The organism is Thalassiella azotivora (genome assembly GCF_054781695.1).
The window spans coordinates 1-57,671 of record NZ_BAAGTX010000018.1; the positions used below are offsets into that span (position 1 = coordinate 1).

Here is a 57,671-nt window from a genome sequence, read left to right on the forward strand (position 1 = left end):
GCGGGACGGCCGGGCCGCTGCGCACCGGCCTGGCCACGCGCCTGCCCGCCGGCCTGCCCGTGCGCCTGCCCGCCGCGGGCGCCGTCCGGCCGCTCGCCGCCGATCGGGATCACCCTCGCGCCCGCCATCAGAGCACCCGCGCCAGCCCGCGGGCAGCCGTCCCGACGGCCCGCTCGGTGACCGCCTCGGCGTGCAGCGCCAGGTCGACCGGCGACGTCGCGCGGTGCTGCCGGGCGCGGACGTAGTCGGCGAACGCCTCCCGGGTGGTGTAGCGGGGCTCCAGCCCGATCACCTCACGCATCCGGGTGGTGTCCAGACCGCGCCCGTAGGACAGGAAGGCGACCTGGTCGGAGGTGAAGTCGGCGAGCCCGGTGCGCCGGATCGTCGCGCCGATCACCGGCACCAGCGGACCCGGGACGGGCGTGGGCACCTTGCCGCACATGCCGATCGCCTGGTGCAACGTCACGACGCCGTCGCCCGCGACGTTCACCAGGCCCGTCGCGTCGCCGACGGTCGCCAGCCGCAGCGCCTCCAGGCCGTCGTCCTCGTGCACCACCTGCAGGCGCGGGTCGAACCCGAGCACCGTCGGCACGACCGGCAGCTCGAAGTAGTCCGTCAGCGCGGTCCGGACCCCGGGCCCCACGAAGTTCGCCAGCCGCAGCACCACCACGTCGACGTCCGGACGGCGTCGGGAGAAGCCCCGCACGTACCCCTCGACCTCGACGGAGTCCTTGCCCCACCCCGCCCGCGGCAGGACCTTCGCGTTCATGTCCTCGGTGAACAGCGCGGGGTCGCGCGGGCTGGAGCCGTACACGCCCGCGGTCGACTTCACCACGAGCCGGCGCAGGGACGGCGCCTTCTGGCAGGCGGCGAGCAGCTGCATCGTGCCGATGACGTTGATCTCCTTCATGGAGACCCGCCCGCCGGCCGACAGCGGCGTGGCGATGACGTTCATGTGGACGACGGTGTCGACCTCGGCGCGGGCGATGACCTTGGCGATCACCGGGTTGCGGATGTCGGCCCGGACGAACTCCGCGCCGCCGATGTCGTGGGGCGGGGGGACGACGTCCACGCCGATCACGCGCTCGACCCCGGGGGTCGCCGTGAGCAGCTTGGCGAAGCGCCCGCCGAGGTACCGGGACACCCCGGTCACCAGGACGACCTGCGCCATGTCGGTCCTCCCTGCCGCTCGCCTGTCCGCTCGCCTGTTGACCAGAACCGGGTCGACCGACCAGGGACGGTCGGCCACGCAGCGCGCACGCGCCGTGACGCTGATCCTACGCAGGAGGCCCGCCTCCCGGCTGCCCGACGTCGACCGCCGGGCGCCCGGGTGACGGGCCTCTCACACGGGGCACCTGCCCCGGTGGCTCACTTCTTGTTGCGGCGCTGGTGACGCGTCTTGCGCAGCAGCTTGCGGTGCTTCTTCTTCGCCATGCGCTTGCGGCGCTTCTTGATGACGGAACCCATGGATCCTCACAGCTTCATCGGGTGGTGGTGACCGTCCCGCGGCAGCCGGGCCGTGGTCCTGTCACCAGGGGCGAGTGGTCCTTCTCGAGCGGGCGCGCACAGCGACAGCCACGCTCGTCCGGGGCACAGCCTACCGCCGTCCCGGAGCGGCACGCCCACCCGGACGGCGACGCCGGGCGCCGGCGGTGCCGCGCGTCAGGCGGTGTCGACGAAGGAGCCGCGCAGGTAGTCGTCGACGGCCTTCTCGGGGACGCGGAACGAGCGGCCGACGCGGACCGCGGGCAGCTCGCCGGAGTGGACCAGGCGGTACACGGTCATCTTCGAGACGCGCATCATCGTCGCGACCTCGGCGACGGTCAGGAAGCGCACCGCACTCAGGTCCCGCTCAGCCGCCATCTCCACCGTGTCCCTCGACCTGCACGGGCCGGCCGGTGCGACCGGACTGGCCGCCGCCTCCCGCGTTCCTCGTGAACACCATAGGGGCTGGTGTGGTTCGTGGGGAACCCCCGCGGGCGCGGGCGGGCAGGATGCCACCGTTCGGGGGACGGGCCGGGACGCCACGCCGCCGGCACCCGGACGCCGCGCCGCGCGGCGGGCGCCCGCTAGTCGAAGTAGGGGTCGAGCCCGTGCAGCGGGAAGACCGCCTTGCGGGTCGCCATCACGGCGCGGTCGACGACGTCCTCGGGGTCGTACCCGACCTCCCAGGACCGCCACCACGGGTCCCGGCCGTCCGTCATCCGCCGCGGCGCCTGCCGGCCGAGCCGCACGCGCACGTGCTCCACCCACTCCTCGGGCAGGTCCGTGGCCGGCGGCACCGGGGCGTGCACCGCGATCCCGACCAGGTGCGCCCACGCCCGCGGCACCACGTCGACGACCTCGTACCCGCCGCCCCCGGTCGCGACCCAGCGCCCCTCGCACACCTCGTGCGCCAGGTCGTGCAGGGACGCCGCGACCGCGCGCTGGGCGTCCACGGACACCGCCAGGTGCGCCAGCGGGTCCATGAAGTGGCTGTCGCAGCCGTGCTGGGTGACGAGCACGTCCGGGCGGAACGCCCGCACCAGCGGGTGGACGACGGAGTGCACCGCCCGCAGCCACGCGGCGTCCCCCGTGCCCGGCGGCAGGGCGACGTTCACCGCCGCCCCCTGCGCGCCCGGCCCGCCGATCTCGTCCGGGAAGCCCGTCCCCGGGAACAGCATCCGGCCGGTCTCGTGCACGGACACCGTCAGGACCCGCGGGTCGTCCCAGAACAGCGACTGGACGCCGTCCCCGTGGTGGACGTCGACGTCGACGTAGGCGACCTTGGACGCCCCGGAGTCCAGCAGCCGGCGGATGCCGACGGCGACGTCGTTGTAGACGCAGAAGCCGCTGGCGCGCTCGCGCATCGCGTGGTGCATGCCCCCGCAGAAGTTCACCGCGTGCTCGACCTCGCCGGACCACACCTGCTCGCAGCACTCGACGGTCCCGGTGACGATCCGCGCGCTCGTCTCGTGCATGCCGCGGAAGGCCGGGTCGTCCTCGGTGCCCAGCCCGCGGGCCGGGTCCGCCTGCAGCGGGTCCTCGCCGGCGACGCGCACGGCGGCGACGTACTCCGGGTCGTGCACGGTGGCCAGCACCGCGTCGTCCGCCGGCTCGGCCCCGGCGACCCGGACGCCGGGACGGTCCAGCAGGCCGAGCGCCTCGGCCAGCCGCGCCGTCAGGTCCAGCCGGACCGGCGACATCGGGTGACCGGCACCGAAGTCGTACCGCGTGAAGGAGGGGTCCCACACGATGCGGGTGCCGCTGGCCATCCCCCGACGCTAGCGTCCCCCTGCTCCGGGAGGGGGTCGGGGCGCGTCGCCACCGCCGACCCAGCACACTGCCGTAGCCGCGACGCGCCGACGGGGTGCCTCGCGCGGACGTCACCAGGCAGGAGGGTGGTGAGCATGGCGAGCGACCAGGCGCGGCCCGCCGGCGCCGTCCCCGGGCTGCCCGTCCGCCGCACCGCGCCGCCCGGACCCCCCGCACCCCGCGGCCGTGGGCTGCGGCACTTCCGCGACGTCGTCGACGAGGCGGCGCGCCGCTCCCCCGCCCGGTTGGCCCTGGGCGTGTTCGCCGCGGTCGTCCTGCTCTTCACGGGCCTGCTGCTGCTGCCGGTCGCGACCGTCGACCCCGGGGCCGCCTCCCTGGCCGACGCGCTGTTCACAGCCACCTCGGCGGTCTGCGTCACCGGCCTGGTCACGGTCGACACGGCGGCGTACTGGTCACCGTTCGGGCAGGTCGTCATCCTCGTCGGCATCAAGGTCGGCGGCCTGGGGATCCTCACCCTGGCCTCCCTGCTCGGTCTGGCGGTCTCCCGCCGGCTCGGCCTGCGTCAGCGGCTCATCGCCGCGAACGAGACCAAGGCCATGCGCCTGGGCGAGGTCGGCACCCTGCTGCGCACCATCGTCCTGGTGTCGACGACGTGCGAGCTCGTGATCACGGCGGTGCTCTTCCCCCGCTTCCTCCTCCTCGGCGAGTCCGTCGGCAACGCCGCCTGGCACGCGCTCTTCTACGGCATCTCCGCGTTCAACAACGCCGGCTTCCTGTCGCACGAGGGAGGCCTGCCGGGCGAGCCGAGCTCGGACTGGTGGCTCTCCCTGCCCATCGCGCTGGGCGTCTTCGTCGGGTCCTTCGGCTTCCCGGTGCTGCTCGTGCTGGTCCGCCGGTGGCGGCGCCCGTCGACCTGGGACCTGCACACCCGGCTGACGCTGTGGACGACGAGCATCCTGTTCGGCGTCACCGTGCTGGCCTTCGCCGTGTTCGAGTGGACCAACCCCGCGACCCTGGGACCCCTGAGCGGCGGCGACCGCCTGCTCACCGTCGTCTTCTCCTCGGTGATGCCGCGCTCGGGAGGGTTCTCCGTCGTCGACGTCGGCGAGATGCGCGAGACGACGTGGTTCGTCACCGACGCGCTGATGTTCGTCGGCGGCGGGAGCGCGTCGACCGCCGGCGGCATCAAGGTCACCACCCTCGCCGTCCTCGTCCTGGCCGCGGTCGCCGAGGCCCGCGGCGACCGGGACGTCGAGACCAACCGCCGCCGCATCCCCCAGGCGACCCTGCGCCTGGCGGTGACGGTGACCCTCGCCGGGTCGGCCCTGGTGGCCGTGGGGACGCTGGCCCTGCTGGCGATCACCGGCCTGTCCCTGGACGTCGTCCTGTTCGAGTCGATCTCGGCGTTCGCGACCGTGGGGCTGTCGACCGGGATCACCTCCGGCCTGCCGGACGAGGGCAAGTTCGTGCTGTCGGCGCTGATGTTCCTCGGCCGCACCGGCACCATCACGCTGGCCGCGGCGCTCGCGCTGCGGGAGAAGTCCAAGATGTTCCGCCTGCCGGAAGAGAGGCCCATCGTTGGCTGACAAGAACATCCACGAGGACGCCGTCGTCGTCCTGGGGCTCGGCCGGTTCGGGTCCGCCATCGCGGACGCGCTCGCCCGGCTCGGGCACGAGGTCCTCGCCGTCGAGCGCGACCCGCTGCTGGTCCAGGAGTGGTCGGGCCGGCTCACCCACGTCGTCGAGGCGGACGCCACGAACGTCGACGCCCTCAAGCAGCTCGGGGTGCCCGACTTCCCGATCGCCGTGGTCGGCATCGGCACGTCCATCGAGGCCAGCGTCCTGGCGACCGCGAACCTCGTCGACCTGCGCACGCCGCAGATCTGGGCGAAGGCGATCACCGCGTCGCACGGCCGGATCCTCGAGCGGATCGGCGCGAACCACGTCGTGTACCCGGAGGCCGACGCCGGCGAGCGGGTCGCCCACCTCGTCAGCGGCAAGCTGCTCGACTACATCGAGTTCGACGACGGGTTCGCGATCGTCAAGATGCGCCCGCCGCGCGAGACGCAGGGCTTCACGCTCGCCGAGTCCCAGATCCGCAAGAAGTACGGGGTGACCGTCGTCGGGGTGAAGTCACCCGGCCAGGACTTCACCTACGCGGTCCCCGAGACCCGGGTGTCCGCCCACGACCTGCTCATCGTCTCCGGGCACACCAGGCTGCTGGAGAAGTTCGCCGCCCGCCCCTGACCGCCCTGCGCAGTTCTGCATGATCACGAGAAGCGTTGCGGCTGCCCGCCCCACCACTCCATGGTCGTGATCATGCAGAAGTGACCCGGTCAGCGCAGGTGCAGGGTCCGCTCGTGCTCCGCGAGGTGCCCCCGCGGCTCGGGGAAGTGCCCGGCGCGACCGGTGGGGACGGCGCCGAGCCGGTCGTACAGCGCGGCGGCGGCCGTGTTGGAGTCCGCCAGCCACAGGTGCAGCTCGCGCGCCCCGGTCCCCCGGGCGAAGTCGGCGACCGTCTCGACCAGGAGGCGGCCGACGCCGCGGCCCCGTGCCCCGGGGCCGACCCACAGCGACACCAGCTCGGGGAAGCCGTCGTGCGAGACCGGGACGCAGCCGACGAGGCCGACGTCCTGACCGTCCAGCGACGCCGCCCAGGTCGCGGTCGTCCCGGCGAGGCGCTCGCGCCAGGCGTCGTCGGTCAGGTCCCGCTCGGCGTCCAGGGTGGAGAAGAACGCGTCCGGGTCGGCGGCCAGGGCGGTGAGCCGCAGCGCCCGGAACCGCTCCGCGTCCGCCGGGCCGAGGCGCTCGACCACGACCTCACCCGGGGCGTGCTGCGAGGTCGGCGCCCCGGCGCTCACGCGCTGCCGGAGGACAGCTCGCGGGAGCGGTCCCGCGCGGCCTCCATCGCGGTGAGGAACGCGGCCCGGACCTTGTGGTCGTCGAGCTGGCGCAGCGCGGCCATCGTCGTGCCCGCGGGGCTGGAGACCTGCTCGCGCAGGACCGTCGGGTGCTCGCCCGTCTCGCGCAGCATCGTCGCCGCGCCGTACAGGGTCTGGACGACGAGGTCGGTGGCGGTGGCGCGGGGCAGCCCGAGCAGCACGCCCGCCTCGATCATGGCCTCGACGACGTAGAAGATGTACGCAGGACCCGACCCGGAGATCGCCGTCACGGCGTCCTGCTGGTGCTCGGGGACGCGCACCACCTTGCCGGTGGCGCGCAGCATCTCCTCGACGTGGGCGAGGTGCTCGGGGTCGCAGTGGGCGCCCGGCGACACCGCGGCCATGCCCTCGTCGACGAGCGCCGGGGTGTTCGGCATGACCCGCACGACCGGGACGCCCTCGGGCAGCCGCTGCTCCACGAACGACGTCGAGATCCCCGCGGCGATGCAGACGACGAGGACGTCGTCGCGCAGGTGGGCGCCGATCTCGGCGAGCAGGGCCTCGATGTCCTGCGGCTTGACGACGAGGACCAGCGTGTCCGCCGTCCGGGCCGCCTCGACGTTGTCGACCGCCCGCACCCCGAACCGGCGGGACAGGTCGGCGGCGCGGTCCTCCCGGCGCTCCGTCAGCAGCAGGTCGCCGGCGTCCCAGCCGGCGCGCAGCAGGCCCGACAGCAGCGTCTCGCCCATCACCCCGGCGCCGAGGACGGCGACGGTGCGGTGGCTCGATGACGGCCGCTGCGCGCCGGTGCTGCCGCTGCCGTCCGCGCGTCCGGTCCTGCCGCTGCTCTGCACGTCCTCAGCCCCTCGTCGCCATCGCCCGCAGGAAGAACGCCGTGTTCGCGGGGCGCTCCGCCAGCCGGCGCATGAAGTACCCGTACCAGTCGTCGCCGTACGGCAGGTACACGCGGACGGTCTCGCCGGCGTCCGCGAGCCGCTGCTGCTCCTCGGGGCGGATCCCGTAGAGCATCTGGAACTCGTAGGTGCCCTGCTGGCGCTCGGCGCGGACGGCGAGCGCCCCGGCGATGTCGACGAGGCGCGGGTCGTGCGAGGCGACCATCGGGTACCCCCGGCCGGCCATCAGGACCTTCAGGCAGCGCACGTAGCTGCGGTCGACCTCGCCCTTGGACTGGTAGGCCACCGACTCCGGCTCGTCGTAGGCGCCCTTGCACAGCCGGACCCGCGACCCCTCGCCGGCGAGGTCCCGGCAGTCGCCCTCGGTGCGCCGCAGGTAGGACTGCAGCACGGCACCCACCCACGGGAAGTCCCGCCGCAGCTCGGTCAGCGTGGCGAGCGTCGCGTCGGTGGTGGTGTGGTCCTCCATGTCGAGGGTCACCGTGGTGCCGACCCGGTCGGCCGCCGCGCAGATGGTGTGCGCGAACTCGGTGGACAGCGCGGGGCCGTCCGGGCCGAGCGCCTGCCCGACGGCGGACAGCTTGACGGACACCTCCGCGCGGCCGGCCTCGGTGAGCCCGGCGTCCGCCAGCCGCTCCAGCAGCCGCAGGTAGGCGTCGCGGACCGCCTCGGCCTGGGCGCGCTCGGTGGTGTCCTCACCGAGGTGGTCGACGGTCACCCGCAGGCCGCTGGACAGCAGCTGCCGGGACGCCTGCACCGCGTCGTCCGTGCTCTCGCCGGGCACGAAGCGGTGGACGACGTCCCGGGCGACAGGAGCGGTCTCGACGGCGCCGCGGAGCCGCTGGCTCCGGGAGGCCTGGAGCAGCACGGTGCGCAGCGCGGCGTTGAGCATGGCCGCAGCGTAGGACCCGGCCCGGCCGGGCGGGAAACCCGCGCCCGGCACCCGGCCGGTGCAGGTGGCACGATCGGGCGGGTGAGCGAACCGACCTCCCGGACCGGCCCCACCAGCACCCGCGGCCAGGACGCGCGACCACCGCGCGCCCCGCAGGACGTCGCCCGGTTCGTGGCCGACCTGCCGAAGGCGGAGCTGCACGTCCACCTCGTCGGGGCGGCGTCCGTGCCGACGGTGCTGGAGCTCGCGCGGCGCAGCCCGGACGCCGGGGTCCCGACGGACGAGGACGCCCTGCGGGAGTTCTACCGCTTCACCGACTTCGCGCACTTCATCGAGGTGTACATCGCGGTCAACTCGCTGGTGACGACCGGCGAGGACGTGGAGTCGCTGGTCGTCGGGCTGGCCCGCGACCTCGCGGGGCAGAACGTCCGGTACGCCGAGGTCACGGTGACGCCGTACAGCCACCTGCTCGTGGGGATCGCCGCGCAGGACGTCACCGCCGCGCTGGAGGCGGGACGGCGCCGGGCGGCGTCCGAGCACGGCGTGGAGCTCGGCTACGTGTTCGACATCCCCGGTGAGCTCGGTGCGGAGGCGGGGGTGCGCACGGCCCGCTGGGTCATCGACCACGCGCCGTCGGGGACGGTCGCGTTCGGCCTGGGTGGACCGGAGATCGGCTTCCCCCGGGAGCTGTTCGCGGAGGCGTTCGACATGGTCCGCGCGCACGGGCTGCCGACGGTCCCGCACGCGGGCGAGACGACGGGCCCGGAGTCGGTGTGGGCGGCCCTGGAGCGGTTGGGGGCCAGCCGGGTCGGTCACGGCATCAACGCCGTCCAGGACGAGCGGCTGCTGGCGCACCTCGCCGAGCGGCAGGTGCCGCTGGAGGTGTGCCCGACGTCGAACCTGCGCACCGGCGCGGTCGCGGACCTGGCCGAGCACCCGTTCCCGCGGCTGCGGGAGGCGGGCGTGCCGGTCAGCCTGGCCAGCGACGACCCCGGCATGTTCGACACGACGCTGAACCGCGAGTACGAGCTGGCGCACACGGTGTTCGGGCTGTCGACCGGTGAGCTGGCCGACCTGGCCCGGGCCGCCGTCGAGCACTCCTTCGCACCCGAGGAGACCCGGCGGCGGGTGCTCGCCGAGATCGACGAGGTCACGGGGTCCGGCGGGGCAGGGTGAGGGCGCCGAGCACGACCGCGGCGAGCGCGAAGGCCAGGACGACGGCGACGTCGCGCACGACGTCCCCTGCCGGGTCCGTCGACGCCGCGACTGCTCCGAGCGCGTCCACCGCGTAGGACAGCGGCAGGACGTCGGACAGCTGCCGCAGACCCGCCGGCAGGCCGTCCCGCGGGACGAGCAGACCGCACAGCAGGAACTGCGGCAGGACGATCGCCGGCATCAGCTGGACCGCCTGGAACTCGGTGCGCGCGAACGCGCTGGCGCCCAGGCCCAGCGACGTCCCGAGCACCCCCACCGACACGGCGACGGGCACCAGCAGCCCGACCGGCCCTGCCACGTCCAGGCCGCAGAGTCCGACCGCGAACGCCACCACGACCACGGCCTGGACGACGGCCACGCCGCCGATGGCGAGCGCGTACCCGGCGACGAGGTCCCCGCGCCCGATCGGGGTGGTCATCAGCCGCTCGAGCGTGCCGGACTGCCGTTCGCGCAGCGTCGCCACGCTGGTCACCAGGAACATCACGACGAACGGGAAGACGCCGAGCAGCTGCGCCCCGACCCGGTCGAACACGGGGGTGCCCTCGTACACCCAGGCGAGCAGGCCGACCAGGACGCACGGCAGGACCAGGACGAGGGCGACGGTGCGGTGGTCGTGCCGCAGCTGGCGCAGCACCCGGGCGGCGGTCGCGAGGGTCAGGCGCGGGTTCACGGCCGTCCACCCCCGGCGCGCTCCACGAGCGTGAGGAACGCCTGCTCGGCGTCCTGCGCCCCGGTCCGGGCGAGCAGCCCGGGCAGGTCGTCGTCCGCCAGCAGCGCCCCCTCGCGCAGCAGGAGCAGCCGGTCGCAGCGGACCGCCTCGTCCATGACGTGCGAGGACACCAGCAGGGTGACGCCGTCGGCGGCCAGCCGGCCGAAGAGGTCCCACAGGTCGCGGCGCAGCACCGGGTCGAGCCCGACGGTGGGCTCGTCCAGGACGAGCAGCCGGGGCCGGCCGACGAGGGCCCCGGCCAGCGACACCCGCGTCTGCTGCCCGCCCGACAGGTCGGCCACGCGGGCGTCCGCGCGGTCGCCGAGGTCCACCTGCTCGACGACCTCGTCGACGGCCCGCGCGACGCCGCGGCGGCCGCTCGGCGCGCCGTCGCGCCGTCCGGCACCGGTCACGGTGGCCAGGTAGGCGAGGTTCTCGCGGACGGTGAGGTCGGCGTACACGCTCGGCGCCTGCGTGACGTAGCCGACGCTGCGGCGCAGGTCCGGGTGGCCGGCGGGCCGGCCGAGGACCGTCACCTCGCCCCCGGCCACCTGCTGCACGCCGACGACGCACCGCATCAGGGTCGTCTTGCCGCCGCCGCTGGGCCCGAGCAGGCCGACGACCTGACCTGCCGGGACGGCGAGGTCCAGGCCGTCGAGGACCGTCCGGCCGCCCCGCACGACGCGCAGGTCGCGGACCTCGACCGCCGGCTCACCGGTCGCCGCCACGCCCCGACGCTAGGGCGGCACGGGGACGCCGTCCAGCACCCCGCGTCAGGAGGACGCGGCCGGCGAGGACGCCGGCGCCGACGAGGGCGCCGGCGTGGCGGCCAGGCTGAGCCGGGCGAACGCCAGGGACTCGGCCAGGTCGAGCTCGCGCTCGGGGGCGGTGCGGCACCGGCGCGTGTTCACCTCGACCACGACGACCCCGGCGAACCGGCGCTGGGCGAGCAGGCCGAGGACGTCCTCGCAGCGCTGCCCGCCGCGGCCGGGGACGAGGTGCTCGTCCTTCGCCGAGCCGGTCCCGTCGGCCAGGTGCAGGTGGGTCAGCCGGTCACCGAGGCGGACGGCCATGTCGAAGGCGTCCGATCCCGCCGTCGCGGTGTGCGACAGGTCGAGCGTCACGTGCCGGTAGTCGTGCTGGGTGGGGTCCCACCCGGGGGCGTAGGCCTTGACCTCGCGGTTGCCGGCCCGCCACGGGTACATGTTCTCCACGGCGACGTCGACGCCGTACCGGTCCTCGACGTCCTTGACCCCGTCGACGAACCCGGCGCCGTACTCGCGCTGCCAGCGGAACGGCGGGTGCGCGACGACCGTGCGCGCGCCCAGGTCGACCGCCATCTGCGCCGCCCGCTCGATCTTCGGCCACGGCTCACGGCCCCACACCCGCTGCGTCACCAGCAGCGTCGGGGCGTGCACGGCGAGGACCGGGACGTCGTAGTGCCGGGAGAGCTGCTGCAGGGCGCTGGTGTCCTGGCTGACCGGGTCGGTCCACACCATCACCTCGACGCCGTCGTACCCGAGGCGCGCCGCGAGCGCGAAGCCCTCGGCGCAGCCGAGCGGGTAGACCGAGGCGGTGGACAGGCCGACCGACGCCGGTGGCGTGCTGACAGCGGTGGCGGAGGTCCGTCCACGCGGTGTCGGCTCAGGCACCTCGTCAGGGTAGGCGCTGGGTGTCACCACGGCCGGTCGGGGCCGGTCGCGGCCGCACCGGTCAGCCGGCGCTGATCCAGTCCATGCGGCGCAGGATGATCCCCTCGCGCAGCGCCCACGGGCAGATCCGCAGCTCCTCGACGCCGAACAGGTCCATCGCGGCGTCGGCGACGACGGCGCCGGCGAGCAGCTGGCGGGCGCGGGAGGCCGACACCCCGGGCAGGTCCGCGCGCTGCGCCGCGGTCATCTCGGCCAGGTCCGGCAGCCGACCGGCGAGGTCCTCGCGGCGCAGGCTGCGCGGCACGTACGGTCCCTCCCCGCTCGGCGCGGCGCCGCACAGCCGCGCCAGGGAGCGCATCGTCTTGCTGGACCCGACGACGAGGTCCGGTGCCCCGGCCTTGGCGAGGTCGCGCCCGACGGTCGCGACACCGGCGCGCACCACCCGGCGCAGCTCCCGGTACTGCTCGGGGGTCACCGGGTCGTCGGGCAGCAGCTCACGGGTCAGGCGCCCGGCGCCGAGCGGCAGGCTCAGCGCGACGTCCGGGTCCTCGTCGGTGCCGACACCGATCTCCAGCGACCCGCCGCCGATGTCGACCATCAGCAGCCGGCCCGCGGACCACCCGAACCAGCGGCGCACGGCCAGGAACGTCAGCCGCGCCTCGTCCGCGCCGGAGAGCACCTCGAGCCGCACCCCGGTGGCCGCCTCCACCCCGTCGAGGACCTCCTGGCCGTTGGGCGCCTCGCGGACCGCGGAGGTCGCGAACGCCACGAGGTCCTCGCAGCCCTGGTCCTCCGACACCTCCAGCGCCTGCGCGACGAAGGCCGTCAGCTCGCGCGCCCCCGCGTCGTCCACGAGCCCGTCGGGGGTCAGGTGCTCCGCGAGCCGCAGCTCGGTCTTGTGCGACGTCGCCGGCCACGGCCGGGCACCCGGGTGCGCGTCGACGACGAGCAGGTGCACGGTGTTGGACCCGACGTCGAGGACCCCCAGGCGCATGGCGGGACGCTAACGGACGGCGCGCCACGGCACCGCCGCGACGGGCTCGGCGGCGCGCGGAACGTACCCTGGCGGCCGTGCCCGAGCTGCCCCTGGACGTGCCCCGCGCGTGGATCGAGTTCCCCGACCCCGACGGGGACCCCGAGACCCCCGAGCAGGTGTTCCGGGTCGACCTCACGTGGATGACGTCGTCCTGGACGTGCATCTTCGGCCGCGGGTGCCAGGGCATCTACGCCGACCGGCCCACCGACGGCTGCTGCACGCTCGGCGCCCACTTCTCCGAGGAGGACGACGAGAAGCGCGTCGCCGGGTGGGTGAAGCGGCTGACACCCGAGACGTGGCAGCGCCACCCGCAGGGCCGGGCCAAGCGGTCGACCTGGGTCGAGACGGACGCGGACGGCGAGCGCAAGACCCGCGTCGTCGACGGCGCGTGCGTCTTCCTCAACGACCCCGACTTCCCCGCCGGCGGCGGGTGCGCGCTGCACCACCTCGCCGTCCGGGAGGGCGTCGAGCACGTGCGGACCAAGCCGGACGTGTGCTGGCAGCTGCCGCTGCGGCGCACCTACCGCACGGTCGAGCGGCCGGACGGGACGAGCTACCTCGAGGTCACCGTCGGCGAGTACGACCGCCGCGGCTGGGGCGAGGGCGGGCACGACCTGGACTGGTACTGCTCGTCGAACACCGAGGCGCACGTCGGCACCGTCCCGGTGTACGTGTCGCTGGAGGCGGAGCTGCGCGAGCTCGTCGGGGACGCGCCGTACGAGGCTCTGGTCGCGCACTGCGACGCAGCCATGGGCGTGCGCAAGCGGCTGCCGCTGCTCGTGCACCCGGCGACCGCGCAGGCCGCGCGCCGGCCCGGCTCGGCCCGCCCCGCGGGACCGTCGTTCCCCACCGCCTGAGGTGCCGGTGATCCCCGGCTCGGGCCTGCCGGGCGTCGTCCCGAGCCCGAACATCTGGCACCACCCGCAGGTGTACGAGGCGGAGAACCGCGGCGTCGACCCCGACGGGCTGATCGAGGCGGCGATGCTGGCGAGGCGCCCGTGGTCGGGGGCCAGGGTGCTGGACGTCGGCTGCGGCACGGGGTTCCACCTGCCGCGGTTCGCCGCCGCCGGTGCCGCCGTCGTCACCGGCGTCGAGCCGCACGAGGGGCTCGTCGCGCTGGCCCGGCGACGGGTCGCGGGCCTGCCCGCCGACCAGGTCGCGCGGGTGCGGGTGCTGCGCGGCTCGGCGGCCGCGCTGCCGGTGCCCGACGCGTCGGTGGACGTCGTCCACGCCCGGTGGGCGTACTTCTTCGGCCCGGGCTGTGAACCGGGCCTGGCCGAGCTGGACCGGGTGGTCGCGCGCGGCGGGTTCGCGTTCGTCGTGGACAACGACCCGACCCGCTCGACGTTCGGCCGGTGGTTCCGCCGGGCGCACCCCGGGTGGGACGCGGTGGCCGTCGAGCGCTTCTGGGCGCGTCGCGGGTGGCGGCGCGAGCCGCTGGGCATCCGCTGGGAGCTGCCGGACCGCGCGACGTTCGAGCAGGTGGTGCGGCTCGAGCTGCCGCCCGACGTCGCCGCGCAGGCCCTCGCCGAGCAGCCCGGCACCGGCGTGGACTACGCCGTGAACCTGTGGTGGCGCGAGTTCTGACCGCACGCGGTGTCCCGGGATGACCCGCACCTGTGGCGCAGGTCACAGAAGAGGGGCACCCTGGGGGCATGCCGATGACCAGCTGGGGAGTACCGACCAACGTCGAACCGGCTCCCGGGCCGGACGAGAGGGCCGTGCCGCCGATGCACTGGCCGCACCCGACCGCGGGCGTGCTCGCGCTCATCGGGCTGTGGGTCGCGGGCATGCTGCTCGCCGTGCTCGTCCCCGCGGTGCTGGTGCCACCGGGCGAGGCCGCCGCGGCGCCGGGCGGCGAGGTCGCGCTCGCGTTCGGCTGCACCGTCCTCGGGGCGCTGGTGATGGCGGCGGTCGGCATGCTGCTCTACCGCCGCACCCACCAGCCGCTCGCGTGGGCGTTCGGCGCCGTCCCCGCCGTCACCGTGGTGATCGGCGGCGCCATCATCGCCGCCACCGCCGGCTTCGCCTCCTGACCCGCGCGGCGCGCCGGCCCTGTCGGGGCCGGCCTCTACCGTCGCGGGCATGAGCAGCCGCACCTCCGCGAGGTCCCCCAAGCCGTCGTTCCGCTGCGCGGAGTGCGGCTGGACGGCGTCCAAGTGGGTCGGGCGGTGCGGTGAGTGCCAGTCGTGGGGCACGGTCGAGGAGGTGGGCGTCCCGACCGTGCGGACGACGACCGCCGCACCCGCCAGCACCCCGGCCACGCCGATCCGGGACGTCGACGTCGAGGCCGCGCAGGCCGAGACCACCGGAGTCGAGGAACTCGACCGGGTCCTGGGGGGCGGCCTGGTCCCCGGCGCCGTCGTGCTCGTCGCCGGGGAGCCCGGGGTGGGCAAGTCGACCCTGCTCCTGGACGTCGCCGCGCGCACCGCGGACTCCGCGCGCACCGTCCTCTACGTCACCGGCGAGGAGTCCGCGGCGCAGGTCCGGCTGCGGGCCGAGCGCATCGACGCCCTGCACGACCGGCTCTACCTCGCCGCCGAGACGGACCTGGCGACCGTGCTCGGGCACGTGGACGCCGTCCGCCCCGACCTGCTCGTCGTCGACTCGGTGCAGACCGTCAGCTCCGGGCAGGTCGACGGCGCCGCCGGCAACGTCTCCCAGGTGCGCGAGGTCGCCGCGGCGCTGATCCGCGTCGCCAAGGAGCGCGGCATCGCGACCCTCCTCGTCGGGCACGTCACCAAGGACGGCTCCATCGCCGGCCCGCGGGTCCTGGAGCACCTCGTCGACGTCGTCTGCTCCTTCGAGGGCGACCGGCACTCCCGGCTGCGGATGGTGCGCGCGGTCAAGAACCGCTACGGCCCCACCGACGAGGTCGGCTGCTTCGAGCTGTCGGACTCCGGCATCACCGGGCTGGCCGACCCCAGCGGGCTGTTCCTGTCCCGACCCGACGTCTCCGCGCCGGGCACCTGCGTGACCGTCACCCTGGAGGGCCGCCGTCCGCTCGTCGCCGAGGTGCAGTCGCTCGTCGCACCGATGGCGGCGCAGTCACCGCGCCGGGCCACCAGCGGCCTGGACGCCAGCCGCGTCGCGATGGTCACCGCCGTCCTCACCAGCCGGCAGCGGCTGCCCGTCGGCGGTCAGGACGTCTTCCTGTCCACCGTCGGCGGGGTCCGGCTCACCGAGCCGTCCGCGGACCTCGCCACCGCCCTCGCCCTGGCCAGCGCGGTGACCGGGCGACCCGTTCCCGCCCGGACCGTCGCGTTCGGGGAGGTCAGCCTCTCCGGGGAGGTGCGCCCCGTCACCGGGGTGACGCGGCGCCTGCAGGAGGCGGCGCGCCTCGGGTTCACGACCGCCGTCGTCCCGGCCGGGACGGCGGACGCCGCAGGGACGCCGTCCGGGTTGAGGGTCGTCGAGGTGGCGCAGGTCGGTGACGCCGTCCGCACCGCGCTCGGCACCGGCTGACGGTCCCGCCCGTCCGTGGACGCGCCGCGTCACGTGGCACACCACGCGGTCGGTCGCCACCTCCCCGGCGGTGAGATACCGCACGCTTCGGCGTCCCGCCGTTACACTGCGCGCGCGGGACCGCACGGCCCGCAGGAGTCGACCGCCAGGAGCGTGAGCGTGGCCGCCGAGCGATCCGACGACGCGCTGCTGCGTCAGACGCTGGCCGCCGTCGCGCCCGGGACCGAGCTGCGGGACGGGTTGGAGCGCATCCTGCGCGGCCGCACCGGCGCCCTGATCGTGCTCGGCATGGACCGGACCGTCGACTCCCTGTGCAGCGGCGGCTTCACCCTCGACGTCGACTTCTCCGCCACCCGGCTGCGCGAGCTGGCCAAGATGGACGGCGCGATCGTCTGCGACGGCGGGGCGACCAAGCTGCTGCGAGCCGCCGTCCAGCTCGTGCCGGACCCCTCGATCGAGACCAGCGAGTCCGGCACCCGGCACCGCACCGCAGAGCGCGTCGCCAAGCAGACCGGCCTGCCGGTGATCTCGGTCAGCCAGTCCATGCACATCGTGGCGCTGTACGTCGGCGAGCGCCGGCACGTCCTCGAGGGGTCCGACGCGATCCTCGGGCGGGCGAACCAGGCGCTCGCCACGCTCGAGCGGTACAAGGCGCGGCTCGACGAGGTCACCGGGACCCTGTCCGCGCTCGAGATCGAGGACCTCGTCACCGTCCGGGACGTCGCCAGCGTCGTCCAGCGGCTGGAGATGGTCCGCCGCATCTCCGACGAGATCGCCGGGTACGTCGTCGAGCTCGGCGTCGACGGGCGGCTGCTGTCGCTGCAGCTCGACGAGCTCATCGGCGGCGTCGGGCCCGACCGCGAGCTCGTGATCCGCGACTACCTCGAGGCCGCCAAGCGGGACCGCTCCATCGACGACGTCATGGACGGCCTGGCGGCGTTGCACGCCAGCGAGCTCGTCGACCTGGGCCTCGTCGCCCGCGTCCTGGCGCTGACGGTCGGCAGCGAGTCCCTCGACGGCGCCGTCAGCCCGCGCGGCTACCGGCTGCTCAGCAAGATCCCCCGCCTGCCCGGCGCGATCGTCGACCGGCTGGTGGAGCACTTCGACGGCCTGCAGAAGCTGCTCGCCGCGAACATCGAGGACCTCATGACCGTCGAGGGCGTCGGCGAGCAGCGGGCCCGCGCCGTCCGCGAGGGCCTGTCCCGGCTCGCCGAGTCGAGCATCCTCGAACGCTACGTCTGAGCCGGTCGGCGACCGGTCGGCTGCTGACCGTCAGCCTCACCGTCAGCCCAGGTCGAAGGCCAGCGGCTCGCTGGTGATCTCCCCTGCCCGCCCCGTGAGCTGGTAGGTGCCGGGCCGGGGCTGCGGCAGGTCCGCCGGGCAGCCCGGTGCGGAGCGCTGTCGCGGCCACTGCACCGACGAGACGAGCTCCGCACCGGGCGGGACGACCTGCACGTCGTTGACCGAGTCCTCCTGGCAGTCGTCGCTCGACCAGATCCGGTCCGCACCCGACACCACCAGCAGCTCCAGCGCGGCTGACCCGGCGTCCACGGTGCACTCGGCGTCCCCCACGTTGCGGATGCGCATGCCGAGCGTCGGCTGCACGCCCTCGGGGTAGGTGGTGGCGTCGGCGGTCGCCGTCACCTGCAGCGTCGCCGGCTCGCACGGCGGGACCTCCGGTGTCGTCTCGGGCGCAGGCTCCTCCCCCGCCCCCGCCCCCGGCTCGGCGTCCCCTGCCTCGTCGCCGGCGTCGTCCACGGCGTCGTCCGTGGCCGAGCCCTGCGGTTCGCCGTCCTGCGCCGTCGGCGCGCCGTCCGGGGTGTCATCACCGGCGACGGCACGCACCAGGAACCACCCGCCGAGGACGAGCGCGACCAGCAGGACGAGCGCGAGGGCCCGGCGCCGCCAGTAGACGGAGGACTCCTCCGGGCCGACGGGGCGCAGGACGCGGTTCACGCTCCCGAGCGTAGGAGCCGACCCCCCACGAGGCGGACGAACACGCCGTCCGACCGTTGGGCGCTGCGGCGTGTTCGTCCGCCTCGCCGGGGTGAGCGGCGGCCGGGCGGCGCGTTCCCTCACTCGCGGGACGAGGGTGGGTGGTCGTGCACGTCGTGTATCAGGACGGGCGCCGGCGCCTCCTGACCTGCGAACGACCCGACGCGCGGGGGTCCGGACCCGCTCCTCGCGGCGCAGGGGACCGCGAGGCCGGGAACGGACCGAACGAAGGTCGGGTCGACACGGGCACCGGGAGCGGCCGGACGTGGCGGGTGGGCGCCACGAGCCGGCCGCTCCCGGGGAGCCCATGACGACCGCCACCCGGTCCGACATCGCGACGGCCGCGGGGTGCTCGCGCGGTCCAGCGAAACCCTGTCGGAGTGGACCGTCCGAGGCCTAGCCTGACAAGGTCGCCGACCGTGGAGGCCGGCGCCCGCGAGGGAGACACCGTGAGCAGCACACGCGCACCGGGCGACCTCAGCCCGGACCGGACCGGGACGGCGCAGGCAGCCGGGTCGCGCACCGGGCCACCGCTCGACGCCGCACCCGCCGCGCACACCGCCCCCGGTCACGGCCCGGGCTCACCACCCACGCACGCCAGCCGGCTCGCCGACGACGCCTGCGAGTTCTTCACCCGGTGGCGGGACGGCGACGACCGAGCGCTCGACGCCCTGGTCCACCTGCTGACCCCGGTGCTGTGGCACCTGGCGCGCGCCTACCGCGTCGACACCGCCGCCGCCGAGGACGCCGTCCAGGCCACCTGGTTGTCGCTGGTGCGCTCGGCGGACCGCATCGCCGAACCCCAGGCGGTCCTGCGCTGGCTGTCGGTCACCGTGCAGCGCGAGGCGGCGCGCGCGTCCCGGTCGGCCGCACGCACCCGTCCGACGGAGCCGGAGCTCATGCCGGACGACGGCCCGACCGTCGACGGCCCGGAGTCCGTCGTGATGGACCGGACGTCCAGCTCGGTGCTGTGGCGGCACGTCACCCGGCTCAGCGAGCGGTGCCAGCGGCTGCTGCGGGTCATCGCGTTCTCCGACCGCCCCGAGTACGGGGAGCTGTCCAAGGAGCTCGGCATGCCCGTCGGGTCCATCGGACCCACCCGCGGGCGGTGCCTGGCCAAGCTGCGCGAGTCCCTCGCGAACGACCCCGCCTGGAGCAGGCCATGACCGCGACGCCGACGGTTCCGAACCCCGTCCACCCCGACGACAGGGGGCTGCTGCGCTCGCTGCGTCGCATGTGGGAGCGCCTCGACCCGCCGCCCGCGGACCTGGCCGACCGGTCGCTGGTCGCCGTGGCCGTCGACGACCTGGACCTCGAGCTCCTGCTGCTCACCGACGACGCCAGCCGGCTCGTGGGGGCACGTGGCGAGGAGACCGCTCGCACGCTGACCTTCAGCGGCGACTGCGTCTCGGTGATGGTGACGATCACCCGGTCCCGCCGGCACCACTACCGGCTCGACGGCTGGGTGGCCCCGCTGGGCGAGGGGCGCGTCGAGCTGCGGCACTCCGCGGGCCGTGACGTCGCCGGGCCCGTGGACGCGGACGGCCGGTTCGTGCTGCGCGACGTCCCGGCCGGGACCGTGCAGCTCGTCTACCACCCCGACGCGCGTGCGGTGGCGGGCGGCCCGCCCGTCCTGCGCTCCGTGGCGGCCCCGCCGGTCCACCTGTGAGCGCCGCCCCCCCTCGACCCGTGTCGGCGGCGGTGAGCACGACGCGTCGACGTTCTCCGGCCGGGTGCGTATCACCGACGCGCCCGGCCGCTCCTGTGCACGCGACCGGCCCGTCGGTCGCCCGGACCACCGTCCCTCCCCAGAACCGAGGAGCACCGTGAGCACCCACCTGCCGCACCCTCATCACCCCGACCGCCGCGTCCTGGGCCAGCGCACCGACCCGCCGAACCCGTCCCGGTACGTCCTCGGACGGCACCGCGCCCGGTTCCTCGACCCCGTCACCGCCCCCCGGGACGGGGAGCACGGCGTGCGGTCCACCGCGTACACGGCCGACCGGCTGATCGTCCCCGCCGGCGACGACGGCGCAGCGGCGCTCAAGGTGCTGGAGGAGGTGGCGAAGGGGCTGCGGCTCGAGGAGGACACCTGCCACCTGTTCTGCCAGGGCGGTCGCGACATCGACCCGGAGGACGACCGGCTGGCCCGGGCCTACCGGCTGGTGCCGGACGGTGCCGGGTCGGTCGCACCGGACGCGTGGGCGGTCCTGGAGGCTGCGCGGGCGAAGAACGCCAAGGCGGTCGCCCGGGTGACGCTGGATCACCTGATGTTCGGCCCGAGTATCGGTGGGACCATCCCTCACACCAGCGGTCACGGCACCGACGGCCCGCTGGCGCTGGCGTCGTACGGGGAGGTGGGGTCCGGTGGGCGCCAGGTCGTCTCCTGGGTCGGTGCGGACCCGGTCCGCACCGCGATGCCCGACGAGGACAGGCCGCAGGTGGCGCTGTTCGACACCGGCTGTGGTGAGCACCCGTGGTTGGCCGAGGGCGTGGTGCGCTACCGGGTGGGCCGGCAGGGTGACGCCGACGACCCGGAGAAGTACGCCGACCAGGAGTCCCCGCTGCTCGGCGAGCTGGACTCCCACTCCGGTCACGGCACGTTCAGCGCCGGCATCGTGCGCCAGGGCTGCCCGGACGCCGACGTGCTGTCCGTCCGCGTGATGGGCTCGGACGGCGTGGTGCAGGAGTGGGAGACCCTGCACGCGCTGCAGGTGCTGCGCTCCCGGGTCCACCGCTGGGTGCACGGGCGGTCCGGCGGCGTCCGCGTGGACGTGGTCGTCCTGCCGTTGGGCTACTACCACGAGACGCCGTTGGACCCGACGTACACCGCGCTGCTGGGTGACGTGCTGCGCGGGCTCGGCGACCTCGGCGTCGTGGTCGTCACCGCCGCCGGCAACGACGCCACGACGCGGCCGTTCTACCCGGCGGCCATGTCCCCGCACGCCGACGAGGTCACGGGGGAGGAGCGGGACCGCGCCCCGGTCATCGCGGTCGGCAGCCGCAACCCGGACGGGAGCACGCTGGCGCTGTTCAACAACCACGGCGCGTGGGTGCGGGTGTGGCGACCGGGGGTCTCCCTGGTGAGCACCGTGCCGGTGACGATGAGGGGCGCGCTCCAGCCGACGCTGCGGCTGCCAGAGGTGCTCGACGGCGAGGACGCGCACCGCGCGACCATCGACGACGACGACTTCACCGGGGGTTTCGCGGTGTGGAGCGGGACGAGCTTCGCCGCTCCGGTGCTCGCCGCCGAGCTCGCGCGTGAGCTGCTGCGGCTGGACACCGAGCGGACCTGGGGTGCCGAGGACCGGGTCGAGCGAGCCTGGGCGGCGGTCGAGGCGCTGACGTCGCTGCACCGGGGCGACTCGTGAGCGGGCACGTCCCGGTCCAGCCGCAGCCGGACGACGACACGCTCCTCGACACGCTCCGCCGGAGCTGGCAGGAGTCCGACCCCGTCCCGGAGCACCTGGCCGTCCGGTCGGTGTTCGCCGTCCGCCTGCTCGACCTGGACGCGGAGGTCGCCCGCCTGGTGGAGGACGAGCTCGCCGGGGCGGGGTCACGCGCGGAGGAGTGCGCCCGGACGATCACCTTCAGCAGCGAGAACCTCACCGCGACGATCACCGTCAGCGAGTCGTCGACCGGCGGGTCGCGGATCGACGGGTGGCTGGCGCCCGCGGCGGCGCTGCGCGTCGAGCTGCGCCGTCCCGACGAGGAGGCCACCGAGGTCCGCGCCGACGAGGACGGCCGGTTCGTCCTCGACGGCGTGCCGTCGGGCCTGGTGCAGCTGGTGTTCCACCCCGTGGAGGACGGTGAGCAGGGGCGGGTCGTAGCCGCACCGCCGGTGAGGCTGTGATGCTGTCCGGGTGACGAGGACGAGCACGCTGGCCGCGGCATCCGCCGCCGGCTTGCACGCCGAGGCCGTGCGGGCCAGTGACGGAGGGCGCCCGGCCCGTGCTCGTCATCTGCTTCGTCGCGCTCGCATGCAGCCCGATGCCGTCGGAGCACTGCGTGTGCGCATCCTCGTCAGTCTCGCGCTGGCCGAGTCCGAGGCCGGTGATCTCGAAACCGGGTTGACCGTGCTGAGCGACGCGGAGGATGCCCTCGAGCAGGTGACGGACGCCGGTGAGCGCGGTCGACTGACGTCGGTGGTGCGAGGTCAGCGTGGGCTGCTCCTGCTGCGCGGTGCGCGCTACGCCGAGTGCATCCATGAACTGGACGCGGTGATCCCCACGCTGTTGTGGAGTCCCACCGACCAGGCACGCGCCCAGCTCAACCGGGGCACCGCGTCCCTCCTCGTAGGGGACCTGCCCAGCGCCCGTCATCACCTTGCGCTCGCCGCAGCAACGGCGTCCACGGCAGGCTGGGAGGTCGGAGCGGCCAAGGCGATGGGCAACCTCGGGTACCTCGCCTTGCTGGCCGGGGACATCCCCGAGGCGCTGCGACTGAACGACGAGTCGGCACCGGTCCTGAATCCGCTGGGAAAGGGGGTCGCGGGGGTGATCCGCGGTATGCGGGCGCGGATGCTCATGTCCGCGGGCCTCCTCGGCGAGGCCGACGCGGAGCTGGACAGCGCCCTGGAGCTGCTTCGGTCGGTGCGCCTGACTCAGGACCAGGCCGAGGCCGAGCTGGATCGGGCCGAGGTGGCACTGGCGGACGACCGGCCCGCGGACGCCCGTCGGTGGGCGGCCCGGGCGCGCAGGCGCTTCGCGTCCCGCGGCGCGGACGTCTGCGTCCTGCAGTGCGACCTGATCCGGCTGCAGGCCGACCGTGCCCAGGGGCGTTCGCTCGCCGCCACGGCGGAGGCGGCGGAACGCCTGGTGCTGGAGCTGCGGGACAAGGGCCTGCGTGAGCAGGCACGGACGGCCGAGCTCATCCACGCGGACGCCCTGCTGGCCCTGGGCCGCCCGGTCGCGCCCCCGGCGCTCGTGCCGGACGAGCGGATCGGCACCCGGTTGTTGGCGCGCGCCGTCCGTGCCCAGCGGGCCACCGCCGCCGGGGACGCGCGCGCCGCCGCCGCGGAGCGGACCCGCGGCCTGGTCGAGCTGCACCGCTACCAGGCCCGGTTCGGCAGTCTGGACCTGCAGAGCGGCGCCAGCGGCCTCGGCCGGCGGCTGGCGACCGAGGGGTTGACGGCCGCCGTCCAGGGCGGCCGGCCGCAGCAGGTCCTGACGTGGTCGGAGCGGGCCCGCGCGACGACGTCCCGGACCCCGGCGCTGCGTCCGCCCGCGGACCCCGTCGCGGCGGAGATGCTGGCGGACCTGCGGTACGTCCGCACGCAGCTGCAGGCGGCCGAGCAGGCGCGGCGCGAGGACGCCGACGTGCGGCGGCTTCGTCAGCGCCGCCGCGACCTCGAGCGGTCCATCCGCGCCCGCGCCTGGTACGCGGAGGGGCACGGCGCGGTGGACCGTCCCGCGCGCCTCGACGAGGTCCGGGCCGCGCTGCCGCACCCCACGGGTGACGGGACCATGGTCAGCCTCTTCGCGGTCGGCGACGACCTGCACGCCCTCGTCGTGACGCCGCGCAGCGCACGGGTGCTCCGGCTCGGCCACGCGCCGGACGTCGCCGAGCGGGTGCTGCGCGTTCGCGCGGACCTCGACCTGCTGGCCACGTCCCGGATGCCGCCGCCGGTCCGCGAGGTCGCGATTCGGTCGCTGCGTGCCGGGCTGGCCGCGCTGCAGCGTCAGGTGTGGGAGCCGCTGCGGACCGCGCGGGCGACCCTGGACGAGGGCCCCGTCCTCGTCGTCCCGTGCGCGGCCGTGGCCGCCCTGCCGTGGACCGCCCTACCCGCCCTGCGCGGGCGTCCGGTGACCGTGGCCCCCTCGGCGACGGGGTGGTTGTCCGCGCGGGCTCGCGGGCCCCACGTCCCGGCGGACGCCCGTGGCGTCTTCGTCAGCGGTCCCGGGGTGGAGCGCGGACCTGCCGAGGTGGCTGCTGCGGCGAGCGTCTGGCCGGGGTCGACGCTGCTCACCGGTGAGGAGGCCACGGGTCCGCGGGTGCTGGCGGCAGCCGACGGAGCGGGTCTGTGGCACGTCGCGGCCCACGGCCAGCACGACCGGGAGAACCCGCTGTTCTCCTCGGTGCAGCTCGCCGACGGCGCGTTGTTCGGGTACGACCTCGACGGCGTCAGCGCCCTGCCCCGGCACGTCGTCCTGTCGGCGTGCGACCTCGGCCTGTCGACCGTGCGGTCGCGCGACGAGGCGGTGGGGATGACCGCGGCCCTGCTGCACGGCGGTGCCGTGAGCGTCGTCGCCGGCACCGCCCGGGTCGCCGACCTCGCGGCGTCCGAGGTCGGCGTGGCGCTGCACGAGGGCCTGCGCGCCGGGGCGGGCACGTCGTCCGCCCTGGCCGCCGCGCTCGTGGCCGTGGACGACGGGACCGGCGTCCCACCGCCGCTCGTGTGCTTCGGCGCGGGGTGGTGACCGCGGTGGCGAAGCCATCCTCTTGCAGGTCGTTCTGACCCTTGTCGGTGATGATCTTCAGAGCTAGGCTTCGGCTTCCGTTGCTAACCCTTGGAGGAACTCATGAAGCGCGTTCTCGCTGTCGTCGCCGTCGCCCTCGGTGTCATCGCATCGGCAGCCCCGGCGGCTACGGCGGCCCCTGACGCCGACCAGAACCACAAGGACATCCCCTTCACCTCGGGCCACTGAGCCCACGGCGCGCAGGCGGGGGCGACCCCTGCCTGCGCGCCACCATCGTCGAAACGCTCAGCACCGGGTGCGATGATGCGGACGCCATGACCAGCGCCGTGCCCGCCGCCGTCCGTGAGGCGGCCCTGACACCGCGAGAGGCCGCCCGGGCGCTGCACGGGCCGGTGCTCGACTGGTACGCGGAGAACGCGCGCGACCTGCCGTGGCGGGCGCCGGACGCCACCCCGTGGGGGGTGCTGGTCAGCGAGGTGATGCTCCAGCAGACGCCCGTGGCGCGCGTCCTGCCCGTCTGGCGCGAGTGGGTGGACCGCTGGCCCCGGCCCGCGGACCTCGCCGCCGCGGCGGCCGGGGACGCCGTCAGGCACTGGGGGCGCCTCGGCTACCCGCGCCGCGCGCTGCGGCTGCACGCCGCCGCGACCGCGGTCCGCGACCGGCACGACGGGCGCGTGCCGGACGAGCACGACACCCTCCGGGCGCTCCCGGGGGTGGGCGCGTACACGGCCGCGGCGGTGGCCGCGTTCGCGTTCGGGCGCCGGCACGCCGTCGTCGACACCAACGTGAGGCGGGTGCACGCCCGCGCCGTCACCGGGGCCGCGCTGCCCGCCCCGACGCTGACCGCCGCCGAAACCCGCCTGGCCGTCGACCTGCTGCCCGACGACCCGCCGTCCGGCCCTCCCGTCAGCCCCCGGTGGGGCGTCGCCGTGATGGAGCTCGGCGCCCTGGTGTGCACGGCCCGCGCGCCTCGCTGCGGGCAGTGCCCCGTCGCGCACGCGTGCCGGTGGAACGCCCTCGGCCGGCCCGCGCACGACGGGCCGGCGCGCCGTGGGCAGGCCTGGCACGGCACCGACCGGCAGGTGCGCGGCCGGCTGCTCGCCGTCCTGCGGGACGCGCCGGGCCCGGTCCCGGCGTCCGCGTTGGACGCCGCCTGGCCGGACCGCGCGCAGCGCGAGCGCTGCCTGGACTCCCTGCTGGACGACGGCCTGGTCGAGCCGGCCGGCGACGGTCACCTCACCCTTCCCGGAGGGACCGCGTGACCGCGCCGCCGCGCCCGTCCGAACCGCCGCGCGACGCCGAGCTGCTCGACGCGTGGGTCGACCGGGCCATCGGCCGGGCCGCGACCGCCGTCGCCGTGGGCACCGCGGCGCTCGCGGTGATGGCCGCGCTGTTCGTCGTCCTGGCCGACGGCTCGCTGGACGCCGGCACGGGGCCGCAGGTGTGGAGCCTCACCGCCGGGGTGGCCCTCGGCCTCGTCGTCGGGGGCGCCCTGCACGGCCTGCTGCGGCGGTTGCGCGCGGCGACGGACGCCGACCGGGTGGGTATCGGCCCGACCGTCGCCGCCAGCGCGGTCACGTGGTTGAACCGCCTGGTGGTGGGCGCGCCGGTCGTGGCCACCCTCGGGTCGGCTGGCTACCTGCTCGCCTCCGGGGCGCTGTCCGGCGGCCGCACCACCACGGTGCTCCTGTCCTGCGCCGTGGGGATCGCCGTCGTGGCCCAGCTCGGGGTGCTCGGCGCGCTGCAGCGCGTTCCCCTGCGGCGCGCGGCCCGGTCCGCCTGACGCCTCCTCGTCCGCCCGCTCCGTGCTCGCACGGGTGAGCGAGTCATAACGGACAGTCATAATTCGTCTCGGGGTATGGACGAACCGGTCATAGCAGGCCATGCTGGCGCGCGCCCGACAGGCCGGGCCCCCGACCGGGGACCCGACTCCCCCACCCTGGAGAACCCCATGAAGGCACCCCTCCGATGGGCGGTGGCCGCACTGGCCGCAGCAGCCCTCGGCGTCCCCGCGGCGCTCGCGCCCGCCGGCGCGTCACCCGAGTCCCAGCAGGTCCGCAGCTACCAGGTCGACGGCGCCCGCACGACCGCGCAGCGCTCCGCCGTCGCCGCCACCGGCGCCTCGATCGTCGAGGTCGACCACGGTCGCCTCACCGTCCGCGCCACCCCCGCCGAGGTCGCGGCGCTCGAGGCCCGCGGCTTCGAGGTGGACGAGCTCGTCGGCACCCAGGACTTCCCCCCGACCGACGCGGCGTACCACAACTACGCCGAGATGAGCGCGAAGGTCGCGACCGCGGCGAGCACCTACCCGAGCCTGGTCTCCCGCCAGTCGGTCGGCCGCTCCTACCAGGGGCGTGACCTGTGGGTGGCGAAGGTGTCCGACAACGTCGGCACCGACGAGGACGAGCCCGAGGTGCTGTTCACCTGCAACCAGCACGCCCGCGAGCACCTCACCGTCGAGATGTGCCTCTACCTGCTCGACGAGCTGACCACGAAGTACGCCAGCGACTCCCGCGTCCGCGCCCTCGTCGACAGCCGCGAGATCTGGATCGTCTTCATGGCCAACCCGGACGGCGTCGAGTACGACGTCGCCTCCGGCTCGTACCGGATGTGGCGCAAGAACCGCCAGCCGAACTCCGGGTCGACGGCCGTCGGCACCGACCTCAACCGCAACTGGGGCTACCGCTGGGGCTGCTGCGGCGGCTCCTCGGGCAGCCCGTCGTCGGAGACCTACCGCGGGACGTCGGCGTTCTCCGCGCCCGAGTCGCGCACCATCGCGGACTTCGTCAGCTCCCGCCGGGTCGGCGGCGAGCAGCAGATCACCGCGCACATCGACTTCCACACCTACGGCGAGCTCGTCCTCTGGCCGTACGGCTACACCTACTCCGACACCGGCCCGGGCCTGACCGCCGACGACCACGCCGCGTTCTCCACGCTCGGTCGCTCGATGGCCTCGTCCAACGGCTACACCCCCGAGCAGGCCAGCGACCTGTACGTCACCGACGGCGGCGTCAACGACTGGATGTGGGGCCAGGAGGGCATCTTCAGCTACACGTTCGAGATGTACCCGCGGGGCAGCTCCGGTGGCGGCTTCTACCCGCCCGCGAGCGTCATCGGGAGGGAGACCGCCCGCAACCGCGAGGCCGTGCTGCGCCTGATGGAGGCCGCGGACTGCGTCTACGAGGTCATCGGCAAGCAGGACCAGTACTGCGGCGGGGACGGCGGCGGCGGTGGCGGCACCGAGACCACGCTGTTCGCCGACGACTTCGAGACCGACCGCGGCTGGCAGGTCAACGCCTCCGGCACCGACACCGCCACGGCGGGCCAGTTCGAACGGGCCGTCCCGCAGCAGGTGGACTACAACGGCGCCAAGCAGCTCGCCAGCACCCCCAGCGGCACGCGCAACCTGGTCACCGGGCCGCTGGCCGGCAGCAGCGCCGGCGTGCACGACGTGGACGGCGGGACGACGTCCGTGCGGTCCCCGGCGATCGCCCTCACCGGCGGCCAGCGCTACGAGGTCCGGTTGGCCGGGTACCTGGCGCACGCGTCGAACTCCTCCACCAGCGACACCCTGCGGGTGCGCGTCGTCGGCGCGTCCGGCAACAGCGTCGTCCTCGAGCGCCGCGGCGCCGCGAGCGACGTCGACGCCGCCTGGTCGACGTGGACGGCGGACCTGACGCCGTTCGCCGGGCAGACCGTCCGGCTGGTCGTCGAGGCCACGGACACCTCGACCGCCTCCCTCGTGGAGGCGGCCGTGGACGACGTGCGGGTGGTCGCCATCTCCTGACGACCAACCGACCGACCTGACGGTGGGTGGGACGGCGCGTCCGGCCGCTGACGACGTTCAGCGCAGCCGGCGCGCCGTCCCACCCGCCAGCCGGTAGGAGTCCGCCAGCAGCTCGTCGAGCTCCTGCGGGTCGACCCGCTCCAACCGGACGAGCACCAGGGACGGCGACCGGTCGTGGTGCGGCGTCCAGTAGAACGTCGCCGGGTCACCCGCGACGAGGGCCTCGCGCTCGTCGGTCTTCACGGTGACCACACCCGGCTCCCAGATGCGGGCCATCAGGGTGCGGGCGAACCAGGCGGGCTGGCCCCAGCTCTGCCGCTCGGTCACCCCCGCCATCGCCAGGCAGACCCGCCGTACGTCGTCCTCGGTCGGCATGGCACCACGCTGCCACGCCCGCGCCCCGGGTGGGGCCGACGGCGCGCACCTCAGAGCCGGACCTCAGAGCTCCAGCAGCATCCGGCTGTTGCCGAGGGTGTTCGGCTTGACCCGCGCCAGGTCCAGGAACTCCGCGACGCCGTCGTCGTGGGAGCGCAGCAGCTCGGCGAACACGTCCGGTGCCACCGGCGTCCCGAACACCTCGTGGAACCCGTGGCGGACGAAGAAGTCCACCTCGAACGTCAGGCAGAAGATGCGGGACACGCCGAGGGCCCGGCCGTCCTCGACGAGCTGGTCGAGCAGCGCCCCGCCCACGCCGTGGCCGCGGTGCCCCGGCGACACCGCCAGCGTGCGGATCTCGGCGAGGTCCTCCCAGAAGCAGTGCAGCGCCCCGCAACCGGCGAGCTCGCCGTCGACCTCCGCGACCCGGAACTCCTGCACGTGCTCGTAGTACTGCACCGCCTCCTTGGCGATGAGCACGCGCGCGTCCACGAACGGCTGCACCAGGTCGCGGATGCCGCGCACGTCCGTCGAGCGCGCCTTGCGGACGACGACCTCGCTCACGCCCCGGCCCCCTCCAGGACGGCGAGCACCTCGGCCGCCGTCGGGCACCCCTCCGTCGCCAGCGCCAGGTTCGCCAGCGACGCCTCGTGCACGACCGGGTCCGCGGCGGCCACGCAGTCGGCGACGACGTGCACGTGGAACCCGAGGTCCGTGCCGTGGCGGGCGGTCTGCTCCACGGTGAGGTTGGTCGCCACCCCGGTCACCAGCAGGGTGTCGACGCCCCGGTCCGCGAGCCACGTCGGCAGGTCGCAGCCGGCGAGTCCCGACAGCCGCTGGTTGTCGCTCACGTGGTCGGTGGACGGCTCGTGGCCGACGTCGGTGACGAGGGCGGCGCCCGGGGCGTCGGGCCGGAACGCCTCCTGGGCGTCGGCGACCGCGCGCATGAAGGCGGTGTTGCGCGCGAGCCGCCCCTCGTCGTCCGGGACCGTGAACCGCGTGAACACCAGCGGCACGCCGGTGCGCCGGGCCCGGTGGTGGAAGTCGGCGGCGCGCGCCACGACCCCCGAGCGGGCGACCGGCTCGGCCAGCAGACCACCGAAGAAGCCCTCGGGGGCCACGACGTTGACCTGCCAGTGCAGGGCGAGGACGGCGGTCCGGGTCGGGTCCAGCTCGAGCGTCATCCCCCGATCATCCCAGGTGGCGGTCCCACCAGCGGAGCAGCACGTCGGCGACCTCGTCGGGGCGCTCGAGCTGGGGGACGTGGCCGGTGCCGGGCAGCTCGACGTACGTCCAGTCCGGGTGCGCCGCCGCAGCGGCCCGGGACGCCCCGACGGGGACCAGGCGGTCCGCGTCGCCCTGCACGAGCAGGACGGGGCACCGGACGTCGTCGAGGGCGCGCCGCATCACCGCCGGCCGGACGACGCGCCGCACCACGCTGCGTGCCGTCGCCAGGAACGCGCGCTCCAGGCCGGTGTGGCCGGCGCGGCGGCGCAGCACGGCGACGTGCTCGTCGACGACTTCCCGGCTGACCCGGGTGGGGTCGGCGCAGGTCATCCACAGCGACGCCTCGACCTGGCGGCGCGGCGGCAGGCGCCGACGTCCGCCCATCACCGCCTCACCGAGCAGCGGCACGCTGTACGCGGCGAACCCGAGCAGCGTCAGCGGGTGCGGGCGGCCGCGGCCCAGCGGCGCCACCGGCGCGAGGAGGGCCAGCAGGCGGACCGTGTCAGGGTGGCGGGCGGCGTGCTCGACCGCGAGCAGGCCGCCCAGGGAGTTGCCGACGAGGAGGACCGGACCGTCCGCCACCCGGCGCACGACCTCCGCGAGCAGGTCGGCGAGGGCCGGCAGCCGGGTGTCGCGACCTGCAGGTGGGGTCAGCCCGTGGCCGGGCAGGTCCGGCGCGACGAGCCGGTACCCGGCCGCGAGCAGGTGGGGAGCCACCGTCGACCAGTTGGCGTGCGCCCCCGACAGCCCGTGCACCAGCACCGCGGTGGGCCGCCCCGGGCGGGAGCCGTCCGGTGGCTCGGCGACCGCGCAGTGCACCGGCCCGCGGACGTCGACCCACCGGGTCCGCCACGTGCCCGCGCCCCCTTGCCTGCCTGCGCCCGTGCCCACCACCCCACTCTCCCGCATCCCCCGACCGCACTGATCGTCAGACGCTCCTGGGTGCTATCACCCCCAGGAACGTCTGACGATCAGTGCGGTCAGGCGCGGGTCAGGCCGTGGGGGGCTCGGGGTCGGGGGCGTCGAGGAAGCCGAGCACCACCTCGCGGACGAGCTCCGTCCGGGCGAGCCCGAAGAAGTGCGTGGTCCCCGGGAACACCGCGAGCTGGGACGCCGGCACGCCCTCGAAGTCGCCGTTGACGTCGCCGCCGCGCAGCCCGAGGAGCTCGACGGCGTGCTCGAGGTGCACCATGTCGCAGTCCCCCACGGTGATGAGGGTCGGCGCGGCGATGCCGCGGACCTGCTCGTCGCTCCAGCCGGTGAACCCCTCGTCGTAGCGCGCCAGCTTGTCCAGCAGCGTCTGCAGCCGGTCCGGGTGCGGGGACTTCTCGCGGTAGGCCCGCTCCATCGGGGTGCCGGCGATCATGTCGACGGTCATCTCCGCGACCGCCTCGGCGTTGCCGCCCCGGTCACCGTCCGGGCGGAACGACACCGAGGAGACCACCAGCCGGCGGACCCGCTCGGGGTGGTGGATCGCCAGGTGCAGCGCCACCGCGCCGCCGACGCTGAAGCCGAGCACGTCCACCTGGTCCAGCCCGAGGTGGTCGAGCAGCCCGATGACGTCGGCCGCCAGGTGGGCGCTGGTCAGCGGCCGGTCGACGTCGTTCGTCCGCCCGTGGCCCTGGAACTCGGCGGCGACGACCCGCCGGCCGGCAGCCAGCGACGGGATGAGCGCCCCGAACTGCTGGTCGACGTCGAACAGGCCGCCGTGCAGCAGGACCATCGGGGTACCGCCCTCGCCGTGCACCTCGTAGTACATCCGCAGCTCGCCCAGCGGCACGTAGCCGGTGCTCACCGGCGGGTCGGTCGCGGTGGCGGTGGTCGCGTCGGTGGGTCGGGTGTCCGGGGCCAGCTCGGTCACGTCGTCTCCTGGTGGTGGGTGGGTGCGGTGCGGGATGGACCGGTGGAGCGGCCAGAACTCATCGCCTGCCAGAGTGCACGCATGGACGTCGACCACCAGCACCCGCAAGCTGCCTCCCGCGGTGTCCTCGTGACGGGCTCGTCACGAGGCATCGGCGCCGCCGTGGCGCGGCGGTTCGCCGCCCGGGGCGACCGCGTGGCCGTCCACTACCGCGGGGGCCGTGCGCAGGCCGAGGAGGTGCTCGCCTCGCTGCCCGGCGCCGGGCACGTCCTGGTGCAGGCGGACGTCGCGGACCCCGAGCAGGTGCGCGCGATGGTGGCCGCGGCCGTCGACGGGCTCGGCCGGGTCGACGTCCTGGTCAACAACGCCGCGCTGTTCACCGACGACCCGGGGTCGACGAGCCGGCGCGTCGACCACCGGGTCGAAGAGGTGTCCTACGAGGCGTGGGTGGCGGCGTGGCGGCGCACCCTGGAGGTCAACCTGCTGGGCGCCGCGAACGTCACCTGGTGCGTCGCCCGGCACATGCTGGACGTCGACCCGGCGCCGGGGCTGCCGCGCGGCCGGGTCGTGAACGTCGGCTCCCGCGGCGCCTACCGCGGCGAGCCCGACGTCCCCGCGTACGGGGCGAGCAAGGCGGGACTGCACTCGATGGGGCAGTCGCTGGCACAGGCCCTCGGCGGGCACGGGATCGCCGTGACGTCGGTGGCCCCCGGCTTCGTGGCGACGGACATGACCGCCGGCGTCCTGGAGGGCCCGGGCGGGGACGCCGTCCGCGCGCAGAGCCCGTTCGGCCGGGTCGCGAACCCGCAGGACGTCGCCGCCGCGGTGGAGTTCCTGGCGTCCCCGGACGCGGAGTGGACGGCGGGCGCGGTCCTGGACGTGAACGGGGCGTCCCACCTGCGCTGACCTGCTGGCCGGCGCGGGCGGGACGCCCCGTCGTGACGGGCCGGGAGGCGACCGGTGGTCACCTCCCGGCGGGGGTCACTTCTGGTAGACGGGCTGCGTCTGGACGTTCAACTGGGACACCTTCACCGCGTTGGCGCGCGCCGTCCGCGGGTCGTTGACCTTGAAGACGTCGAAGCCCTCGGTGATGTCGCTGCCGAAGACGTGGCCGTTGTAGTAGTACGACGACCAGAAGCCGCCGAGCACCAGGCGCTCCTCGGAGATCGGGCCGCGCTCCCACCAGGCGATCTCGGTCGGGTTCTCCGAGTCGGTGAAGTCGAAGACGCTGATGCCACCCTGGTACCAGGACTGCACCATGATGTCCTTGCCCTTCACCGGGATCAGCGACCCGTTGTGGGCGACGCAGTTCTCGGTCGGACCCTGCTGGCGCGGGATCTTGTAGTAGCTCTTGAACACGAGCTCGCGGTCGGCGCCCTCACCGCTGATGTCGTAGATGCCGTTGGCGCCGCGCTCCGGGCCGACCTCCTCGTTGCAGACCGCGCCGCCGCCGCCGCCGAGCTCGTCGGTGAAGACGACCTTGGTGCCGGCCTCGTTGAACGTCGCGGAGTGCCAGAACGCGAAGTTCGTGTCCTGGACGCGGGAGAGCTCCACCGGGTTCACCCGGTCGGTGATGTCCCACAGGACCCCGTCACCCATGCAGGCACCGGCGGCCAGGTTGCGCGCCGGGTACACGGTGATGTCGTGGCAGCCGGTGGTGTTCGTGTACCCGCCGTCCGGGAAGAGGTTCGGCTCGGCCACCACCGCGGCGTCGGTCGGGCTCTGCAGCGGCACCTTCACGATGGAGATCTGGTCGTGCGGGGGCTGGCAGTCGGGGAACTCGACGCGCGGGCTGTACGACGACACGTAGACGTAGACGTCGGTGCCCGCGGTGTCCGGCACCAGCGTGTGGGTGTGGGAGCCGCAGGCGGTCTCGACGGCCTTGACGTACTGCGGGTTCCGCACGTCGCTGATGTCGAAGATCTTGATGCCCTCCCACGACTCCTCGATCGCCGCCGACTGGGACGTGCTGGAGCAGGAGTCGTCGCTGCGCGAGGAGTCCGTGGACAGCACGAGCAGGTCGCCGTAGACGCTGATGTCGTTCTGCGCGCCGGGGCAGTAGACCTCGGCCACGCGCTCGGGCTTGCGCGGCTGGGAGATGTCGTAGACGTAGAAGCCGTCGTAGTTGCCGACGAACGCGTAGTCGTCCTGGAACGCCAGGTCCGTGCCGAAGCCGGCGATCTCCTCCGTCAGCGGGAGGTTGGCGACGTGCTGGAGGTTGCGGCTGCCGGCGGTCTCGCCGGGTGCGAGGGCATCGCCGCCGGCGGGGTCGCCGGGGGTCGCCACGGACGCCGACGCGGTCAGCGCCGCCGTCCCCAGGGCCAGCGCGACGACGCCGAGTCCCCCGACGAGGCGCCGTGAGCGTGAGGAGGAGCTGGTGCGGGACAACATGGGGGCAGGACCTCCAGAGGTGTCGGGGTATGACGCACGTCACCCTGCACCACGACGAGGGGTCAGCGGAAGGGGTCCGGGACGATTCGTCCCACCAAGCGCGGAGTGACCCTGTTGTCACGTTCCGCCGAGTCGTCCCGGTCGCCGGCCCGCGCGCCTCACCGGCGGTCAGGGGGCTGCCTGACCGGCGCGCCGCCGGGTTACGGTGCGCCTGTGCCCCGCACCCCGACCTCACCCCCGGCGCGCGTCCCGGCCCCCTCCGCAGGCCGCACCCTGACCGCCGTCGCCGCCCTCGCCGCCGTCCTCGCCGTCGGTGGGTGCAGCGGCGGCGACCCCGACGGCCAGGGCTCGCCCGACGCGGCGGCCACGGCCGAGGGTGACCGCCGGGTGATCGTGCCCGGCCGCCCCGGAGAGCCCGCGGTGACCCTCACCGACCCGCCGGCCGCCCGCGTCGAGCACGACGTCGACCCCGACGACGTGCGCTTCCTGCAGGACATGGCCGTCCACCACTCCCAGGCGCTGACGATGGCCGCGATGGCCCCCGAGCGTGCCGGCAGCGACCGCCTGCGCTCCTTCGCCGAGCGGATCGCGGTCGCGCAGGAGCCGGAGATCCAGGTGATGACCGCCCAGCTCGAGGCGTGGGGCGAGGAGCCACCCCGCCTGGTCGGCGACGACCACGCCGACCACTCCGACCACTCCGGGATGCCCGGCATGGCCTCACCCGCCGACCTCGACCGGCTCGAGGCGGCTCGCGGCGGCGACTTCGACCGGCTGTTCATCGACCTGATGACCGCGCACCACCAGGGGGCGCTGGTGATGGTCGAGGAGGTGCTGCGGGAGGGCACCGACGAGGTGGTCGCCGAGCTCGCCACCGGGATCGGGGTCACGCAGACCAAGGAGATCCAGCAGCTGGCCGACCTGCGCGCGGCGCTCTGAGCACGACTCACCCGCCCGGCGCCCGCCTGCCGGGAGGACCGTCCGGAGCGTGGGACCGCTGACCGCAGTCACCTACGGGCACCACCCGGTCGGGTGGTTGAGCGCGCAACCCTTCCCTGACGACACCGCCCGGGGTACCTTGACAGGACGTTGACCCACCACGTCACAGGGAGTCAGGCCATGCGCCACGGCAGGTCCCGCACCCGCAGAGTCCTCTCGGCCGCGTTCGCGACCGTCTCCCTGTCGTTGCTGACGGTCGCGGGGGCGGCCGTCGCGCACGAGGAGGTGGCGTCGACGGACGGGACCCTCACCTGCTGCTCCAAGTGACGGCAGCGGGAGCAGGACGACGCCGGGACGGCACCGCCGGGGCGTCCTGAGCCACGGCGGGGCCCCGACCAGCGGGACCAGCACGACCAGCACGACCAGCACGACCACCACGAGACGACCGACAACGAGCACGACGATCCCGTCTCCGACGGGACGGCGCAGACCACGCGCCGGCACCGCCGGCGGCCGGGGTGGGCGGCCGGGAAGCCACGTGCGCTGCAGGACGGCGGCGCACCACCGGGAGGGAACGGAACATGGACGAGGAACTCGGGCAGCGCCTTCGCAGGCTCCGCCTGGACGCGGGGTTGTCGCAGACCCAGCTGGCCGGCGGGGACCTGTCCCCCAGCTACATCTCGCTGATCGAGTCCGGGCGCCGCCGCCCGACCCACGAGGTGGCCTCCACGCTCGCCGAGCGGCTCGGCTGCAGCGTGACCATGGTCCTCGAGGGGCGGGAGCCGGCGAGCACGCAGGCCGCGACCCTGGCGCTGAACCTGGCCGCGCTCGCGCTCGGCGACGGACGCGCCCTGGACGCCCGGTCCCAGTACCGCGAGCTCCTCGACGACGAGTCCCTGCCGGGCGACATCCGCGACGACGCCCGGCTCGGCCTGGCCCGCGCGCTGGAGAACCTCGGTGACCTCGATGCGGCCATCGCCGAGATCACGCCGCTGTACGAGCGCGCCCTCGCCGGCGAGACCGGGGTCCCCGTGACCACCGTGGCGATCCGGCTGTGCCGCTGCTCGCTGGACGCCGGCGACGTCCACCGCGCCGTGGACGTCGGGGAGCGCGCGCTGGCCGTCGCCGACGAGCGCGGCCTCGTCGGGACCGACGACCACCTGCGCCTGGCGGCCACCGTGATGGCCGCCTACTTCGAGCGCGGGGACCTCACCCACGCCGCGGCGTTCGCCGACCGCTGGCTCCCGGTGGCCGAGGAGGTCGGCTCCCGCGCCGGCCAGGGCGCCATCTACTGGAACGCCGCCATCGTGGCCGAGGCCCGTGGCGACGTCGACCAGGCCGCCCGCTACAGCAGCAGGGCGCTGGGTCACCTGTCCGAGGGCGACGACTCGCGTGACCTGTGCCGGCTGCGGGTGGCGTGCGCGTGGCTGTGGCTGCGCCTGGACGACCCGCTGGTCCACCGCGCGGTCACCGAGCTGGACAAGGCGTACGAGGACCTGCGGCGCTGGGGCTCCCCCGTCGACCGGGCGCACTGGTCGACCGCGCGCTCCCAGGCCGCGCTGCTCGCCGCCGAGCCGCAGGAGGCCGTCGAGTACGCGCAGCAGGCGATCGCCCACCTCGAGGGCTCCTCGGGGATCGAGACCGTCCAGGCCAGGATCATGCTCGGTGACGCCCTGCGGGCGAGCGGGGACGTCGACGCCGCGCTGGTCTGCTACCGGACGGCCGCCGACCAGCTGATGTCGCAGTCCGCGGGCCGGGCGTCGGCCGAGTGCTGGCGCGCCCTCGGTGACCGGCTGATGCGCGACACCGAGCCCGCCGACGCGGCCGCCGCCTACCGCCGGGCGCTGGACCAGGCCGGCGTCCGGCCGTCCGTCGCCTCCCTCGACCGCGTGGTCGACGTCCTGGGCTGACGCGCTGCCGGCGACGCGCCGGCGACGACCGAGGGCACGGACCGACAGGGTCCGTGCCCTCGGTCCGTCCGTCCCCGGGCCGCACGTTGGTGGAAACGTGCGCCTCCGGGACGGGCCCGGACCGCACGTCGGTGGAAAGGTGCGCCTCCGGGCCGGGTCCGGACCGCACGTCGGTGGAAAGGTGCGGCCAGGAGCCGGACCGGACCGCACGTTGGTGGAAAGGTGCGCCTCCGGGCCGGGTCCGGACCGCACGTCGGTGGAAAGGTGCGCCTCCGGGCCGGGTCCGGACCGCACCTCGGTGGAAAGGTGCGGCCCGGGCGCGCGGCGGGCAGACGAGAGGGCCGCCACCCGGTGGGTGGCGGCCCTCTGGCCGTGCCGGCTAGCCGCTCAGCTGCCGGTCAGTCCGTGCCGGCGGACCCGGACGCGCCGTCCGTGGCCCCACCCGCGTTCGCGGCCTCGACCGGGGGCAGGTCCGGGACGCCGGAGCCCTTCGGCGAGCCGGTGAAGGTGAACGTCGCCGCGGGACCGGTGCCCTCGACGTCCACGAGGATGATGTCACCGGCCTTCACCTCGCTGTAGAGGATCTTCTCCGACAGGACGTCCTCGATGTCGCGCTGGATGGTCCGGCGCAGCGGCCGGGCACCGAGGACCGGGTCGTAGCCACGCTCGGCCAGCAGGTCCTTCGCGGCCTGGGTGAGCTCGATGCCCATGTCCTTGTCGCGCAGCCGCTCGTCGAGCCGGGCGATCATCAGGTCGACGATCTGGACGATCTCCGGCTGGGTGAGCTGCGGGAAGACCACCACGTCGTCGACGCGGTTGAGGAACTCCGGCCGGAAGTGCTGCTTGAGCTCCTCGTTGACCTTCTGCTTCATCCGGTCGTACGACGTCGACAGGTCGCCGCCCGCCTGGAAGCCCATCTGCAGGCCCTTGGCGATGTCCCGGGTGCCGAGGTTCGTCGTCATGATGATCACGGTGTTCTTGAAGTCCACCGTGCGGCCCTGCGAGTCGGTCAGGCGACCGTCCTCGAGGATCTGCAGCAGCGAGTTGAAGATGTCCGCGTGGGCCTTCTCCACCTCGTCGAACAGGACGACGGAGAACGGACGGCGGCGCACCTTCTCGGTGAGCTGACCACCCTCCTCGTAGCCGACGTAGCCGGGGGGCGAGCCGAACAGCCGCGACACGGTGTGCTTCTCGGAGAACTCCGACATGTCGAGCTGGATCAGCGCGTCCTCCTCGCCGAAGAGGAACTCCGCGAGCGCCTTGGCGAGCTCGGTCTTACCGACGCCGGTGGGGCCGGCGAAGATGAACGAGCCGCCGGGACGCTTCGGGTCCTTCAGACCGGCGCGGGTGCGGCGGATGGCCTGGGAGAGCGCCTTGATCGCGTCGTGCTGGCCGACGATCCGCTTGTGCAGCTCGTCCTCCATGTGCAGCAGCCGCGAGGACTCCTCCTCGGTGAGCTTGACGATCGGGATGCCCGTCGCCGTGGCGAGCACCTCGGCGATGAGCTCCTCGTCGACCTCGGCGACGACGTCCATGTCGCCGGCCTTCCACTGCTTCTCGCGCTCGGCCTTGGCCGCGAGCAGCTTCTTCTCGGAGTCGCGCAGCGACGCAGCCTTCTCGAAGTCCTGCGCGTCGATCGCGGACTCCTTCTCGCGCCGCACGTTCGCGATCTTCTCGTCGAACTCGCGCAGGTCCGGCGGGGCGGTCATCCGGCGGATGCGCAGCCGCGCGCCCGCCTCGTCGATGAGGTCGATCGCCTTGTCCGGCAGGTACCGGTCGTTGACGTACCGGTCCGCGAGGTTCGCGGCGGCGACCAGCGCGCCGTCGGTGATGGACACCCGGTGGTGGGCCTCGTACCGGTCGCGCAGGCCCTTGAGGATCTCGATGGCGTGCGCCAGGTTCGGCTCCTGGACCTGGATCGGCTGGAAGCGCCGCTCCAGGGCGGGGTCCTTCTCGACGTGCTTGCGGTACTCGTCGAGCGTGGTGGCGCCGATGGTCTGCAGCTCGCCACGGGCCAGCATCGGCTTGAGGATGCTCGCCGCGTCGATCGCGCCCTCGGCGGCGCCGGCACCGACGAGCGTGTGGATCTCGTCGATGAACAGGATGATGTCGCCGCGGGTGCGGATCTCCTTGAGGACCTTCTTCAGCCGCTCCTCGAAGTCGCCGCGGTAGCGCGAGCCGGCGACCAGCGCGCCGAGGTCGAGCGTGTAGAGCTGCTTGTCCTTGAGGGTCTCGGGCACCTCGCCCTTGACGACGTTCTGGGCCAGGCCCTCGACGACGGCGGTCTTGCCGACGCCCGGCTCGCCGATGAGGACCGGGTTGTTCTTGGTGCGGCGGGACAGCACCTGCATGACCCGCTCGATCTCCTTCTCGCGCCCGATCACCGGGTCGAGCTTGCCCTCGCGGGCGGCCTGGGTCAGGTTGCGCCCGAACTGGTCGAGCACGAGCGAGCCGGACGGCGTGCCCTCGGCGGGCCCGCCCGCGGTCGCGGGCTCCTTGCCCTGGTAGCCGGACAGCAGCTGGAGCACCTGCTGGCGCACGCGGTTGAGGTCGGCGCCGAGCTTGACGAGGACCTGGGCGGCGACGCCCTCGCCCTCGCGGATCAGCCCGAGCAGGATGTGCTCGGTGCCGATGTAGTTGTGGCCGAGCTGCAGCGCCTCGCGCAGGGACAGCTCGAGCACCTTCTTGGCGCGGGGCGTGAAGGGGATGTGACCGGACGGCGCCTGCTGGCCCTGGCCGATGATCTCCTGCACCTGCTCGCGGACGGAGTCCAGCGAGATGCCCAGGCTCTCCAGGGCCTTGGCGGCGACGCCCTCGCCCTCGTGGATCAGCCCGAGCAGGATGTGCTCGGTGCCGATGTAGTTGTGGTTGAGCATCCGGGCCTCTTCCTGGGCCAGGACGACGACCCGACGGGCTCGGTCGGTAAACCTCTCGAACATCAAGCACTCCTCGCGAGCGGTCGGTCGAGGACGAACCCCGCAGACCTTTTCGATGCTATCCCCGCGGGCGGGCACCGGCTCGGCGCCTGGGCCGTCCGCGGGACGGTGGGGTGGCGCGCGGTCTGCACGCGACACCTGCACAAACTGTGCGGCACCGGGCGGTGTTCCGCCGCACCCGTTCGCTGCTGGCGTAGCGGCCCGGACCGTGGCGCCGTGGGTACCCTGCGGCATGACCGAGCGCCGGTTGCCGAGGTGGTCCGAGCTGCGGCCGCTGCTGCGGACGCGCCCGTTCGATCCGGACCCCGTCCGCCGCCGCCTGGACCGCGCCCTGACGATCGGCGACCTGCGCGCGGTCGCGCGGCGGCGCACGCCGCGGTCGGTCTTCGACTACACGGACGGTGCGGCGGAGGCGGAGATCACGCTGCGCCGCGCCCGGCGGCTCTTCCGCGAGCTCGAGCTGCGACCCCGGGTGCTGCGGGACGTGTCGGCGCTGAGCACGCGGACGACGGTGCTGGGGGCGCCGTCCGCGCTGCCGTTCGCCTTCGCGCCGACCGGCTTCACGCGGATGATGCACCACGAGGGCGAGTGCGCGGTGGCCCGCGTCGCCGAGCGCGTGGGCATCCCGTACGCGCTGTCCACGCTCGGGACGACGTCCATCGAGGACGTCGCCGCGGCCGCACCGGGCGCCCGCCGGTGGTTCCAGCTGTACGTGTGGCGGGACCGGTCCGCGGCCGAGGAGCTCGTCCAGCGGGCGCAGGACGCCGGGTACGAGGCGCTGGTCCTGACCGTGGACGCGCCGGTCGCCGGGACGCGGCTGCGCGACGTCCGCAACGGCTTCGCGATCCCCCCGGCCCTGACGCTGCGCACGGTCGCGGACGCCGCCACCCACCCGGCGTGGTGGTTCGACCTGCTGACGACGCGGCCGCTGGAGTTCGCGACCCTGTCGAGCTGGGAGGGCACCGTCGGCGAGCTGATGGACCGGCTCTTCGACCCGACCATGACGCTGCGGGACCTGGAGTGGCTGCGGTCGCGCTGGGACGGTCCGCTGGTGGTCAAGGGCGTCCAGACCGTCGAGGACGCCCGCGCGGTCGTGGACACCGGGGCGGACGCGGTGGTGCTGTCGAACCACGGCGGCCGCCAGCTCGACCGGGCGCCCGTCCCGCTGCGCCTGGTGCCCGAGACGGCGGAGGCGGTCGGTGACCGGGCCGAGGTCTGGGTCGACACCGGGGTGACGAGCGGCGCGGACGTCGTCGCGGCGCACGCGCTCGGCGCGGACCTCGTGCTCGTCGGCCGGGCCTACCTGTACGGGCTGATGGCCGGGGGCGAGCGCGGCGTGCAGCGCGCCGTCGACATCCTGGCGGGCGAGGTGCGCCGCACCATGGCCCTGCTCGGCGTCGGCTCGGTCGACGAGCTCGGCCCCGAGCACGTCAGGCTCCCGACCGGCTGACGGGCGGGCGCCCGAGGTGACGGGCCGGCCGCTCAGCCCTGCGGGTCGAGGTGCGTCCCGTTGCGCAGCACCTCGAAGTGCAGGTGCGGGCCCGTGGAGACGCCGGTGGACCCGATCCGCCCGATGACCTGACCGCGCGTGACGCGCTCGCCGACGGACACGCCGATCCGCGACTGGTGGGCGTAGCGGGTCTCGATGGTGGAACCGTCGGGCGCGGTGTGCTCGATGACCGTCATCAGCCCGTACCCACCGGCGCTGCCGGCCTCGGTGACGACCCCGTCGGCGGCAGCCGTGATGGCGCCGTCGGCGGCGGCGAAGTCGACGCCGGTGTGCATCCGGCCGGTCCCGTACACGGGGTGGGTGCGGTTCCCGTAGCGGCTGGTCACCTCGCCGGCGGCGGGCCGGGACAGCAGCAGACCCGCGACGTCGACCGCGCCGGGGCCGGCGATCTCCTCCGGCGTCGGCGGCGGCGGGGCGACGGCGGTCAGGACGGCCTGGGCGGCCACGGCCGCGGTGTCGGGTGCGACGACCTGGGCGGCCTGGTCCGCGGCGTCCTGCTCCTCGACGGCGGGCGCCGCCTGCGCGCCGTCCGCGCCGTCAGCGGCCGCCACGTGCGGCTGGGCGGCGCTCTCCACGACCGGCCAGCCGGCGGAGGTCAGGCCGACGGCGCAGGCCAGGACGACGCCGGTGCGGGCGACGTGCTGGCCGACGTGCTGGCCGACCTGCTGACCGACTCCCTGGCCCAGCAGCGGACGGCGGACGGGCTCGGCGCGGTGCCGGGCACGTCGGTCGGCACGGTGGTCGGCACGTCGGTCGGCACGGTTCGGTCCGGCCGGAACCGCGGAGGCGCTGGCGGAGGCGCTGGCAGGGGCCATCGCGACGGCCGGGACCGGGCGCGTCACCGGAAGTGCGCGAGTGATGACCTTGCGTGAGGATCGAGGGGCGACGTGACGTGCTGTGGAACGGCTCATGTGCTCGCAGACGTGGGAGACGGTCAGGTCAGGAGGACCGGTCCGGGGGGCCCGTGGACCACCCCGACACAGAGCCGAAGAGGGCAGGACCAGGCGCGCGGCAGGGGCGCGGTGACCGGCGGTGACGACGTCGTCACCATCAACGTTACGTTCTCGTGACATGCTCGACCAAATCCGCGGCGACCTTGAGCCCGGAGATTGCAGTCACATGACGACGTGCGGGTCCACCGCTCGCGCCGGAGACTGCCCCCATGGCGGCAGGCGACCTCGACCACGGACGGACCGCGACCTCCCACCAGGGCACCGACCGGCTCAGACGACGCGGCCGCGCCGGCGCGCTCGCCGCCGCCGCCGTCGGGGCGCTCGCCGTCCGCGACCTGCTGCAGAAGCGGCACGCGGTCCTGCGCAACTTCCCCGTCGTCGGCCACGCCAGGTACGCGCTGGAGGCCCTCGGGCCGGAGCTGCGCCAGTACGTCGTCGCCGGCAACAACGAGGAACGGCCGTTCACCCGCGACCAGCGGCGCTGGGTCTACGCCTCCTCCAAGCAGGAGAACAACTACTTCGGCTTCGGCACCGACAACGACCTCGAGTTCACCGCCGGCTACCCCGTCATCAAGCACCGCACCTTCGGACGCGCCGTCCCACCGTCCGACGTGCACGCCCAGCACAACATCGTCCTGCCCAGCGCGAAGGTGCTCGGCGGCCCGCGCGGACGACGGCACGCCTTCCGGCCCCGGTCGCTGGTCAACATCTCCGCGATGAGCTTCGGGTCGCTGTCCGGCAACGCGGTCACCGCCCTGAACAAGGGGGCCGACCTCGCGGGGTGCCTGCACAACACCGGTGAGGGCGGCCTGTCGTCCTACCACCGCCACGGCGGCGAGCTCGTCCTGCAGATCGGCACCGCCTACTTCGGCTGCCGGGACGCCCGCGGACGGTTCGACCTCGCCCGGCTCAAGGACCTCGTCGCGGGGGCACCCGTCCGGGCGCTGGAGATCAAGCTCAGCCAGGGCGCCAAGCCCAGCCTCGGCGGGCACCTGCCCGGCGCGAAGGTCACGCCGGAGATCGCCGAGATCCGCGGCATCCCCGTCGGCGAGGACTGCATCAGCCCGTCGCGGCACGCGGAGTTCGACGACACCGACTCGATGCTCGACTGGGTGGAGCTGCTCGCCGAGGAGACCGGGCTGCCCGTCGGCATCAAGTCCGCCGTGGGCGACCTGGGCTTCTGGGAGGAGCTCACCACCCTGATGGCCGAGACCGGCCGCGGCGTCGACTTCGTCACCGTGGACGGCGGCGAGGGCGGCACCGGCGCCGCACCGCTGATCTTCACCGACAGCGTGTCGCTGCCCTTCCAGCTCGGGTTCAGCCGCGTCTACCGCGAGTTCGCGCGGCGGGGCGTCGCCGAGCAGGTCACCTTCATCGGCTCCGGGAAGGTCGGGCTGCCCGACAACGCCGTCGTCGCCTTCGCGCTCGGGGTCGACATGGTCAACGTCGCCCGCGAGGCCATGCTCGCGATCGGCTGCATCCAGGCGCAGAAGTGCCACACGGACACCTGCCCCGTCGGGGTCGCCACGCAGAACCCCTGGCTGGCGCACGGCCTGGACCCCGCCCTGAAGTCCGTGCGGGCGGCGCAGTACGTCCGCACCCTGCGCCGGGACCTGGTGAAGGTCGCCGAGGCCTGCGGCGTCGAGCACCCGGCGCTGATCACCCCCGACGACGTGGAGATCCTCACCGGCCGGACGGCGTCCGCGCCGCTCGCCGAGGTCTACGGCTACGAGCCGGGTTGGGGCCTGCCGTCGGCGGCCGACCAGGAGGAGATCCGGCGGATCATGACCGCCCGCACCGAGCAGGGCGACAGCGCGCCCCCGTCCGCCACGGCCCAGCGCTGAGCCCGCCGCCGGAGCCGTGTGGCACGGTGTCGGCCGTGGCCGACCACCCCTTGCGCACCAGCCTGGACGCCGTCGCCGGCGCGACCGGGTGGCTGCGCGTCCTCGACCACGTCCCCGCCCACGCCGGCTGGGCCGGGTGCGGTGACCTGCTGGCCCACGACGGCCGGGACCTGGCGCGGTGGGTGGACGCGACGAGGGACGTCCTCGCCGACACGGAGGGGGCCGAGCCCCCGCCCGTCGTGCCCGCGACCTACGTGATGGGCTGGTACCTGCAGGCGCCCGCGACCGTCGGCGCCCTGCTGCTGCACCGGACCCGCCGCGTCCCGGACCTGCGGCCCGAGGACCTCGCCGTCCACCGCGCCCCCTACGGGTACGTCGACGCGGTGGCCGTGACCGGCCGCACGTTCGCGTGCCTGCCCGACGACCCGGACGCCGGCCACCCGGACGCGCGGCCGGTCGCGGACGACCACGCGCTGGCCGCCACGCTGCGCGAACGGGTCGTCGCCCACGCCGAGGCGTTCCACGCCGTGTTCCGCCCCGCCGTGCGGATCGGCTCCCGGCAGCGGTGGGGCACCGTCCTCGACGTCCTCGACACGGCGCTGTGGCAGGCGGGTCAGGCCGCGCACGACGAGCCCTCCGGGGTGGCCGCCGCGCTGCGGGTGCTGGACGGCCCGCACCCGCCGCTGCCCGGGGGCTCGCGGCTGCGGCCGGTGCTGACCACGGGCGACGGGGCGCCCGTCCCCGAGGCCGGCTGGACCCGTCGGCGCGTCTCGTGCTGCTTCATGTACGCCCTCCCCAGCGGTGACGTGTGCACCACCTGCCCCCGCCTGACCCCCCGGCCGACCCCTCGCCAGCGCCGGTCCCCAGCACCCGCCAGACAGCACTGATCGTCAGACCGTCCTGGGGGTGATCACCCCCAGGGAGGTCTGACGATCAGTGGGGTCGGGAGGGCCGGACGGGCCCGGGCGCCGAGGGGACGGCGCCCGGGCCCTGGACGTCAGGCCCGCCGGCGGACCGAGCGCAGCCGCGTCAGCAGCCCGCCGAGCAGGACGCTCAGCAGACCGGCCGCCGCGAGGGCGCCCTGCTCGCCGCCGGTCATCGCCAGCCTGTCGGCCGACGCACCGGCCGCACCGCCCGTGGCCACCGCCGGGGCCTGGGCCGCGGCCGCCGCCGGCAGGCGGCTGCCGAGCACCTGCGTCTGCGGCGCGACGTCGACCGGCGTCCCCGGCTGATCCGGCTGACCCGGCTGACCCGGCTCACCGGGCTGACCGGGCTCACCGGGCTCACCGGGCGTCCCCGGCTCCCCGCACTGCGGCCCGTCGCCCCCGGCGGACGCCCCGCCGGTCGCCGACACCGCGTAGGCGACGCTGCAGGACCACGCGTCGCCGGTGTCGCCGCCCACGCCGACGGCCGAGGCCGAGGCGGTGCCGGACGAGCCGGAGACGGCGGTCGCGGACGAGGCCGTGGACCCGTCGCCGGACCCGCCGCCGGTGGCGTCACCGCCGACGGCACCCGAGCTGCCGGAGCCGAGGACGATCCGCGTCGACCCGCCGCCCGGGAGCAACGTGATCGACCCGGAGAACCGACTCGACCGCGTGGACGCGCCCGACGCCAACACCGTGCTGCCGCCACCGGACGTCGCCACGGACCCGGTGGGTCCCGACTCGCCCTCGACGTCGGCGTCGCCGCCGTCGCCGGTGCCGGCCTCGGCCGCCGGGGTCGCCGTGGCGTTCCCGGAGCCGCCGGTGGACGCCGTGGCGTCCGTGCCGGTGTCCGTCCACCCCGACGTGGCGTCGCTGCCGGACTCGGCGTCCGCGGTGGCGTCACCCGAGGACGACGACCCGCCGTCACCGCTGACCGACACGGCCTCCGCCGTGCTCTCGGACGTCGCCGACCCCGAGTCCCCGCCCGTGCCGCTCGCGGTGGCGGAGGCGTCCCCGGAGCTGCCGGACGTGGCCGCGCCGCTCGCGGTCGCGGAGGCGTCCCCGGACGCCCCGCCGGTGGCGGTGCCGGTGACGTCGCCCGAGTCGCCCGTGGACGCCTCGACCGCGATGCCACCCGAGCCGCCGGACCCGGTGCCGCCGGTGTCGGCCGTCCCGACGTCGGCGGACCCGGTGTCGCCGGAGACGCCGAGCACGAGCGCCTCGCCGCCGGTCCCGGTCCAGGCGTCGGCCGTCGCACCGGACCACGCGGTCCCGGTGTCGCCGCTCGTCGCCTCGGCGTCCGTGGTGGTCGTCGAGTCACCGGACGTGCCCTCGCTGCCGGACGCGGCCGACGAGGTGGCGTCCCCGGACCCCTCGCCCGCGCCGCTGGTGGCGGTGGCGGTGGCGGCGCTCGCGGAGGTGCCCGCGCCGGTGTCGCCACCGGTCCCGGACGCCGCGGCGGTCGCGTCGCCGGTGGCGCCGCTGGTGGCGGCGTCGGTGGCCGCGGCGGACGCGTCACCCGAGTCGCCACCCGTGGCGGTGCCGGTCACGTCCCCCGAGGCGCCGCTGGACGCGTCGACCGCGATCCCGCCGGACCCGCCGGCACCGGTCGTGTCCCCGGTGTCCCCGGTGCCGGCCTCGACGTCGCCACTGGCCCCGGAGAGCCCGACGACGAGTCCGTCACCGCCGGTCCCGCTGGCGGCGTACGCCTCCGGTGCGGCCGTGGCCGACCCCGAGTCGCCGCTCCACGCACCGGCCCAGCTGGCGGTCGCGCTGTCGCCCGACCACCCGTCGGACCCGGACGCGGCGTCCGCGGTGGCGTCACCGGAGGCGACGACGTCGCCGGTCGAGCCGGTCTCGTCCTCGTCGACCGCGTCGTCGGCGGAGTCGCTGCCGTCGCCGCCGAGCCCACCGGTGTCACCGGAGGTGGAGTCGGCCGTGGCCGACGCGTCCCCGGAGTCCGCGGACGCGCCACCGTCACCGCTGGTCGCGGTGCCGGTCGCCGCCGAGCCGCTGGTGGCGTCCCCGGTGTCGCCCCCGGTCGCGGAGGCCGACCCGGACGCGGTGCCGGTCGCACCGGACGTCGCCGTGCCGGACGCCGCCGCGGAGGCGTCGCCGGAGCTCCCGCCGGTCGCGGTGCCGGTGACGTCGCCGGTCGCACCGGACGCGCCGGTGACCGCGATGCCCCCGGACCCGCCGTCGCCGGTGCTGCCGGTGTCGCCGCTGCCGACGAGGACCCAGCCGCTGTCGCCCGAGTACCCGACGACCGAGCCGGACCCGGCGTCACCGGCGCCGGCCTCGGCGACCGGGGCGCTGGACGCGTTCCCGGAGGCGCCGCTCGCGCCGTACGCCTCGGCGACGGTGTCGCCGTCACCCGAGGCCGCACCCGACCCGGAGCCGGCCCAGGCGTCCGCGGCACCCGAGTCGCCGCCGTCCCCGGTGCCACCGGAGGTGGCGGTGGCGTCGGCGTCACCGCCGGCACCCGACCCGCCGGTGGCGGTGCCGCCACCCGTGGAGCCGCTGCCCGACGTCGCGGTGGCGGTGGCGTCACCGGTCGCACCCGAGTCGCCGCCGTCACCGGTGGTCGCCGTGCCGGTCCCGCTGGAGGCGGACGTCGCGTCGCCGGTGTCGCCACCGGTGGCGGACGCCGACCCGGCGGCGGCCCCGGTCGTGCCGGACGTCGCGGTGCCGGTCGCGGACGCCGAGGAGGCGCCGCTGTCGCCGCCCGTGGCGGTCCCCGTCACCGCGCCGGTGTCGCCGGAGGTGCCGTCGACGGTGATGCCGCCGGACCCGCCGTCGTCGGTGTCACCGGTGCCGCCGGAGCCGACGAGGACGCCGCCGGACGCGCCGGAGCCGCCCTCGACCTCGGCCCAGCCGCCGTCCCCGCTGCCGGAGAGCGCGACGGGCGAGCTGTCGGCGGAGCCGGAGTCGCCGGACACCGCGTCCCCGTAGGCGCCGGTGCTCGTGGCACCGCTGGCCGCCTGCGAGCCCGAGTCCGCCTCGGCCGTCGCGTCACCGGACCAGCCGCCGGCGCCGCTGTCACCGGAGGTGGCCACGGAGGACGCCCAGCCGGACGCCCCGGAGCCACCGGTGCCCTCGCCGTCGCCGGTGTCACCGGTGCCCGAGGACGCGCTGGCCGTCGCGTCGCCGGTGCCGCCGGACGCGCCGCCGTCACCGGTGGTCGCGGTGCCGGTGCCCGAGGACGCGGAGGTCGCGTCGCCGGTGTCGCCACCGGTGGCGGACGCCGCACCCGCGGCCGACCCCGTGTCGCCGGTCGTCGCGGTGCCGGTCGCGGACGCCGAGGACGCGCCGCTCGCGCCACCCGCCGCCGTCCCGGTCACCGAGCCGGTGCCGCCGGACGTGCCCTCGACGGAGATCCCGCCGGACCCGCCGTCACCGGCGTCACCGGTGTCGCCGGAGCCGACGGCCACCTCGCCGGAGTCGCCGGACGCGCCGAGGACCCAGGCGTAGCCGCCGTCACCGCTGCCGGACGCGGCGACCGGGGTGGACGTCGCCGAGCCGGAGTCGCCGGACGCCCCGTACGCCGCGGCCTCGGTGTCGCTGTCACCCGACGCGGCGTCCGAACCGGAGAACGCACCGGACCAGGCGTAGCCCGAGTCGCCGCCGGCGCCGCTGTCGCCCGAGACCGCGACGGCCGTGCCGTCACCCGAGCCGCCGGACCCGCCGGTACCCCAGGCGGGGCCGGTGTCGCCGGTCGACGACCCGGCCGAGGCGGTGGCGTCCCCGGTGTCCCCGGACGCGCCGCCGTCGCCGGTGCCGGCGTCGCCGGTCGCGGACGCCGTCGACGTCGCCGCGCCGGTGTCGCCACCGGTGGCGGTCGCCGCGCCGGACGCGGCGCCGGTCGCACCGCTCGCGGCGGTGCCGGTCGCGGACGCCGAGCTGCTGCCCGAGTCCCCGCCGGTCGCGGTGCCGGTCACGTCGCCGCTGTCGCCGGAGGTGCCGGTGGCCGTGCTGCCGCCCGTCCCGCCGGTGCCGCTGTCGCCGGTGGTCCCACCGGACACCCCGACCGGCCCCGTGGCACCGGACCAGCCCTGGACGCCCGCGTCACCGCCGGAGCCGGAGCCCGACTCGGCGACGGGGGCGGCGGTCGCGTCACCGGAGTCTCCGGAGACCGCGTCGCCCCAGGCACCGGTCCAGCTGTCACCGGACGTGGCGCCGGACCCGGCGGACGCCTCGGCGTCCGCGTCACCGGACCACCCGCCGGCCCCGCTGCTGCCCGAGTAGGCGATCGCGTCCGCGTAGCCGGACCCGCCGGAGCCGCCGGAGCCGTTGTTCACACCACCCGCGGCGGTGTCACCGGACGTCGACAAGGCGTCGGCCGTCGCGGCCCCCGAGTCGCCCGAGGCGCCGCCGTCGCCGGTCGTGGGGGTGGCGGTGGCGGTCGACGCGGAGGTCGCCGCGCCGCTGTCCCCGCCGGTCGCCCGGGCGGACCCGGACGCCGCGCCGGTCGCGCCGGTCGTGGCCCTGCCGGTGGTGGACGCCGAGCTGCTGCCGGAGTCGCCGCCGGACGCGCTGCCCGTGACGTCGCCGGTGCCACCGGACGTCCCCGTGACGGACGAGCCGCCGGTCCCGCCGGTGTCACCCGGCGGGTACGGGTCGCCCGCGTCGGTGCTGCCGGTGCTGCCGCCCGCGACGCGGACGGCGCCGGAGTCACCCGACGCGCCCTCGACGGTCCCGCTGCCGGCGGCCCCCGACGAGGCGGCGGCCACGGGGGCGCTGGTCGCGTCCCCGGAGTCACCGGAGGTGCCGGACGCGCCGGCCTCCGTGTCGGAGTCGCCGGAGACCGCGGACGACGACGAGTCCACCGCGGACCAGGCGTACCCGCTGTCGCCGCCGTCGCCGGTGTCACCCGAGACCGCGGTGGCCGTGGAGTCACCCGCCGCACCGGAACCGCCGGTGCCCGTCCCCGCGTCGGTGTCACCGCTGCTGGAGTCCGCGTCGGCGGTCGCGTCACCGGAGTCGCCCGAGTCGCCGCCGTCGCCGGTGGTCGAGTCGCCGGTGGCCGAGGACGCGGACGTCGCGTCACCGGTGTCGCCGCCGACGGCCGTCGCCGAGCCGGTCGCGTCACCGGTGGCGCCGCTGGTAGCGGTGCCCGTGGCGCTGGCCGAGCTCGCCCCGGAGTCGCCGCCGGCCGCGGTGCCCGTCACGTCACCGGTGGCGCCGGACGTCCCGTCGACGGAGATCCCGCCGGACCCGCCGCCGCCCTCGACGTCACCGGTCCCGCCGCTGCCCACCGCGACGTCCCCGCTGCCGCCGGAGGCCCCGCCGACGGTCGCGGACCCGCCGTCCCCGCTGCCGGACAGCGCGACGGGCGCGCTGGTGGCGTCGCCGGAGTCACCGGACACCGCGTCGCCGTACGCCGACGTCGAGCTGTCCCCGGACGTCGCGTCGGAGGACGACCCGGCCGACGCGTCGGCGTCACCGGACCACCCGCCTGCGCCCGTGCTGCCGGAGATGGCGACCGCGATCGGGTCGCCCGACGCACCGGACCCGCCGGAACCGGTCCCGGGCCCGGTGTCGCCGCTGCTGCTGGTCGCGACGGCCGTGGCGCCGCCGGAGTCGCCGGACGCGCCGCCGTCCCCGGACGTCGCCGTGCCGGTCGCGGACGACGCGGACGTGGCGTCGCCGGTGTCCCCACCGGTCGCCGAGCCCGAACCGGACGCCGCACCGGTCGCACCGGTCGTGGCGGTGCCGGTGGCCGCCGCGGACGACGGCCCGCTGGACCCGCCGGAGGCCGTGCCGGTGACCGACCCGGTCCCGCCGGTGAGGGCCGTGACGCTGATCCCACCGGACCCGCCGCCGCCCGTCGTGCTGCCGGTGTCACCGGTGCGCACACGCACGTCCCCGGAGGCACCGGAGTACCCCTCGACCGACGCGGAGCCGCCGTCGCCGCTGGTCGCCTCGGCGACCGGGACGCTGACCGCGTCACCCGAGTCGCCGGACGTGGCGCCGCCCGAGGCGCTGGTGCTGCTGTCACCCGAGGTGGCGGCCGACGACGAGCCGACGTCCACACCGCTCCAGCCGGAGTCGCCGCCGTCGCCGGTGTCGCCGCTGATCGCGATCGCGGTCGGGTTCCCGGACGCGCCGGACCCGCCGGACGACGCGACCGAGGTCGTGTCCCCGCTGCTGCTGTCCGCGTCCGCTCCGGCGTCGCCCGAGTCCCCGGACGCCCCGCCGTCGCCGGACGTGGCGGTGCCGGTGGCGGACGACGAGGAGGTCGTGTCGCCGCTGTCCCCGCCGGTGGCCGAGCCGGAGCCGGACGCGGCGCCGGTCGCGCCGGACGTGGCGGTGCCGGTGGCCGCGGCGCTCGCCGCGCCCGAGTCCCCGCCCGCGGCGGTGCCGGTGACGTCACCGGTGCGGCCGGACGTCGCGACGACAGCGATGCCGCCGGACCCGCCGCCGTCCGTGGTGCCGCCGGTGTCGCCGGTGCTGACGAGCACGTCACCGGAGTCCCCGGAGCGGCCGCTGACGGACGCGTCGCCGCCGTCGCCGCTGGAGGCCTGGGCGACCGGGGCGCTGGTCGCCTCACCGGAGTCGCCGGACGTGGCGTGGCCGTGCGCCTGCGTGCTGCTGTCACCCGAGGTCGCGGTGGAGTCGGAGCCGACCGAGACGTCGGCGTCGCCGGACCAGCCACCGGCCCCGGTGGAGCCGGACGTCGCCTCGGCGGTCGGGTCGCCCGCCGCGCCGGAGCCGCCGGCGGCCGCGCCGCTCGCGTCGCCGCTGCCGGACGTGGCGGTCGCGTCGGCGTCGCCGCTGTCACCGGACGACCCGCCCGGGCCGGACGTCGCCGTGCCGGTCGCGGTGGAGTCGGAGGTCGCCGCGCCGGAGTCGCCGCCGGTCGCGGACGCCGACGCGGTGGACGCGCCGGTGCTGCCCGACGTGGCGGTGCCGGTCGCCGACGCCGTGGCGTCACCGGAGCCGCCACCCGTGGCGGTGCCGTCGACGTCGCCGGTGTCGCCGCTGGTGGCGACGACCGCGATGCCGCCGGACCCGCCGCCGCCGTACGCGTCACCGGTGTCGCCGGTGGAGACGCGGACGTCACCGCTGTCGCCGGAGCGGCCGCTGACGGTCGCGTCGCCGCCGTCCCCGGAGGTGGCCTGCGCGGTCGGGGCGGAGGTGGCGTCACCGCTGTCGCCGGACGCGCTGCCGGCGGTCGCCCCGGTGGTGCTGTCGCCGCTGGTGGCGCTGCTGGTGGAGTCGACGGTGGTGCTGGCGTCGCCGGTGTCGCCACCGGCGCCCGTGCCGCCGGTGGTCTCGTCCTCGGTCGGGTCGCCGTCGTCCCCGCTGCCGCCGGAGGTGGTGACGGCGCGCGCCGCGGACGCCGAGGCCGCCGACCCGCTGCCGCCGCTGGTGGCGGGTATGCCGCTGCCGCCGTCCCCGGTGGTGGCGTTGCCGTCACCGGTGCTGTCGGAGGTGACCGCACCGCTGTCGCCGCCGGTGCCGCTGGCCGACGCGGACGACGCGCCGGTGCCGCCGCTGACGGCGTTGCCCTGGGAGTTGGCGACCACGTCGCCGGTGCTGCCGCCCTCGCCGGTCCCGCGGACGGCCCCGGAGGCGCCGGTCATCGCCATGATCACGAGGCCGCCGGTCCCGCCGCCGCCGTACGCGTCGCCGGTCCAGCCGCCGTCCACGACGGCGTCGCCGGTGCTCCCGGACGCGCCCTCGACGGACGCGTCGCCGCCGTCCCCGGACGTCGCTGAGGCGTTCGGGTCGGCGGTCGCGTCGCCGGAGGTGCCGGACGTCGCGCGAGAGCCGGTGGTCGTCGTCGTGCTGCCGGAGGTGGCGCTCGAGCTGGACGAGGAGGTGACGGTGGCGTCGCCGGAGGCGCCGCCGGGCCCGCCGGCTCCGGTCCCGGCGACGGCGCTGCTGCCGCTGCTGGAGGACGCGGGGCCGCTGTCGCCGCCGGTGCCGGTGGCGCTCGAGGACGCGTTGCCCGACGAGCCGCTGCCCGCGGTGGAGCTGGACCCGCTGGACGCCGAGCCGGAGCTGCCGCCGGTGGACGACCCGGAGACGTCCCCCGAGCTGCCGGTGCGCACGTCGACGACGGTGCCGCCGCTGCCACCGGCGCTGCCGCCGCCGGTGCCGCCGCTGGACCCGCCGGTCCCGGCGCTCCCGCCGCTGCCGGACTGCGACGTGCCGCTCCCCCCGGCGGTCGCGTCACCGGTGCTGCCGCTTCCGGCGTTCGAGCTGGTCGACGTGTTCGACGAGCCCGTGGAGCTGGAGGAGCTGGACGAGGACGACGAGGTGGACGAGCCGGAGGACGACGTGCCGGTCGCCTCCGCGGGCTCGGAGCTGACGACGCTGGAGGAGGCGGGTGCGGCCGCCTCCTCGGGCGCCTGGGCCAGGGCGGCCGCGAGGGCCAGCTGGTCGAAGAACGGTGTCATGGGGGTGCCTTCCGCATGTGACGTCCGTCCGCCCGGGCAGGGCGGGTGGTCCCGGTCGCTCGGGCCGTCGGCCCGGACCGGTCTGCGTGTGGTGGGTGCCTGCCTCACCGGGCAGGACGGTCAGCCGCGCGCGCGTCGTGTCAGGTGGCGCCGGGGGCTGTCGCTCGGCACCGGACCCCTGCTCCCCCGTCTACCCGTAGGCGCCTCCGCCGGGCCGAGGACGTCGGGCGGCGGGCGGCTGCGCACGTCGCGCGCGCCGGCGCCGGTGGGTCCGCACCGCGGTGACCGCGAGCGCCAGCAGGGCCGCGAGCGGCAGGACGGCCGCCGACAGGCCGAGCCACGGGTTGGGCCGGCTGACCTGGCCGGTCGGGACGCCGTCCAGGCGCGCGGGTCCGGCGGCCGCGGCGAGGGCGGTGCCGTCCGCGTCGCGGTCGCCGCCGGTGTCGCGGCCCTCGGTGGCGCGGGCGGACGCGGGTGCCGGGAGGCCGGGTACGCCGTCGGCTCGGTCGGCCGGGCCGGGTGCCGGGGCCAGGGTCGCGCCGGGGACGCGGCGGGGGGCGGACCGGGAGACGGTGCACGAGCGGTCCGCGTCCGTCCCGCAGGTCACGGGGGCGGAGCCGGCCGACCCGGTGCTCACCCGGACGGTCCCGCCGGCGCTCACCGACGCCCCGCCGCTGATCACCTGACCGCCCGGGACGGCCGGTGCGGGTGGCACGCACGGGGTGGCGGTGCCGGTGCCGGCGCACCCGCCCGCCCCGCCGGTCGCCTGCGAGTCGACGGCGCCGGTGCCTCCGGAGGTGGTGCCGGCCTCGGCGTCCAGGGGCGTGACGACGACGGCGACCGCCGTGCCCGTCGTGCCGCTGCGCCCCGTGGTGGACGCCGCCCCGCCGTCCCCCGCGACCGCGGGCCCGTCGCCGCGCGGGGCCGACGTCCCGAGGTCGAGACCGCCGCCCGCCCCGCCGGTGGCCAGGGCCGTCGCGGGACCGCTGGGGCCGCTCGTGGCGCGGCCGTCGGCGGAGCGGTCGGTCAGGACGACCGTGAGGGACCCGCCGGAGTCGCCGGTGCGGGCCGTGGACGTGGCGGCCCCGCCCGCGCCGGGCTGCAGGCCCGCGGGGGTCCCTGCGCCGCCGTCGGTGCCGTCGGTGCCGACTGTGCCGACTGTCCCCGCGGTCACCGGGACGCCGTCCGCCATCCGCTGCCCGGCGGCGCCCTCGCGGGCGAGCGCCGTGGCGTCGCCGGTGCGGCCGGACGCGGCGTCGGACTCCGCGCCGTCGCCGGCCGCCGTCCACGTCGTCGCCGTCCCGGTCCCCCCGGACGCCGCGGACGCCGTCGCGGTCCCGCCCCGACCGGTGCCGGTGCCGGTGCCGGTGCCAGTGGGGGCGGGCACGGTGACGTCACCGTGCGCGGCCCCCGTGTCCCCGGACCGAGCCGCGGTGGTCGCGGCCCCGCGGACGGTGACCGCCACAGCGGTCGCGTGCCCGGAGTCGCCGGTGCGCGCCTCGGACCGCGAGGTCCCCGTCCCGGCCCCGGAGGCCGTGGCCGGGCCGGTTCCCTCCGCGGGGGCCGCGGCCACGGGGAGGGCGGCCGTGGTGGCCGGCTGGACGGCGCCCTGGTCGCCGTTGCGGCTCGACGCCGTCGCGCTCCCGTCGAGCGCCACGGCGAGGGCGGTCGCGGCGCCCGGCACGCCCGGTCCGGGCGAGGGCGGTCCGAGCACGGGGTTGGACGCGTGCGCGGGGCGCTCGACCCGGGCGGTGGCCGCACCGGCGGCGGACACGGCCACCGCGACCACGCAACTCGGCACGTGCGAGCCGTCGTCCTCCACGGCGCAGCGCAGGGCCCCGGGACGGGACGGGTCGCGCTCGCCCCAGACGGCGACGTCGACCTGCGCGCGGCCGGCGTGACCCTCCGGACCGGCCGACGGCAGGTGCGCCAGGACCTGCGCGGCGTACGGCCGGGTGTCCACGCCGGTGGCCCGGCCGGTCAGCGCCGTGACCTCGTCGACGAGCAGCCGGGCGCCCGTCTCCAGGGAGGTCAGGCTGACGGTGGTGGCGCGGTCGTCGGTCAGCGGGGCGCGGGGGCCGGTCGGGACGCCACCGCCGGGGAGCACCCGTCCGGTGCTGCCGCTGGTGGCGGTGGCGGAGGCCGCGCCGCGGCCGGTGAGGCTGAGGGCCGTCGCGTCGCCGCTGCGTCCGCTGCTGACGACGACGGCCGGGGTCCCGTCAGTGGTGCTGTCGGTGGCGACGGCGGGGAGGGCGGTCGTGCCGCCGGACGGCGCGCCGGCGGTGAGCTGTCCCGCGGCGGCTCGTGCGGTCGCGGCGCCGTCGAGGCTGACGGCCAGGGACACGGCGCAGAAGCACCCCGGCCCGGCGTCGCCCGCGACGACCCCGGCGTCGGCGAGCAACCCGGCCAGGTAGCGGCTGAGCGCCGCGCGGACCGCGTCCTGCCCCAGCGCGCCCGTCGCGCGCAGCGCCGGGTCGGTGGGAGGGGGCTCGGCGCCGGGTTGGTCGAGGACGTCGGCCTGGACGTCGGTGGGGACGTCGGCCTGGACGTCGGTCGGGACGTCGGTCGGCGCTGCCGGGTCGCCGGGCGGCACGGGGTCCGCCGACGCGTCGGGGTCCCCCGCGGGGTCGGTGGTGGGCGAAGCGGTGGGTGTGCCCTGCCGGTCCTCGGCGCCGTCGTCCGTCTCGCGGTCGCTCCCGGAACCGGTCTGCCCGTCGTCGGGCGCGGTGGCGTCGGGTGCGGTGTCGTCGGGCACGGCGGCGTCGGGCACGGCGGCGGGGTCCGTCCCCGTCGCGGCGAGGACGGAGGCGCCGGCCGAGCCACCCTGGTCGGCGACCGGGCCGTTCAGGTCCTCCGCGGGAGGCGGTGCCTCCTGGGCTGCCGCGGTGCCGGGGACGACACCCGGCACGAGCAGCGCCGCGGCGGCCCACAGCACCGTCCTGCACCTGTCGGGTCGTCGCGCGCCGCGCCGCCGTCCCCCGTCGTCCGGTGCCCCCCACCCGGCCATGGACCCCTCCGCCCGCGCGTGCCGCTACCCAGCAGGGACAGTAGGGGAGCATTTTCCGCGCCCGCAAGCGATTCACGAATGATGGTCCTGCGCATGCAGGAAACCTGTGCGAGTCTCGCGGCGCGAGACCGTCCGGATCTCGGATCGGCTCGTCAGCGGTCGCCGGACACCAGGGGCAGGTCGGCCCCCCGCCGCGCGCGGGCGAGGGCGAGCATCGCGTCGTACTGCACCGCCAGCAGGTGCTTGAGGTCGTCCGGCAGCCCGGCGTCGGCCTCGATCGCCTCCCGCGTGGTCGGCGGCCGCCGCACCGGCGGGGTCACCTCCCGCAGCCCCGCCTCGTCGGAGGTGAGGTGACCTGCCGCGACGAGCATCTCGAGGAGGGTCGCCTGCAGGGGACCCACCAGCCGGCGCAGCTGGGCGACGGACGGCGTCGTCCCGCTCGTGCGCCACCGGGAGATCGCCGAGTCGGGTACGCCCGAGGCGCGCGACAGGTCGCTGTTCGACGCGAAGCCGACAGCCTCCATCCGGTCCCCCAGCCACGAGGCCCAGTCCTGCTGCGTCACCGCACCCTCCGGGTCGACGTCGTCCAGACCGCTCCATGCTCGCACGCCGGACCACGGCGACCGCGGCGCCACGGACGGGGCCGCGCGCCGCCGCGCCGGCGTCCCGCTCCGCCGGCGATTTCGGGAACTGGTTGTGATCGGACCGTTACCTGGGCACACTTCATCGGGCCAGGGGGGTGACTGGTGGAGGCGACGTGGGCACACCCGGAGGGGACGACGTCCAGGGCCTGACCCTGACGGTCTGCACGGGGCTGGAACCCCTGTGGCGCGAGGCGCACGCGCGGGTGCGCGCGGCTCCCGACGGCTCAAGCGAGCAGGCCCGGTGGGCCGCCGCCCTCGACGCGCTCGTCGTCGCACTGCAGGCCGGAGAGGACGTCGCGTCACGCCGCTGCCCGCACCTCGGGCGCCGCCGGTGGGCTCAGCGCACCCCGCACGCGGTCGAGGTGGTGCCTGCTCCGGCCGCACCCGGAGCCGGCGCGGGACCGCGGCTCAGCGCCCGGCACCTGCGTCGCGTGGCGGCCCGGCACTGACCCGTCCCCGCACCGGGCCCGCTCCCGTCCCCGGCCGGCCCCCGGGCCCGGGCGTCACGGCGTCCGGCCGACAGGCACC

General features: G+C 75.9%; 48 protein-coding genes (1 of these 48 running past the window's edge). 23 read left to right on the top strand and 25 right to left on the bottom strand.

Annotation, left to right across the window (positions count from 1 at the left end):
- Positions 1-127: 127 nt before the first annotated feature.
- The 4 genes from ACYVQV_RS13115 to ACYVQV_RS13130 form a co-directional block, all read right to left on the bottom strand.
- Positions 128-1,171, bottom strand: coding sequence for an NAD-dependent epimerase/dehydratase family protein (locus ACYVQV_RS13115; protein WP_461023750.1), 1,044 nt, complete (start codon positions 1,169-1,171; stop codon positions 128-130).
- A gap of 197 nt (positions 1,172-1,368) precedes the next feature.
- Positions 1,369-1,467, bottom strand: a complete 99-nt coding sequence (locus tag ACYVQV_RS13120; RefSeq protein WP_003792170.1) for a 30S ribosomal protein bS22 — start codon at positions 1,465-1,467, stop codon at positions 1,369-1,371.
- 195 nt (positions 1,468-1,662) lie between these two features.
- Positions 1,663-1,863: a helix-turn-helix domain-containing protein gene (locus ACYVQV_RS13125; protein WP_461023751.1), complete on the bottom strand. Its 201-nt coding sequence runs from the start codon at positions 1,861-1,863 to the stop codon at positions 1,663-1,665.
- 206 nt (positions 1,864-2,069) lie between these two features.
- Entirely contained in the window at positions 2,070-3,254 is a 1,185-nt protein-coding gene (locus ACYVQV_RS13130) for an acetoin utilization protein AcuC (RefSeq protein WP_461023752.1), read from the bottom strand.
- 135 nt (positions 3,255-3,389) lie between these two features.
- Here ACYVQV_RS13130 and ACYVQV_RS13135 point away from each other — a divergent pair, with 135 nt between their 5' ends.
- Together ACYVQV_RS13135 and ACYVQV_RS13140 are read left to right on the top strand one after the other, a co-directional pair.
- Positions 3,390-4,841: a TrkH family potassium uptake protein gene (locus ACYVQV_RS13135; protein ID WP_461023753.1), complete on the top strand. Its 1,452-nt coding sequence runs from the start codon at positions 3,390-3,392 to the stop codon at positions 4,839-4,841.
- Complete coding sequence (locus tag ACYVQV_RS13140; protein ID WP_461023754.1) at positions 4,834-5,502, top strand: potassium channel family protein; 669 nt, start codon at positions 4,834-4,836, stop codon at positions 5,500-5,502. Before ACYVQV_RS13135 ends, ACYVQV_RS13140 begins: the two co-directional genes overlap by 8 nt.
- A gap of 89 nt (positions 5,503-5,591) precedes the next feature.
- On the opposite strand, the gene ACYVQV_RS13145 is transcribed toward ACYVQV_RS13140, so the two are convergent.
- From ACYVQV_RS13145 to ACYVQV_RS13155, 3 genes are read right to left on the bottom strand one after another with little or no spacing between them, the layout of a single operon-like run.
- A complete protein-coding gene (locus tag ACYVQV_RS13145) occupies positions 5,592-6,116 on the bottom strand; it encodes a GNAT family N-acetyltransferase (protein ID WP_461023755.1) in 525 nt (174 codons plus the stop codon).
- The gene (gene proC, locus ACYVQV_RS13150) at positions 6,113-6,991 is read right to left on the bottom strand and encodes a pyrroline-5-carboxylate reductase (protein ID WP_461023756.1); all 879 of its coding nucleotides are present in this window, start codon (positions 6,989-6,991) and stop codon (positions 6,113-6,115) included. Before proC ends, ACYVQV_RS13145 begins: the two co-directional genes overlap by 4 nt.
- 4 nt (positions 6,992-6,995) lie before the next feature.
- Complete coding sequence (locus tag ACYVQV_RS13155) at positions 6,996-7,943, bottom strand: proline dehydrogenase family protein (protein WP_461023757.1); 948 nt, start codon at positions 7,941-7,943, stop codon at positions 6,996-6,998.
- Positions 7,944-8,024: 81 nt separating this feature from the next.
- On the opposite strand from ACYVQV_RS13155, the gene add reads away from it, so the two are divergent.
- A complete protein-coding gene (add, locus tag ACYVQV_RS13160) occupies positions 8,025-9,119 on the top strand; it encodes an adenosine deaminase (protein WP_461023758.1) in 1,095 nt (364 codons plus the stop codon).
- Here add and ACYVQV_RS13165 read toward each other — a convergent pair.
- The 4 genes from ACYVQV_RS13165 to ACYVQV_RS13180 form a co-directional block, all read right to left on the bottom strand.
- On the bottom strand, positions 9,094-9,828 hold the full coding sequence (locus ACYVQV_RS13165; protein WP_461023759.1) for an ABC transporter permease: 735 nt from the start codon (positions 9,826-9,828) through the stop codon (positions 9,094-9,096). The two genes, add and ACYVQV_RS13165, sit on opposite strands and share 26 nt — an antisense overlap.
- Positions 9,825-10,595 (bottom strand): ABC transporter ATP-binding protein, encoded by a 771-nt coding sequence (locus ACYVQV_RS13170; protein WP_461023760.1) that lies wholly within the window; start codon positions 10,593-10,595, stop codon positions 9,825-9,827. The genes ACYVQV_RS13165 and ACYVQV_RS13170 overlap by 4 nt, the downstream gene beginning before the upstream one ends.
- Positions 10,596-10,640: 45 nt before the next feature.
- Positions 10,641-11,519 (bottom strand): sugar phosphate isomerase/epimerase family protein, encoded by an 879-nt coding sequence (locus tag ACYVQV_RS13175; protein WP_461023761.1) that lies wholly within the window; start codon positions 11,517-11,519, stop codon positions 10,641-10,643.
- A gap of 61 nt (positions 11,520-11,580) precedes the next feature.
- A complete protein-coding gene (locus tag ACYVQV_RS13180) occupies positions 11,581-12,513 on the bottom strand; it encodes a Ppx/GppA family phosphatase (protein WP_461023762.1) in 933 nt (310 codons plus the stop codon).
- 77 nt (positions 12,514-12,590) lie between these two features.
- Here ACYVQV_RS13180 and ACYVQV_RS13185 point away from each other — a divergent pair, with 77 nt between their 5' ends.
- The 5 genes from ACYVQV_RS13185 to disA all read left to right on the top strand — a co-directional run bounded on the left by ACYVQV_RS13185 (position 12,591) and on the right by disA (position 17,262).
- Entirely contained in the window at positions 12,591-13,412 is an 822-nt protein-coding gene (locus ACYVQV_RS13185; protein ID WP_461023763.1) for a hypothetical protein, read from the top strand.
- Positions 13,413-13,419: 7 nt separating this feature from the next.
- A complete protein-coding gene (locus ACYVQV_RS13190) occupies positions 13,420-14,142 on the top strand; it encodes a class I SAM-dependent methyltransferase (protein ID WP_461023764.1) in 723 nt (240 codons plus the stop codon).
- 68 nt (positions 14,143-14,210) lie between these two features.
- Entirely contained in the window at positions 14,211-14,591 is a 381-nt protein-coding gene (locus ACYVQV_RS13195; RefSeq protein WP_461023765.1) for a hypothetical protein, read from the top strand.
- Positions 14,592-14,640: 49 nt separating this feature from the next.
- Positions 14,641-16,020 (top strand): DNA repair protein RadA, encoded by a 1,380-nt coding sequence (gene radA, locus ACYVQV_RS13200; RefSeq protein WP_461023766.1) that lies wholly within the window; start codon positions 14,641-14,643, stop codon positions 16,018-16,020.
- A 75-nt stretch (positions 16,021-16,095) separates the two neighbouring features.
- The gene (gene disA, locus ACYVQV_RS13205) at positions 16,096-17,262 is read left to right on the top strand and encodes a DNA integrity scanning diadenylate cyclase DisA (protein ID WP_461023835.1); all 1,167 of its coding nucleotides are present in this window, start codon (positions 16,096-16,098) and stop codon (positions 17,260-17,262) included.
- 42 nt (positions 17,263-17,304) lie between these two features.
- Here the strand turns inward: disA and ACYVQV_RS13210 are convergent, their stop codons facing one another.
- On the bottom strand, positions 17,305-17,976 hold the full coding sequence (locus ACYVQV_RS13210; protein ID WP_461023767.1) for a hypothetical protein: 672 nt from the start codon (positions 17,974-17,976) through the stop codon (positions 17,305-17,307).
- Positions 17,977-18,464: 488 nt separating this feature from the next.
- Between ACYVQV_RS13210 and ACYVQV_RS13215 the strand changes: the two genes are divergently transcribed.
- From ACYVQV_RS13215 to ACYVQV_RS13250, 8 genes are all read left to right on the top strand, one after another.
- Positions 18,465-19,181, top strand: coding sequence for an RNA polymerase sigma factor (locus ACYVQV_RS13215; RefSeq protein ID WP_461023768.1), 717 nt, complete (start codon positions 18,465-18,467; stop codon positions 19,179-19,181).
- Positions 19,178-19,684 (top strand): carboxypeptidase regulatory-like domain-containing protein, encoded by a 507-nt coding sequence (locus ACYVQV_RS13220; RefSeq protein WP_461023769.1) that lies wholly within the window; start codon positions 19,178-19,180, stop codon positions 19,682-19,684. Before ACYVQV_RS13215 ends, ACYVQV_RS13220 begins: the two co-directional genes overlap by 4 nt.
- A gap of 157 nt (positions 19,685-19,841) precedes the next feature.
- Positions 19,842-21,386, top strand: a complete 1,545-nt coding sequence (locus ACYVQV_RS13225; RefSeq protein WP_461023770.1) for a S8/S53 family peptidase — start codon at positions 19,842-19,844, stop codon at positions 21,384-21,386.
- On the top strand, positions 21,383-21,868 hold the full coding sequence (locus ACYVQV_RS13230) for a carboxypeptidase regulatory-like domain-containing protein (protein WP_461023771.1): 486 nt from the start codon (positions 21,383-21,385) through the stop codon (positions 21,866-21,868). Before ACYVQV_RS13225 ends, ACYVQV_RS13230 begins: the two co-directional genes overlap by 4 nt.
- A gap of 223 nt (positions 21,869-22,091) precedes the next feature.
- On the top strand, positions 22,092-24,434 hold the full coding sequence (locus ACYVQV_RS13235) for a CHAT domain-containing protein (RefSeq protein WP_461023772.1): 2,343 nt from the start codon (positions 22,092-22,094) through the stop codon (positions 24,432-24,434).
- A gap of 314 nt (positions 24,435-24,748) precedes the next feature.
- Positions 24,749-25,696, top strand: coding sequence for an HhH-GPD family protein (locus tag ACYVQV_RS13240; RefSeq protein ID WP_461023773.1), 948 nt, complete (start codon positions 24,749-24,751; stop codon positions 25,694-25,696).
- A complete protein-coding gene (locus ACYVQV_RS13245) occupies positions 25,693-26,217 on the top strand; it encodes a hypothetical protein (protein ID WP_461023774.1) in 525 nt (174 codons plus the stop codon). The genes ACYVQV_RS13240 and ACYVQV_RS13245 overlap by 4 nt, the downstream gene beginning before the upstream one ends.
- Positions 26,218-26,385: 168 nt before the next feature.
- On the top strand, positions 26,386-28,221 hold the full coding sequence (locus ACYVQV_RS13250) for a M14 family zinc carboxypeptidase (protein WP_461023775.1): 1,836 nt from the start codon (positions 26,386-26,388) through the stop codon (positions 28,219-28,221).
- Between the two features lie 57 nt (positions 28,222-28,278).
- Here ACYVQV_RS13250 and ACYVQV_RS13255 read toward each other — a convergent pair whose 3' ends face one another.
- The 5 genes from ACYVQV_RS13255 to ACYVQV_RS13275 form a co-directional block, all read right to left on the bottom strand.
- A complete protein-coding gene (locus ACYVQV_RS13255) occupies positions 28,279-28,596 on the bottom strand; it encodes an MmcQ/YjbR family DNA-binding protein (protein ID WP_461023776.1) in 318 nt (105 codons plus the stop codon).
- 63 nt (positions 28,597-28,659) lie between these two features.
- Positions 28,660-29,160 (bottom strand): amino-acid N-acetyltransferase, encoded by a 501-nt coding sequence (locus tag ACYVQV_RS13260; protein ID WP_461023777.1) that lies wholly within the window; start codon positions 29,158-29,160, stop codon positions 28,660-28,662.
- On the bottom strand, positions 29,157-29,780 hold the full coding sequence (locus ACYVQV_RS13265; protein ID WP_461023778.1) for a cysteine hydrolase family protein: 624 nt from the start codon (positions 29,778-29,780) through the stop codon (positions 29,157-29,159). Before ACYVQV_RS13265 ends, ACYVQV_RS13260 begins: the two co-directional genes overlap by 4 nt.
- 7 nt (positions 29,781-29,787) lie before the next feature.
- A complete protein-coding gene (locus ACYVQV_RS13270; protein ID WP_461023779.1) occupies positions 29,788-30,714 on the bottom strand; it encodes an alpha/beta fold hydrolase in 927 nt (308 codons plus the stop codon).
- A 100-nt stretch (positions 30,715-30,814) separates the two neighbouring features.
- Complete coding sequence (locus ACYVQV_RS13275) at positions 30,815-31,684, bottom strand: alpha/beta fold hydrolase (protein WP_461023780.1); 870 nt, start codon at positions 31,682-31,684, stop codon at positions 30,815-30,817.
- A gap of 81 nt (positions 31,685-31,765) precedes the next feature.
- Here ACYVQV_RS13275 and ACYVQV_RS13280 point away from each other — a divergent pair, with 81 nt between their 5' ends.
- Positions 31,766-32,590 carry an SDR family NAD(P)-dependent oxidoreductase gene (locus ACYVQV_RS13280; protein WP_461023781.1) on the top strand — a complete coding sequence of 275 codons (825 nt, stop codon included), beginning with the start codon at positions 31,766-31,768 and terminating at the stop codon, positions 32,588-32,590.
- 75 nt (positions 32,591-32,665) lie between these two features.
- Here ACYVQV_RS13280 and ACYVQV_RS13285 read toward each other — a convergent pair whose 3' ends face one another.
- The gene (locus ACYVQV_RS13285) at positions 32,666-34,075 is read right to left on the bottom strand and encodes an LVIVD repeat-containing protein (protein ID WP_461023782.1); all 1,410 of its coding nucleotides are present in this window, start codon (positions 34,073-34,075) and stop codon (positions 32,666-32,668) included.
- A gap of 213 nt (positions 34,076-34,288) precedes the next feature.
- Between ACYVQV_RS13285 and ACYVQV_RS13290 the strand changes: the two genes are divergently transcribed.
- A complete protein-coding gene (locus ACYVQV_RS13290) occupies positions 34,289-35,011 on the top strand; it encodes a DUF305 domain-containing protein (RefSeq protein WP_461023783.1) in 723 nt (240 codons plus the stop codon).
- Positions 35,012-35,184: 173 nt separating this feature from the next.
- Here ACYVQV_RS13290 and ACYVQV_RS13295 read toward each other — a convergent pair whose 3' ends face one another.
- Positions 35,185-35,322 (bottom strand): hypothetical protein, encoded by a 138-nt coding sequence (locus tag ACYVQV_RS13295; RefSeq protein WP_461023784.1) that lies wholly within the window; start codon positions 35,320-35,322, stop codon positions 35,185-35,187.
- A 270-nt stretch (positions 35,323-35,592) separates the two neighbouring features.
- Here ACYVQV_RS13295 and ACYVQV_RS13300 point away from each other — a divergent pair, with 270 nt between their 5' ends.
- Entirely contained in the window at positions 35,593-36,921 is a 1,329-nt protein-coding gene (locus ACYVQV_RS13300) for a helix-turn-helix domain-containing protein (protein ID WP_461023785.1), read from the top strand.
- Positions 36,922-37,319: 398 nt separating this feature from the next.
- Here the strand turns inward: ACYVQV_RS13300 and ACYVQV_RS13305 are convergent, their stop codons facing one another.
- Positions 37,320-39,860: an ATP-dependent Clp protease ATP-binding subunit gene (locus ACYVQV_RS13305; RefSeq protein ID WP_461023786.1), complete on the bottom strand. Its 2,541-nt coding sequence runs from the start codon at positions 39,858-39,860 to the stop codon at positions 37,320-37,322.
- A 229-nt stretch (positions 39,861-40,089) separates the two neighbouring features.
- On the opposite strand from ACYVQV_RS13305, the gene ACYVQV_RS13310 reads away from it, so the two are divergent.
- Complete coding sequence (locus ACYVQV_RS13310; protein ID WP_461023787.1) at positions 40,090-41,307, top strand: alpha-hydroxy acid oxidase; 1,218 nt, start codon at positions 40,090-40,092, stop codon at positions 41,305-41,307.
- Positions 41,308-41,339: 32 nt separating this feature from the next.
- On the opposite strand, the gene ACYVQV_RS13315 is transcribed toward ACYVQV_RS13310, so the two are convergent.
- Positions 41,340-42,209 carry a M23 family metallopeptidase gene (locus tag ACYVQV_RS13315; RefSeq protein ID WP_461023788.1) on the bottom strand — a complete coding sequence of 290 codons (870 nt, stop codon included), beginning with the start codon at positions 42,207-42,209 and terminating at the stop codon, positions 41,340-41,342.
- A gap of 320 nt (positions 42,210-42,529) precedes the next feature.
- On the opposite strand from ACYVQV_RS13315, the gene ACYVQV_RS13320 reads away from it, so the two are divergent.
- Complete coding sequence (locus ACYVQV_RS13320; protein ID WP_461023789.1) at positions 42,530-44,164, top strand: FMN-binding glutamate synthase family protein; 1,635 nt, start codon at positions 42,530-42,532, stop codon at positions 44,162-44,164.
- 35 nt (positions 44,165-44,199) lie between these two features.
- Complete coding sequence (locus ACYVQV_RS13325; protein WP_461023790.1) at positions 44,200-45,051, top strand: (2Fe-2S)-binding protein; 852 nt, start codon at positions 44,200-44,202, stop codon at positions 45,049-45,051.
- A 110-nt stretch (positions 45,052-45,161) separates the two neighbouring features.
- On the opposite strand, the gene ACYVQV_RS13330 is transcribed toward ACYVQV_RS13325, so the two are convergent.
- The 3 genes from ACYVQV_RS13330 to ACYVQV_RS13340 form a co-directional block, all read right to left on the bottom strand.
- Positions 45,162-53,492, bottom strand: coding sequence for a beta strand repeat-containing protein (locus tag ACYVQV_RS13330; RefSeq protein WP_461023791.1), 8,331 nt, complete (start codon positions 53,490-53,492; stop codon positions 45,162-45,164).
- 190 nt (positions 53,493-53,682) lie between these two features.
- On the bottom strand, positions 53,683-56,427 hold the full coding sequence (locus tag ACYVQV_RS13335; protein WP_461023792.1) for a hypothetical protein: 2,745 nt from the start codon (positions 56,425-56,427) through the stop codon (positions 53,683-53,685).
- 224 nt (positions 56,428-56,651) lie between these two features.
- Positions 56,652-57,062 carry a hypothetical protein gene (locus tag ACYVQV_RS13340; RefSeq protein ID WP_461023793.1) on the bottom strand — a complete coding sequence of 137 codons (411 nt, stop codon included), beginning with the start codon at positions 57,060-57,062 and terminating at the stop codon, positions 56,652-56,654.
- A 194-nt stretch (positions 57,063-57,256) separates the two neighbouring features.
- On the opposite strand from ACYVQV_RS13340, the gene ACYVQV_RS13345 reads away from it, so the two are divergent.
- Positions 57,257-57,592: a hypothetical protein gene (locus tag ACYVQV_RS13345; RefSeq protein WP_461023794.1), complete on the top strand. Its 336-nt coding sequence runs from the start codon at positions 57,257-57,259 to the stop codon at positions 57,590-57,592.
- Between the two features lie 54 nt (positions 57,593-57,646).
- Here ACYVQV_RS13345 and ACYVQV_RS13350 read toward each other — a convergent pair whose 3' ends face one another.
- Positions 57,647-57,671 carry the end of an ABC transporter ATP-binding protein gene (locus ACYVQV_RS13350; protein ID WP_461023795.1) on the bottom strand. 890 nt of this gene lie beyond the right edge of the window, so only the last 25 of its 915 coding nucleotides appear in the window; the start codon falls outside the window, past its right edge; the stop codon is at positions 57,647-57,649.

Excerpts from the sequence above, each read along its gene's own strand:
- ACYVQV_RS13115 (WP_461023750.1), bottom strand. The coding sequence starts at position 1,171 with ATGGCGCAGGTCGTCCTGGTGACCGGGGTGTCCCGGTACCTCGGCGGG.
- ACYVQV_RS13120 (WP_003792170.1), bottom strand. The coding sequence starts at position 1,467 with ATGGGTTCCGTCATCAAGAAGCGCCGCAAGCGCATGGCGAAGAAGAAG.
- ACYVQV_RS13125 (WP_461023751.1), bottom strand. The coding sequence starts at position 1,863 with ATGGCGGCTGAGCGGGACCTGAGTGCGGTGCGCTTCCTGACCGTCGCC.
- ACYVQV_RS13130 (WP_461023752.1), bottom strand. The coding sequence starts at position 3,254 with ATGGCCAGCGGCACCCGCATCGTGTGGGACCCCTCCTTCACGCGGTAC.
- ACYVQV_RS13135 (WP_461023753.1), top strand. The coding sequence starts at position 3,390 with ATGGCGAGCGACCAGGCGCGGCCCGCCGGCGCCGTCCCCGGGCTGCCC.
- ACYVQV_RS13155 (WP_461023757.1), bottom strand. The coding sequence starts at position 7,943 with ATGCTCAACGCCGCGCTGCGCACCGTGCTGCTCCAGGCCTCCCGGAGC.
- ACYVQV_RS13180 (WP_461023762.1), bottom strand. The coding sequence starts at position 12,513 with ATGCGCCTGGGGGTCCTCGACGTCGGGTCCAACACCGTGCACCTGCTC.
- ACYVQV_RS13195 (WP_461023765.1), top strand. The coding sequence starts at position 14,211 with ATGCCGATGACCAGCTGGGGAGTACCGACCAACGTCGAACCGGCTCCC.
- radA (WP_461023766.1), top strand. The coding sequence starts at position 14,641 with ATGAGCAGCCGCACCTCCGCGAGGTCCCCCAAGCCGTCGTTCCGCTGC.
- ACYVQV_RS13220 (WP_461023769.1), top strand. The coding sequence starts at position 19,178 with ATGACCGCGACGCCGACGGTTCCGAACCCCGTCCACCCCGACGACAGG.
- ACYVQV_RS13240 (WP_461023773.1), top strand. The coding sequence starts at position 24,749 with ATGACCAGCGCCGTGCCCGCCGCCGTCCGTGAGGCGGCCCTGACACCG.
- ACYVQV_RS13250 (WP_461023775.1), top strand. The coding sequence starts at position 26,386 with ATGAAGGCACCCCTCCGATGGGCGGTGGCCGCACTGGCCGCAGCAGCC.
- ACYVQV_RS13255 (WP_461023776.1), bottom strand. The coding sequence starts at position 28,596 with ATGCCGACCGAGGACGACGTACGGCGGGTCTGCCTGGCGATGGCGGGG.
- ACYVQV_RS13265 (WP_461023778.1), bottom strand. The coding sequence starts at position 29,780 with ATGACGCTCGAGCTGGACCCGACCCGGACCGCCGTCCTCGCCCTGCAC.
- ACYVQV_RS13280 (WP_461023781.1), top strand. The coding sequence starts at position 31,766 with ATGGACGTCGACCACCAGCACCCGCAAGCTGCCTCCCGCGGTGTCCTC.
- ACYVQV_RS13285 (WP_461023782.1), bottom strand. The coding sequence starts at position 34,075 with ATGTTGTCCCGCACCAGCTCCTCCTCACGCTCACGGCGCCTCGTCGGG.
- ACYVQV_RS13300 (WP_461023785.1), top strand. The coding sequence starts at position 35,593 with ATGGACGAGGAACTCGGGCAGCGCCTTCGCAGGCTCCGCCTGGACGCG.
- ACYVQV_RS13305 (WP_461023786.1), bottom strand. The coding sequence starts at position 39,860 with ATGTTCGAGAGGTTTACCGACCGAGCCCGTCGGGTCGTCGTCCTGGCC.
- ACYVQV_RS13310 (WP_461023787.1), top strand. The coding sequence starts at position 40,090 with ATGACCGAGCGCCGGTTGCCGAGGTGGTCCGAGCTGCGGCCGCTGCTG.
- ACYVQV_RS13320 (WP_461023789.1), top strand. The coding sequence starts at position 42,530 with ATGGCGGCAGGCGACCTCGACCACGGACGGACCGCGACCTCCCACCAG.
- ACYVQV_RS13330 (WP_461023791.1), bottom strand. The coding sequence starts at position 53,492 with ATGACACCGTTCTTCGACCAGCTGGCCCTCGCGGCCGCCCTGGCCCAG.